At 63.7% G+C, this 56987-nt stretch carries 50 protein-coding genes, 2 tRNA genes and 2 pseudogenes (1 of these 54 running past the window's edge); 29 read left to right on the top strand and 25 right to left on the bottom strand.

Annotated features, from left to right (window positions below; genetic code table 11):
• The 3 genes from dnaK to HUS66_RS14910 all read left to right on the top strand — a co-directional run.
• Nucleotides 1–1408, top strand: the 3' portion of a protein-coding gene (gene dnaK / locus HUS66_RS14920; RefSeq protein ID WP_175071909.1) for a molecular chaperone DnaK. The gene continues 518 nt to the left of window position 1, outside the view; the window shows 1408 of its 1926 coding nt (coding positions 519–1926); its start codon lies beyond the left edge, outside the window; its stop codon occupies nt 1406–1408.
• Nucleotides 1409–1500: 92 nt separating this feature from the next.
• Nucleotides 1501–2640: a molecular chaperone DnaJ gene (gene dnaJ / locus HUS66_RS14915; protein ID WP_175071907.1), complete on the top strand. Its 1140-nt coding sequence runs from the start codon at nt 1501–1503 to the stop codon at nt 2638–2640.
• Between the two features lie 182 nt (nt 2641–2822).
• Complete coding sequence (locus tag HUS66_RS14910) at nt 2823–3719, top strand: DMT family transporter (RefSeq protein ID WP_175071905.1); 897 nt, start codon at nt 2823–2825, stop codon at nt 3717–3719.
• On the opposite strand, the gene HUS66_RS14905 is transcribed toward HUS66_RS14910, so the two are convergent.
• Genes HUS66_RS14905 through HUS66_RS14895 form a run of 3 tightly spaced genes read right to left on the bottom strand, consistent with a single transcriptional unit; the run spans nt 3697 to nt 6627 of the window.
• The gene (locus tag HUS66_RS14905; RefSeq protein WP_175071903.1) at nt 3697–4446 is read right to left on the bottom strand and encodes an ABC transporter ATP-binding protein; all 750 of its coding nucleotides are present in this window, start codon (nt 4444–4446) and stop codon (nt 3697–3699) included. The genes HUS66_RS14910 and HUS66_RS14905 overlap by 23 nt on opposite strands.
• Nucleotides 4440–5510 (bottom strand): FecCD family ABC transporter permease, encoded by a 1071-nt coding sequence (locus HUS66_RS14900; protein WP_175071901.1) that lies wholly within the window; start codon nt 5508–5510, stop codon nt 4440–4442. The genes HUS66_RS14905 and HUS66_RS14900 overlap by 7 nt, the downstream gene beginning before the upstream one ends.
• Nucleotides 5500–6627 (bottom strand): ABC transporter substrate-binding protein, encoded by a 1128-nt coding sequence (locus HUS66_RS14895; RefSeq protein ID WP_175071899.1) that lies wholly within the window; start codon nt 6625–6627, stop codon nt 5500–5502. Before HUS66_RS14895 ends, HUS66_RS14900 begins: the two co-directional genes overlap by 11 nt.
• Before the next feature lie 224 nt (nt 6628–6851).
• On the opposite strand from HUS66_RS14895, the gene HUS66_RS14890 reads away from it, so the two are divergent.
• Both HUS66_RS14890 and HUS66_RS14885 read left to right on the top strand, forming a co-directional pair.
• Nucleotides 6852–7133, top strand: coding sequence for a DUF2218 domain-containing protein (locus HUS66_RS14890; protein WP_175071897.1), 282 nt, complete (start codon nt 6852–6854; stop codon nt 7131–7133).
• A gap of 13 nt (nt 7134–7146) precedes the next feature.
• Entirely contained in the window at nt 7147–8067 is a 921-nt protein-coding gene (locus HUS66_RS14885) for a DMT family transporter (protein WP_175071895.1), read from the top strand.
• Here the strand turns inward: HUS66_RS14885 and HUS66_RS14880 are convergent.
• Complete coding sequence (locus tag HUS66_RS14880) at nt 8039–8992, bottom strand: esterase-like activity of phytase family protein (RefSeq protein WP_175071893.1); 954 nt, start codon at nt 8990–8992, stop codon at nt 8039–8041. The two genes, HUS66_RS14885 and HUS66_RS14880, sit on opposite strands and share 29 nt — an antisense overlap.
• 318 nt (nt 8993–9310) lie before the next feature.
• Here HUS66_RS14880 and dapB point away from each other — a divergent pair, with 318 nt between their 5' ends.
• From dapB to greA, 4 genes are all read left to right on the top strand, one after another.
• Entirely contained in the window at nt 9311–10129 is an 819-nt protein-coding gene (gene dapB / locus HUS66_RS14875; protein WP_175071891.1) for a 4-hydroxy-tetrahydrodipicolinate reductase, read from the top strand.
• Between the two features lie 309 nt (nt 10130–10438).
• On the top strand, nt 10439–11584 hold the full coding sequence (gene carA, locus HUS66_RS14870; RefSeq protein WP_175071889.1) for a glutamine-hydrolyzing carbamoyl-phosphate synthase small subunit: 1146 nt from the start codon (nt 10439–10441) through the stop codon (nt 11582–11584).
• Between the two features lie 55 nt (nt 11585–11639).
• Nucleotides 11640–14870 carry a carbamoyl-phosphate synthase large subunit gene (carB, locus tag HUS66_RS14865; RefSeq protein WP_175071888.1) on the top strand — a complete coding sequence of 1077 codons (3231 nt, stop codon included), beginning with the start codon at nt 11640–11642 and terminating at the stop codon, nt 14868–14870.
• The gene (gene greA / locus HUS66_RS14860) at nt 14867–15343 is read left to right on the top strand and encodes a transcription elongation factor GreA (protein ID WP_112055920.1); all 477 of its coding nucleotides are present in this window, start codon (nt 14867–14869) and stop codon (nt 15341–15343) included. Before carB ends, greA begins: the two co-directional genes overlap by 4 nt.
• Before the next feature lie 134 nt (nt 15344–15477).
• On the opposite strand, the gene yhbY is transcribed toward greA, so the two are convergent.
• Nucleotides 15478–15804 (bottom strand): ribosome assembly RNA-binding protein YhbY, encoded by a 327-nt coding sequence (gene yhbY / locus HUS66_RS14855; protein WP_175071886.1) that lies wholly within the window; start codon nt 15802–15804, stop codon nt 15478–15480.
• 192 nt (nt 15805–15996) lie between these two features.
• On the opposite strand from yhbY, the gene rlmE reads away from it, so the two are divergent.
• From rlmE to pnp, 15 genes are all read left to right on the top strand, one after another.
• Nucleotides 15997–16659, top strand: a complete 663-nt coding sequence (rlmE, locus tag HUS66_RS14850) for a 23S rRNA (uridine(2552)-2'-O)-methyltransferase RlmE (protein ID WP_175071884.1) — start codon at nt 15997–15999, stop codon at nt 16657–16659.
• A 206-nt stretch (nt 16660–16865) separates the two neighbouring features.
• The gene (gene ftsH / locus HUS66_RS14845) at nt 16866–18857 is read left to right on the top strand and encodes an ATP-dependent zinc metalloprotease FtsH (protein ID WP_175071882.1); all 1992 of its coding nucleotides are present in this window, start codon (nt 16866–16868) and stop codon (nt 18855–18857) included.
• Between the two features lie 122 nt (nt 18858–18979).
• Nucleotides 18980–19843 carry a dihydropteroate synthase gene (gene folP, locus HUS66_RS14840; RefSeq protein ID WP_254628853.1) on the top strand — a complete coding sequence of 288 codons (864 nt, stop codon included), beginning with the start codon at nt 18980–18982 and terminating at the stop codon, nt 19841–19843.
• Nucleotides 19840–21186: a phosphoglucosamine mutase gene (gene glmM, locus HUS66_RS14835; RefSeq protein WP_175071880.1), complete on the top strand. Its 1347-nt coding sequence runs from the start codon at nt 19840–19842 to the stop codon at nt 21184–21186. Before folP ends, glmM begins: the two co-directional genes overlap by 4 nt.
• 98 nt (nt 21187–21284) lie before the next feature.
• Nucleotides 21285–22034 carry a triose-phosphate isomerase gene (gene tpiA, locus HUS66_RS14830; RefSeq protein ID WP_175071879.1) on the top strand — a complete coding sequence of 250 codons (750 nt, stop codon included), beginning with the start codon at nt 21285–21287 and terminating at the stop codon, nt 22032–22034.
• Between the two features lie 5 nt (nt 22035–22039).
• Nucleotides 22040–22399 (top strand): preprotein translocase subunit SecG, encoded by a 360-nt coding sequence (secG, locus tag HUS66_RS14825; RefSeq protein ID WP_175071877.1) that lies wholly within the window; start codon nt 22040–22042, stop codon nt 22397–22399.
• A gap of 27 nt (nt 22400–22426) precedes the next feature.
• A tRNA-Leu gene (locus HUS66_RS14820) sits at nt 22427–22513 on the top strand.
• Between the two features lie 126 nt (nt 22514–22639).
• Nucleotides 22640–22716 (top strand) — tRNA-Met (locus tag HUS66_RS14815).
• A 202-nt stretch (nt 22717–22918) separates the two neighbouring features.
• On the top strand, nt 22919–23380 hold the full coding sequence (gene rimP / locus HUS66_RS14810; RefSeq protein ID WP_175071875.1) for a ribosome maturation factor RimP: 462 nt from the start codon (nt 22919–22921) through the stop codon (nt 23378–23380).
• 40 nt (nt 23381–23420) lie between these two features.
• Nucleotides 23421–24914, top strand: a complete 1494-nt coding sequence (gene nusA, locus HUS66_RS14805; protein ID WP_175071873.1) for a transcription termination factor NusA — start codon at nt 23421–23423, stop codon at nt 24912–24914.
• Between the two features lie 28 nt (nt 24915–24942).
• Nucleotides 24943–27435, top strand: a complete 2493-nt coding sequence (gene infB, locus HUS66_RS14800; RefSeq protein ID WP_175071871.1) for a translation initiation factor IF-2 — start codon at nt 24943–24945, stop codon at nt 27433–27435.
• A gap of 20 nt (nt 27436–27455) precedes the next feature.
• Nucleotides 27456–27896: a 30S ribosome-binding factor RbfA gene (gene rbfA, locus HUS66_RS14795; RefSeq protein WP_175071869.1), complete on the top strand. Its 441-nt coding sequence runs from the start codon at nt 27456–27458 to the stop codon at nt 27894–27896.
• Nucleotides 27896–28831: a tRNA pseudouridine(55) synthase TruB gene (truB, locus tag HUS66_RS14790; protein ID WP_175071867.1), complete on the top strand. Its 936-nt coding sequence runs from the start codon at nt 27896–27898 to the stop codon at nt 28829–28831. The genes rbfA and truB overlap by 1 nt, the downstream gene beginning before the upstream one ends.
• Nucleotides 28832–28938: 107 nt before the next feature.
• A complete protein-coding gene (gene rpsO, locus HUS66_RS14785) occupies nt 28939–29208 on the top strand; it encodes a 30S ribosomal protein S15 (protein ID WP_092526390.1) in 270 nt (89 codons plus the stop codon).
• Nucleotides 29209–29410: 202 nt separating this feature from the next.
• The gene (gene pnp / locus HUS66_RS14780; RefSeq protein WP_175071865.1) at nt 29411–31540 is read left to right on the top strand and encodes a polyribonucleotide nucleotidyltransferase; all 2130 of its coding nucleotides are present in this window, start codon (nt 29411–29413) and stop codon (nt 31538–31540) included.
• Between the two features lie 311 nt (nt 31541–31851).
• On the opposite strand, the gene HUS66_RS14775 is transcribed toward pnp, so the two are convergent.
• The 12 genes and pseudogenes from HUS66_RS14775 to dksA all read right to left on the bottom strand — a co-directional run bounded on the left by HUS66_RS14775 (nt 31852) and on the right by dksA (nt 44373).
• The gene (locus HUS66_RS14775; protein ID WP_175071863.1) at nt 31852–33030 is read right to left on the bottom strand and encodes an acetyl-CoA C-acetyltransferase; all 1179 of its coding nucleotides are present in this window, start codon (nt 33028–33030) and stop codon (nt 31852–31854) included.
• Nucleotides 33031–33264: 234 nt separating this feature from the next.
• Complete coding sequence (panD, locus tag HUS66_RS14770; protein ID WP_175071861.1) at nt 33265–33645, bottom strand: aspartate 1-decarboxylase; 381 nt, start codon at nt 33643–33645, stop codon at nt 33265–33267.
• 13 nt (nt 33646–33658) lie between these two features.
• Complete coding sequence (gene panC / locus HUS66_RS14765) at nt 33659–34519, bottom strand: pantoate--beta-alanine ligase (RefSeq protein ID WP_175071859.1); 861 nt, start codon at nt 34517–34519, stop codon at nt 33659–33661.
• Nucleotides 34519–35310 (bottom strand): 3-methyl-2-oxobutanoate hydroxymethyltransferase, encoded by a 792-nt coding sequence (panB, locus tag HUS66_RS14760; protein WP_175071857.1) that lies wholly within the window; start codon nt 35308–35310, stop codon nt 34519–34521. Before panB ends, panC begins: the two co-directional genes overlap by 1 nt.
• A gap of 144 nt (nt 35311–35454) precedes the next feature.
• On the bottom strand, nt 35455–35940 hold the full coding sequence (folK, locus tag HUS66_RS14755; RefSeq protein WP_175071855.1) for a 2-amino-4-hydroxy-6-hydroxymethyldihydropteridine diphosphokinase: 486 nt from the start codon (nt 35938–35940) through the stop codon (nt 35455–35457).
• A gap of 4 nt (nt 35941–35944) precedes the next feature.
• Entirely contained in the window at nt 35945–37360 is a 1416-nt protein-coding gene (pcnB, locus tag HUS66_RS14750; protein ID WP_175071854.1) for a polynucleotide adenylyltransferase PcnB, read from the bottom strand.
• A gap of 885 nt (nt 37361–38245) precedes the next feature.
• Nucleotides 38246–39232 (bottom strand): annotated as a pseudogene (locus HUS66_RS14745) (sigma-54 interaction domain-containing protein); the annotation flags it as partial.
• Between the two features lie 132 nt (nt 39233–39364).
• A pseudogene (locus HUS66_RS18140) lies at nt 39365–39628 on the bottom strand (response regulator); the annotation flags it as partial.
• On the bottom strand, nt 39606–42611 hold the full coding sequence (locus tag HUS66_RS14740; protein WP_175071850.1) for an ATP-binding protein: 3006 nt from the start codon (nt 42609–42611) through the stop codon (nt 39606–39608). The gene HUS66_RS14740 and the pseudogene HUS66_RS18140, both read right to left, overlap by 23 nt.
• The gene (locus HUS66_RS14735) at nt 42601–42777 is read right to left on the bottom strand and encodes a hypothetical protein (RefSeq protein ID WP_175071849.1); all 177 of its coding nucleotides are present in this window, start codon (nt 42775–42777) and stop codon (nt 42601–42603) included. The genes HUS66_RS14740 and HUS66_RS14735 overlap by 11 nt, the downstream gene beginning before the upstream one ends.
• A 124-nt stretch (nt 42778–42901) precedes the next feature.
• Nucleotides 42902–43795: a tRNA glutamyl-Q(34) synthetase GluQRS gene (gene gluQRS, locus HUS66_RS14730; RefSeq protein WP_175071847.1), complete on the bottom strand. Its 894-nt coding sequence runs from the start codon at nt 43793–43795 to the stop codon at nt 42902–42904.
• A gap of 140 nt (nt 43796–43935) precedes the next feature.
• On the bottom strand, nt 43936–44373 hold the full coding sequence (gene dksA, locus HUS66_RS14725; protein WP_112055897.1) for an RNA polymerase-binding protein DksA: 438 nt from the start codon (nt 44371–44373) through the stop codon (nt 43936–43938).
• A 268-nt stretch (nt 44374–44641) separates the two neighbouring features.
• Between dksA and HUS66_RS14720 the strand changes: the two genes are divergently transcribed.
• Nucleotides 44642–45844 (top strand): pyridoxal phosphate-dependent aminotransferase, encoded by a 1203-nt coding sequence (locus HUS66_RS14720; RefSeq protein WP_175071845.1) that lies wholly within the window; start codon nt 44642–44644, stop codon nt 45842–45844.
• Nucleotides 45844–46644 carry a DNA/RNA nuclease SfsA gene (gene sfsA, locus HUS66_RS14715; protein WP_175071843.1) on the top strand — a complete coding sequence of 267 codons (801 nt, stop codon included), beginning with the start codon at nt 45844–45846 and terminating at the stop codon, nt 46642–46644. Before HUS66_RS14720 ends, sfsA begins: the two co-directional genes overlap by 1 nt.
• On the opposite strand, the gene HUS66_RS14710 is transcribed toward sfsA, so the two are convergent.
• From HUS66_RS14710 to HUS66_RS14680, 7 genes are all read right to left on the bottom strand, one after another.
• Complete coding sequence (locus tag HUS66_RS14710) at nt 46594–46926, bottom strand: Rieske (2Fe-2S) protein (RefSeq protein WP_175071841.1); 333 nt, start codon at nt 46924–46926, stop codon at nt 46594–46596. The genes sfsA and HUS66_RS14710 overlap by 51 nt on opposite strands.
• A 16-nt stretch (nt 46927–46942) precedes the next feature.
• Nucleotides 46943–47383, bottom strand: coding sequence for a DUF4426 domain-containing protein (locus HUS66_RS14705; protein WP_175071839.1), 441 nt, complete (start codon nt 47381–47383; stop codon nt 46943–46945).
• Nucleotides 47384–47465: 82 nt separating this feature from the next.
• Nucleotides 47466–48068: a methionine biosynthesis protein MetW gene (gene metW, locus HUS66_RS14700; protein ID WP_175071838.1), complete on the bottom strand. Its 603-nt coding sequence runs from the start codon at nt 48066–48068 to the stop codon at nt 47466–47468.
• Nucleotides 48068–49219 carry a homoserine O-succinyltransferase MetX gene (gene metX / locus HUS66_RS14695; RefSeq protein ID WP_175071836.1) on the bottom strand — a complete coding sequence of 384 codons (1152 nt, stop codon included), beginning with the start codon at nt 49217–49219 and terminating at the stop codon, nt 48068–48070. The genes metW and metX overlap by 1 nt, the downstream gene beginning before the upstream one ends.
• Before the next feature lie 117 nt (nt 49220–49336).
• On the bottom strand, nt 49337–49927 hold the full coding sequence (locus HUS66_RS14690) for a YggT family protein (protein WP_175071834.1): 591 nt from the start codon (nt 49925–49927) through the stop codon (nt 49337–49339).
• Nucleotides 49928–50035: 108 nt separating this feature from the next.
• Nucleotides 50036–50860, bottom strand: coding sequence for a pyrroline-5-carboxylate reductase (proC, locus tag HUS66_RS14685; RefSeq protein WP_175071832.1), 825 nt, complete (start codon nt 50858–50860; stop codon nt 50036–50038).
• Nucleotides 50861–50996: 136 nt separating this feature from the next.
• A complete protein-coding gene (locus tag HUS66_RS14680; protein WP_175071830.1) occupies nt 50997–51707 on the bottom strand; it encodes a YggS family pyridoxal phosphate-dependent enzyme in 711 nt (236 codons plus the stop codon).
• Nucleotides 51708–51740: 33 nt separating this feature from the next.
• Here HUS66_RS14680 and HUS66_RS14675 point away from each other — a divergent pair, with 33 nt between their 5' ends.
• Complete coding sequence (locus HUS66_RS14675) at nt 51741–52772, top strand: type IV pilus twitching motility protein PilT (protein WP_175071828.1); 1032 nt, start codon at nt 51741–51743, stop codon at nt 52770–52772.
• Between the two features lie 90 nt (nt 52773–52862).
• Nucleotides 52863–53999, top strand: coding sequence for a PilT/PilU family type 4a pilus ATPase (locus tag HUS66_RS14670; RefSeq protein ID WP_175071826.1), 1137 nt, complete (start codon nt 52863–52865; stop codon nt 53997–53999).
• Between the two features lie 98 nt (nt 54000–54097).
• Here the strand turns inward: HUS66_RS14670 and HUS66_RS14665 are convergent, their stop codons facing one another.
• Nucleotides 54098–55255 (bottom strand): anhydro-N-acetylmuramic acid kinase, encoded by a 1158-nt coding sequence (locus HUS66_RS14665; RefSeq protein WP_175071824.1) that lies wholly within the window; start codon nt 55253–55255, stop codon nt 54098–54100.
• 136 nt (nt 55256–55391) lie between these two features.
• Between HUS66_RS14665 and tyrS the strand changes: the two genes are divergently transcribed.
• Nucleotides 55392–56591, top strand: coding sequence for a tyrosine--tRNA ligase (tyrS, locus tag HUS66_RS14660; RefSeq protein ID WP_175071822.1), 1200 nt, complete (start codon nt 55392–55394; stop codon nt 56589–56591).
• The last annotated feature ends 396 nt before the right edge of the window (nt 56592–56987 follow it).

The raw sequence follows: 56987 nt of genomic DNA, 5'->3' as shown, positions 1-56987 counted from the left end.
CGCAGCCGCGCTGGCCTACGGGATGGACAAGGCGCGTGGCGACAAGACCATCGCGGTCTATGACCTGGGTGGCGGTACCTTCGATATCTCCATCATCGAAGTGGCCGACGTCGACGGCGAAACCCAGTTCGAAGTGCTCGCCACCAACGGCGACACCTTCCTGGGTGGCGAAGACTTCGACATGCAGCTGATCAACTACCTGGTCGATCAGTTCAAGGCTGACAGCGGCATCGACCTGTCCGGCGACAACCTGGCCATGCAGCGCCTCAAGGAAGCTGCCGAGAAGGCCAAGATCGAGCTGTCCAGCGCCCAGCAGACCGACGTCAACCTGCCGTACGTCACGGCCGACAACACCGGTCCCAAGCACCTCAACGTCAAGGTGACCCGTGCCAAGCTCGAGTCGTTGGTCGAGGACCTGGTCAAGCGTTCCATGGCGCCCTGCAAGACCGCGCTGTCCGACGCCGGCCTGTCCGCGTCCGAGATCGACGACGTGATCCTGGTGGGCGGTCAGACTCGCATGCCGATGGTGCAGAAGCAGGTCGCCGAGTTCTTCGGCAAGGACGCCCGCAAGGACGTCAACCCGGATGAAGCCGTGGCCGTGGGTGCTGCCATCCAGGGTGGCGTGTTGGGCGGTGACGTCAAAGACGTGCTGCTGCTCGACGTGACCCCGCTGACGCTGGGCATCGAGACCCTCGGTGGTGTGATGACGCCGCTGATCGAGAAGAACTCGACCATCCCGACCAAGAAGACCCAGACCTTCTCGACCGCGGATGACAACCAGACGGCCGTGACCATTCACGTCCTGCAGGGCGAGCGCAAGCAGTCCAGCGGTAACAAGTCCCTGGGTCGCTTCGACCTGGCCGACATTCCGCCGGCGCCGCGCGGCGTGCCGCAGATCGAAGTCGCCTTCGATCTCGACGCCAACGGTATCCTCAACGTGTCCGCCAAGGACAAGGCGACCGGCAAGGAACAGTCGATCGTGATCAAGGCCTCTAGCGGCCTGTCCGAGGAAGAAGTCGAGCAGATGGTCCAGGATGCCGAGGCCCACGCCGACGAGGACAAGAAGTTCGAGGAACTGGTCCAGCTGCGTAACCAGGCCGACGGCATGGTCCACGCGGCCAAGAAGACCATCGAGGAAGCCGGCGACAAGGCGACCGACGATGAGAAACAGAAGATCGAAACGGCTATCGCCGAGCTGGAAGAAGCATCCAAGGGCGACGATCAGCAAGACATCCAGGCCAAGCTGGATGCCCTGACCGAAGCCTCCGGTGCCCTGGCGCAGAAGATGTACGCCGAGCAGGCCGAAGGCGAGCAGGCCGAAGCTGGCGCCCAGGCGAGTGCCAAGCAGGAAGATGACGTGGTCGACGCCGAGTACGAAGAAGTCAACGACGACCAGAAAAAGCAGTAAACCACGACATCTGAATGACGGATGACGCCAGCGCGGGAGCCTGACTCCCGCGTTGGTGTTTCCGCACTGTCGCTACGGAGGCGGACAGACCCATGTCCAAACGTGATTACTATGAAGTTCTGGGCATCGAGCGCGGGGCCGACCAGAAAGAGGTCAAGAAAGCCTACCGACGCCTTGCCCAGAAGTTTCACCCGGACCGCAATCCGGATGACGAAGGTGCGCAGCAGAAGTTCCAAGAGGTCTCCGAGGCCTACGAGGTGCTGAGCGACGCCGAGAAGCGTGCGGCCTACGACCAGTTCGGTCATGCCGGTGTCGATGGCCAGGCCGGCGGTGGTTTCGGCGGCGGCGCCGGTGCCGGCGGCTTCAGCGATATCTTCGGCGATGTGTTCGGCGACATCTTCGGCGGCGGTGGTGGTCGACGCCACCCGAACGCCCCGCAGCGCGGCTCCGACCTGCGCTACAACCTCGAGCTCGATCTAGAGGATGCGGTGGCCGGCACTTCGGTGGATATCCGTGTGCCACGCCACGTCGAATGCGGCCGCTGTGACGGCGGTGGTGCCGAGCCCGGCTCCACCAAGGAAACCTGCCCGACCTGTGCCGGCCACGGCCAGGTGCGCATGCAGCAGGGCTTCTTCGCCGTGCAGCAGACCTGCCCGACCTGTCACGGCAGTGGCCAGCAGATCAAGGTGCCGTGCCACGAATGTCATGGCGAAGGTCGCGTGCGCGAGACGCGTACCCTGTCGGTGAAGATTCCCGCGGGCGTCGATACCGGCGATCGCATTCGCCTCAACGCCGAAGGCGAGGCCGGCATCAACGGTGGCCCGCCCGGCGATCTCTACGTGCAGGTGGCGATCAAGCCGCACAAGATCTTCCGCCGCGACGGGCGCGATCTGCAGTGCGAAGTGCCGATCAACTTCGTCGACGCCGCCCTCGGCGGTGAGCTCGAAGTGCCGACCCTGAATGGCCGGGTCAAGCTGAAGATTCCGCCCGAGACCCAGACCGGCAAGCTGTTCCGCATGCGCGGCAAGGGCGTCAAGCCGGTGCGCGGCGGCCCAGCAGGCGATCTGTTGTGCAAGGTCGTGCTGGAGACACCGGTCAAGCTCAGCGATGACCAGAAGGACCTGTTGCGCCAGTTCCAGGACAGCCTGGAAGGCAGCAACAACCATCACTCGCCGAAGAAGACCAGCTTCTTCGACGGCGTGAAGAAGTTCTTCGAGGACATGAAACCGTAAGTCGGTTTCTTTCCTTAAGGACCAAGGCCCCGCTCTCTGTTAAGGGAGCGGGGCTTTTGTGTCTGAAGATGGGAATAATTCCTGATTACCGTGTACCATATTGCCTCGCTCGCCGGTGAGCCGCCTTTTCGATGGCACGTCGCGGCGCCCCTTGGGACTCGATTAGACCGATAAGGACACTCATGGACGATGTTGCGGATCGGTCTTTGGCCGGCATTCTGCTCAGGCTGCTATCAGGCATCCTCTTCACCGGGATGATGGTATGCGTCAAGGCGGTGAGCGTGGATGTGCCGCTGGGGCAGACCGTGTTCTTTCGCTCGCTGTTCGCGCTGTTGCCGATCGTGATCTTCATGGCCTGGCGGCGGGAGTTCCCGAGGGCCCTGGCGACTCGCCGCCCGCTCGGGCACCTGATGCGCTCGGGGCTGGGAGCGGCGGCCATGTTTGCCTCCTTCGCGGCCGTGGCGAGACTGCCGGTGGCCGAAGCCACCCTTCTGGCACAGCTGTCGCCGGTGGCCATGGCGGTGGGCGGGGTGCTGCTGCTGGGCGAGCGGTTTTCCCTGCACCGGGCGCTCGCCCTGGCGCTGGTGCTCAGCGGCGTCGCGGTGCTGGTGGTGCCGGACCTGCAGGGCCCTCAGGAAGGCGTGCGTGTGCTGGGGTATCTGTTGGGTATCCTGGCGGCCTTGCTGACGGCGGGGGCATTGATGACCGTGCGGCGCATTTCGCGCACCGAAACGGCGGCCTCCATCGCCTTCTACTTCGTGATGGTCACGACCCTGGCGGGGCTGGCGACACTGCCGCTGGGTTGGGTGGCCGTATCCGGCGAGACCCTTGGCTTGCTGGTGCTGTCGGGGCTGTTCGGCGGGGCGGCGCATATCTGCATGACGCTGGCGCTGCGCTACGCCGAGGTCTCGCGTCTGGCGCCGTTCGAGTATGTGGCGCTGATCTGGCCGGTACTGGCTGACCTGTGGATATTCGGCCTGCCACTCACCAGCGGCTTCTTGCTGGCCCTGCCGCTGGTGTTGGGCGGTGCGGCCCTCGCGGGCTTCGAGGGACGGTTTAAACGGCTGCTTCGACGATGAGCTGGGGGCGCCCCATCGAGCATGGCTCGATACGGGCATCGACCTGAAAGACGTGGCGCAGCAATGTCGGGGTCACCACCTGCTCGGTGGTGCCGCAGGCCACCAGCTGGCCGTTTTCCAGCACCATGGCCTGGTCGGTGAAGCGCAGCGCATGGCCGATGTCGTGTAGCGAGGCGATGACCAGCATCTCCCGCTCGCGGGCCAGCCGCCGCAGGATGCTTAGCAGGCTGATCTGGCGGTGAAGGTCCAGCGCCGAGGTCGGCTCGTCCAGGAGCAGGATTTCGGGCGCCTGCACCAGCGCTTGCGCCGCGCTCACCAGCTGCCGCTGCCCGCCGCTGAGGTCGCCGATATCGCGCTTGCTCAGTGTTTCGATGCCCAGGTCCTCGAGGGCGCGATCCACCTCGCGCAGGTCTTCGGGCTGAACCTTCAGGCTACGCCCCTGCATGCGTGCCAGCAGCACCGATTCGTAGACCGTTAGCACCGCAGTGGACCCCGTTTCCTGGGGCATGTAGGCCACCGGGCGCTCGCTGGTGGCGCCCTCGATACGCACTTCGCCGCCGCCCTTGAGCAGCCCAAGGATGCGCCGAAAGAGGGTCGACTTGCCGGCGGCGTTGGGGCCTAGCAGAGACACGATCTGGCCGCCGGCGAAGGTGGGCGTGGTGATCTCCGAGAGAATTTGGCGCCGGCCGTAGTGTGCCGAAAGGTGTTCTAGCGTAAGCGTTACCATGAAGCCTTCTTGTGGCGTAGCACGAGGAACAGGAAGAACGGAATGCCCACCAGCGAGGTGATGATGCCGATGGGGATAATGGTGCCGGGCAGGATGATCTTCGACAGCACGGAGCCAACCGAGAGGATCAGGGCGCCGCAGAGCGCCGAGCCAGGCAAGAAGAAACGTTGGTCTTCCCCCAGCAGCATGCGGGCGATATGCGGCCCGACCAGGCCGATAAAGCCGATGGTGCCGACGAAGGCAACCGAGATGGCGGCCAGCAGCGAGACCAGCACCAGCACCTCTAAGCGCAGCGCCCTCGGGTTGACGCCCAGGCTCTCGGCCTTGGCATCGCCCATGCGCATGGCGGTCAGCGCCCAGCCATGACGCGCCAGCAGCGGCAGGATAACGGCCAGCACGCCAAGGGCGATCCACAGCTTGGACCAGGTGGCCTTGGTCAGGCTGCCCATGGTCCAGAACACCACCGCCGACACCGCTTGCTGGCTGGCGAAGAACTGGATCAGTGCCATCAGCGAGTTGAAGATGAACACCATGGCGATGCCCAGCAGCACGATGGTCTCGATGGTGACGCCGCGCCGCATGCTCAGCAAATGAATGGCGCCGGCGGTCAGCATGGCCATCACGAAGGCATTGATCGGGATGATGTAGTCGACCGCCGTCGGCACCAGAGACACTCCAAAGGCCAGTGCCAGCGCGGCGCCGAAGCTGGCGCCGGCGGAGATGCCTAGCGTGAAGGGGCTGGCCAGCGGGTTGCTGAGGATGGTCTGCATCTGGGCGCCGGCGATCGATAGGCTGGCGCCCACCACCAGTGCCATCAGCGCGACAGGCATGCGGATTTCCCACAGGATGACCCTGACCGGCTCGCTCACGACGTCCGGTGTCAGCAGGGCGGTGATCACTTGGCCCAGGCCATAGCGCGCTGGCCCAAGTGCCAGGTCAAAGCATAGGCTCAGGGCAAGCGCCAGGGTGAGGGCGGCCAGAATCAGCTGGCGCTTGATCACCAAGGCGCGGTAGAACCCTCCTTCTTTCGGGGCGGCGGTGCTTAAGGCCGTCTCAGTGCTCATTCAAGGAAACCCAATATCCGGCTTGGTAATCGACCGGCAGGAAGCGCTCATGCAGGGTCTTTAGCGTCGCCTCTGGGTCCAGGTCGCTGAACAGTTCCGGATGCAGCCATTTGGCAAGCTGCTGCACGGCCACGAAGTAATAGGGACTGTTGTAGAACTGGTGCCAGATGGCGTGGAAGTTGTCATTCTTGACGGCGTTGATGCCGGTCATGGCGGTGCGCTCGGTCAGCGCTTGAAGCTTTTCTCTGGCCACGTCCAGGTCGGCACCCGGCCCCACGCCGACCCAGTTTCCGTCGGGCACATAGGCGTCCCAGCTGCCGCCGGTGACGACCACGTGGTCGGGGTTGGCAGCGATGATCTGCTCGGGATTGAGGGTGCCGAAGGTGTTGGGAATGATATCGGCGGCGATGTTGGTGCCGCCGGCGAGCTCGACATACTCACCGAAGTTGGCCGGCCCGAAGCTCATGCAGCAGTCTTCCGAGTAGCCGCCGGCACGGTCAACGAAGACCGTCGGGCGCTCGGGGTCGGCAGCCTCGATCATGTCGGTGACGCGAGCCATCTGTGCTTCGGCGAAATCGATGAAGGCCTGCGCCTTTGCCTCATCGCCCAGCAGGCGGCCCATCAGGCGCATGGAGGGGATGGTGTGCCTGATGGGATCCTCGCGGAAGTCCACATAGACGATCGGGATGCCGAGCTGGGCCAGCTTGTCGTCGTAGGCGGCATCCTCGGTAGCCGCCTTGGCTTCGAGGTTCATCAGCACCACGTCCGGCTGCAGCGTGGCGGCCTGCTCGACGTCGAAGGTACCATCCTTGAAGCCGCCGAAGGTTGGGATGTCCTTCAGTCCTGGGAACTCGGCGGCATAGGCCGCGTAGTTGTCCGGATCGGCCTCGGAAAAGTCCTTGCGCCAGCCGACCACGTGCGCGAAGGGATCTTCGGGCTCCAGTGCCCCCAAGAGATAGATTTGGCGGCCTTCGCCCAGGATCACGCGTTCCACTGGAGCCTCGACAGTGACCTCGCGGCCGGCGATGTCCGTGACGGTGATGGGATCGGCCTGAGCGGCCATGCAACTGAGGGCGATGGCCGTGCCAATGACGGGCTTGAGCAGTGAGGTATGCATGTGCGGATGTCGTACTCGTTGTTGGGTCACGTCGAAATCGGTCAGCAGGAGCTGATGGATTCGGTTACTTTCTGGTTTTGATTCTTATTTGCAAATGGGGCGCAGTATGTCGCAATCCCCCAGCAGCGTCCAGAGAGCTTGGGTGCTGTTGACCCTTAGGGGTGGCGCTCTTTGAGGCGCGGTCTTAGGCTGAAGCCTCATCACTTAGGAGTGCAGAGTTCACGATGCCCATTTCACGTACCGAAATTCCCACTGAATCCGGGGACAAGCTGATCAAGCGCCTGTGCAAGCACTGGGCGCACAAGTTTCAAGTCGAGCACGAAGAGGGGCATGGTCGTGTCCATTTCGACGCTGGCACCTGTCTGATGGAGGCCGATGCCACGCACTTGCGAGTGGCCGTCGAGGCGCTGGATGTCGAGAGCCTCGATACGCTCGAAGGCGTGGTGGCGAGCCACCTGGAGCGCATGGCCGGCGATGAGCCGCTGACATTGGTCTGGGAAAACTGACTAGACGCGCTCGATGATCCTCAAGGCTCACCTCGGCCTGCTGCTGTGGGCACTGCTGGTCGGCCTGTCGTTTCCGGCGGTGGGGCTGATCGGCGCTGACCTGCCGCCGATGTTGCTGACGGCGCTGCGCTTTGCGGTAGCGGCAATGGCGCTCTGGGGGCTGGCCAGGCGAGCGCCGGATCGCTGGCCCCTTGGCGCTGCCTGGCTGCTTTATGGGTTGATGGGGTCGTGCCTCGCCGGCTTCTTTGCGGCCATGTTCTGGGCGGCTCACTATGCGACGGCGCTATCGATGGCCACGCTGTTCGTCAGTGTGCCGTTGCTGGCCTTTTTATTCGGCCTCGCCGCGGGGCTCGAACGACGCGGCTGGCGGCTGCCCCTGATTCTTGCCATGGGCGCCGCCGGGGCGCTGCTGTTGGCGCTTGCCGAGGCCGGAAGTCAGGACGGTACAGGCTCCGAGGTCGTGTTCGGGTGTGGCGAGGCGGTGTTTCTGCTTGGCTGCATGGCCAGTGCGCTCTATCCGGTATTGTCCAAATGGGGGCTTGCTCGAGGTTGGCTGTCGACTTCGGCGACGGTGCGGGCCTTCTGGAGTCTAGCGCTGGGTGGTGGCCTGATCGGCGCCATGGGCCTTGTCGTTGAGCCTGCTGCGGCGCTATCCACGATGCGCCTCCGAGATGTCCTGGTCGTGGTCTACCTGGGGCTTTTCTCCAGCGCCGTGACCTTCTGGTTGCAACAGCGGGCCACCGCCGTGCTCACCCCCGCTGCCGTGACGGCCTATGGCTACCTTGTGCCCTTCGTGTCGATGCTGCTGCTGTTTCTTCAGGCGCCCGATCGGCTTGGCTGGGCATGGTTGCCGGGTAGCGTGCTGGTGCTGGCGGCGATGGCATTGCTGTGGCGCGACGATGTCCTCAGTCGCTGGGCAGCGAGAAACAGCTGAGCAGGGTCGTCTGCAGGGCGATGAAGTTGTCGTCGCTGACCATCAGGAAGCGGCCATCATCGAGCCGTGTCAGCCCCTCGAAGTTATCCAGTCGCCAGCCCTCGCCGCTGGAAAGGCGCGCGAGGGTTTCGACCTCGGCCTCCCCGCTGTCGGTGAGGCGCACGCGACGCAGGCTGATCACCAATGGCGCCGGCGGCGCGAAGGCTCGCTCCAGCGCCAGCAGGGTGTCGCCGTTTCCTTCCAGAGCCGTCAGGCCGCTGCCGGCTTCCGGCGCCAAGGTGTAGCGCCACTGTCGGCCGCTGGCGGGGGCGAACAGGCGAGTAATGCCCGCAGGCATGCCCTCAGGTGGGCCTTCCAGGCCGACGACCAAGCCCTCGCGACGGTCGATAGCGAGTGCCTCGGCGCCGGCGTTGAAGTCGGCGCCCTCGAAGCCGGTTGGCCGCATGGGCTGCCCCACCGGCTGGCCGTCAGGAGTGAAACGTTGCAGGCGGTGTTGGCGCTCAAAGCCAACCAGCAGGGTAGCGTCGCCAGCAACTCCGTTGGCGCCATCCTCGACGATCAGCGATTCGGCATCCGCCGCGTCGTCCTCGAGCGGCTGGCCATCGGCACTCTTGAGAGGCAGGGTAGCGAGCAGGCTGAAGCCGCTTAGCCTGCCGGCCGTGAAGTCGAGGCGCGCCTGGTACAGCTGGCCTCGATCGGATAGCAGGTAGAGCCGCTGGGCGTCGCTGTCCCAGCCCAGTGCCGAGAGGCCGCCCAGCGCCGTGCCGTTCAGGGGGCTACCCCCGCCCTCAGGCTGCCATTCGGAGGGCAGTTTGAGGGTGCCACACTCCTCGATGCCTGGCTGGGGCGCGCCGGTGGGCGGGGCCAGCTGGGTGGGGCTAACGCCGCCCGCACAGCCCAGGGGCACCAGGGCGAGGGTGATCATGACAGGCAGCAGCCAGACGGCAATGCGCAGCAGCAGGCGCCGGGGCTGTGTACGAGCGCCTGCTCGCGGGTCTGCGTGATGAGCTGAGTGAGGGCACGAGACAGGCCAGTAGGGCCGATAGGGACGAGGCATGGTGGCAACCGGTGTGATGATCCCTTCGAGCTTAGGCCAGTCGCGAGTCGTGCGCATGACAGACGCGGTGCGTCGACCCTTGCTATACTCCCGCGACTTTTGTACGACGTCGTTCCACTGACACGACCTGCCTCGTGATGCTCCGCGATTTGCCCCCGCGAGTGTCGCCAACCGCCTGGAGACCCTATGTCCTCTCACGCTACCCGCATTGCCATCGTCGGTGCCGCTGGCCGCATGGGCCGCACCCTGGTCAGCGCCGTCACTCAGGATCCGGAGGCCATTCTGGCCGCGGGCATCGTCGAGTCCGGTAGCTCGCTGGCGGGTGCCGATCTCGGCGAGCTTGCGGGTCTCGGCAAGCTCGGCGTGGTGGCAAGCGACTCCCTTGCCGCCGTGCTCGATGACGTCGATGTGCTGATCGACTTCACCGCCCCGCAGGTGACGCTTTCCAACCTGGCGCTGTGCGCCGAGCATGGCAAGGCGATCGTGATTGGCACCACCGGGCTTTCCGACGATGAGCTCGCCGAGCTCGACGGCTATCGTGACCGGGTGCCGATGGTCTTCGCGCCCAACATGAGCGTCGGCGTCAACCTGACCCTCAAACTGCTGGAGACCGCCGCCAAGGCCTTGGGCGATGAGGGCTACGATATCGAGGTGATCGAGTCTCACCATCGCCACAAGGTCGATGCGCCCTCCGGCACGGCCCTGAAGATGGGCGAGGTGATGGCCGATGCGCTGGAGCGCCCCCTCAAGGAATACGGCGTCTTCGAGCGGGTCGGCCAATGCGGTCCCCGCATCGACAAGGAGATCGGTTTCGCCACCGTGCGCGCCGGCGATATCGTCGGTGAGCACACGGTGATGTTTGCCACCGAAGGCGAGCGCATCGAGATTACCCACAAGGCCTCGAGCCGCATGACCTTTGCCAAGGGCGCGGTGCGTGCGGCGCGCTGGGTGTCCGGCCGTGAGGCCGGCCGCTATGACATGCAGGATGTGCTTGAACTGAAGTAACGCAAACCCTCACGGCCTCTGGCGTCCATTGGACCAAAGGGCTAGCCGCCGGGCGGTGATTCCGGTAACATAGATCAAATTTTTTGGCAGGGCGATGTTGCCACGCTTGTAGCGAATCGCACCTCGCTTGTAGCGAATCGCCCCAGCAGGCACCGAGCGAATGACAACAAGCGGGATGAAACCGGTTTTTCGGGTTTCGTCCCGCTTTTTTACGAGCCGCCGGCAGCACCCGCCGCCAGAAAGCACACTAGTCGTCGGACGATGAGGCCGTTGCCCCTGACGGTCTCCTGAGCATGGGAGGAAGTTGCGTTGAACAAACCCGCGATATTGGCCTTGGAAGATGGCAGCGTATTCCATGGCACCGCGATCGGCGCCGATGGGCAAACCAGCGGTGAAGTGGTGTTCAATACCGCCATGACCGGTTACCAAGAAATTCTCACCGACCCCTCCTACACCCGACAGATCGTCACCCTCACCTATCCCCACATCGGCAACACCGGCATCAATTCAGAAGACGTCGAATCCGGCGCCATTGCCGCTGCCGGTCTGGTGATCCGCGATCTGCCGCTGCTGGCCAGCAACTTTCGTAGCGAGCAGCGCCTCGACGACTACCTGAGAAGCCAGAACGTGCTCGGTATCGCCGATATCGATACCCGCCGGCTGACCCGCATCCTGCGGGACAAGGGTGCTCAGAACGGTGCCATCCTGGCCGGCCCGGATGCCGAAGGCGATGACGCCGTCGAGCGCGCCCTGGCTGCGGCCAAGGCCTTCCCGGGCCTCAAGGGCATGGATCTGGCCAAGGTGGTGTCCTGTCAGAGTCCGTATGAGTGGAGCGAAGGCGAGTGGACCCTGGGTCAGGGCTATGCCGATACCGCCGCCGATGAGCGCCCCTTCCATGTGGTCGCTTATGATTTCGGCGTCAAGCGCAACATCCTGCGCATGTTGGCCTCCCGCGGCTGCCGCCTGACCGTGGTGCCGGCCCAGACCCCGGCCGCCGAGGTGCTGGCGCTCAACCCGGACGGTATCTTCCTGGCCAATGGCCCGGGCGACCCCGAGCCCTGCGATTACGCGATCACGGCGATCCGCGAGATCCTCGACACCGAACTGCCGGTGTTCGGCATCTGCCTGGGTCATCAGCTGCTGGCGCTGGCCAGCGGTGCCAAGACCACCAAGATGAAGTTTGGCCACCACGGCGCCAACCATCCGGTCCAAGACCTCGAGAGCGGCCAGGTGATGATTACCAGCCAGAACCACGGCTTTGCCGCCGACGAAGCGAGCCTGCCGGACACGCTGCGCGCGACGCATCGCTCGCTGTTCGATGGCTCGCTGCAGGGCATCGAGCGCACCGATCGCCCGGCGTTCAGCTTCCAGGGCCACCCTGAAGCGAGCCCCGGCCCGCGCGATGTCGCGCCGCTGTTCGACAAGTTCGTTGACCTGATGCAGGCCCGCCGCTAAGCGGCTCCTGCTCGATCGCGCCGTCGTCTGTCACCTTTTTTCTGCGGGAAACGTCATGCCCAAGCGTACCGATATCCAGAGCATCCTGATCATTGGCGCTGGCCCGATCGTCATCGGCCAGGCCTGCGAATTCGACTATTCCGGCGCCCAGGCCTGCAAGGCTCTGCGCGAGGAGGGCTACCGGGTCATCCTGGTCAACTCCAACCCGGCGACCATCATGACCGACCCGGTGATGGCCGATGCCACCTACATCGAGCCGATCACCTGGGAAGCGGTGGAGAAGATCATCGAGGCCGAGCGCCCCGATGCGGTGCTGCCGACCATGGGCGGCCAGACCGCGCTGAACTGCGCTCTGGAGCTCGACAAGCACGGCGTGCTCGACAAGTACGGCGTGGAGATGATCGGTGCCAATGCCGATACCATCGATAAGGCCGAGGATCGTGATCGCTTCGACCAGGCGATGAAGAAGATCGGCCTGGAGTGCCCCAAGGCCAAGGTCGCCCACTCCATGGACGAAGCCTGGGAAATCCAGGCCGAGCTCGGCTTCCCGACCATCATCCGGCCGTCCTTCACCATGGGCGGCTCCGGTGGCGGCGTGGCCTACAACAAGGAAGAGTTCCAGGAGATCTGCGACCGCGGCTTCGAGCTTTCCACCAATCATGAGCTGCTGATCGACGAGTCGCTGCTCGGCTGGAAGGAATACGAGATGGAGGTCGTTCGTGACAAGAACGATAACTGCATCATCGTCTGCGCCATCGAGAACTTCGACCCGATGGGCGTGCACACCGGCGATTCGATCACCGTGGCCCCGGCCCAGACGCTGACCGACAAGGAATATCAGATCATGCGCGACGCATCGCTTGCGGTGCTGCGCGAGATCGGCGTCGAGACCGGTGGCTCCAACGTGCAGTTCGGCGTCGACCCGAACACCGGCCGCATGGTGGTGATCGAGATGAATCCGCGGGTGTCGCGTTCATCGGCGCTGGCCTCCAAGGCCACCGGCTTCCCGATCGCCAAGATCGCCGCCAAGCTGGCGGTGGGCTACACCCTCGATGAGCTCAACAACGACATCACCGGCGGTCGTACCCCGGCGTCCTTCGAGCCGGCCATCGACTACGTCGTCACCAAGATTCCGCGCTTCACCTTCGAGAAGTTCCCCCAGGCCAACGATCGCCTGACTACCCAGATGAAGTCGGTGGGCGAGGTGATGGCGATCGGTCGTACCTTCCAGGAGTCGCTGCAGAAGGCACTGCGTGGCATGGAAACCGGCAAGGACGGTCTCGACCCGGTGGTCGACGACTATTCGCCGGAGAGCATGGCGCACGTGAAGGGCGAGCTGCAGGCCGCCGGCGCCGAGCGCATCTTCTATATCGCCGACGCCATGCGCGCCGGTCTTTCCGTCGACGAGATCTTCGCGCTGACCAACGTCGACCGCTGGTACCTGGTGCAGCTCGAGGACCTGATTCGCCACGAGGAAGACCTCAAGCGCCGCTCGCTGTCCGACTTGAGTGGCCGCGAGATCTTCGCACTCAAGCGCAAGGGCTTCAGTGACGCTCGCCTGGCGGCCCTGCTCGGCGTGTCCGAGGGCGAGTTCCGCAAGACGCGCCACGGCCATGACGTGCGCCCGGTCTACAAGCGCGTCGACACCTGTGCCGCCGAGTTCGCCTCCGACACCGCCTACATGTACTCCACCTACGAGGAGGAGTGCGAGGCCGAGGTCAGCGACAAGAAGAAGATCATGGTGCTGGGCGGCGGGCCCAACCGCATCGGCCAGGGTATCGAGTTCGACTATTGCTGCGTGCACGCGGCGCTCGCCATGCGCGAGGATGGCTTTGAAACCATCATGGTCAACTGCAATCCGGAGACCGTGTCCACCGACTACGACATCTCCGACCGTCTCTACTTCGAGCCGGTGACCCTGGAGGACGTGCTGGAAATTGCCGACAAGGAGCGCCCGGAGGGCGTGATCGTGCAGTTCGGCGGCCAGACGCCGCTCAAGCTGGCGCGCGCCCTTGAGGCCGCCGGCGTGCCGATCATCGGCACGACTCCGGATGCCATCGACCGCGCCGAGGACCGTGAGCGCTTCCAGCACATGATCGATAAGCTGGGCCTCAAGCAGCCGCCCAACGCCACCGCCAGAAGCTTCGAGGATGCCTTTGCCAAGGCCGAGGCCATCGGTTACCCGCTGGTGGTGCGCCCCTCCTACGTGCTGGGCGGCCGGGCGATGGAAATCGTCTATTCAGCCACCGAGCTGGAGCGCTATATGACCCATGCGGTCAAGGTCTCCAACGACTCGCCGGTGCTGCTGGACCACTTCCTCAAGGCGGCCATCGAGGTCGATGTGGACGCGGTCAGCGACGGCGAGCAGGTGGTGATCGGCGGCATCATGCAGCACATCGAGCAGGCCGGCGTGCACTCCGGTGACTCTGCCTGTGCGCTGCCGCCGTATTCGCTGCCGGCCGATGTGCAGGACGAGATGCGTGACCAGATCAAGCGCATGGCGGTGGAGCTCAATGTGGTGGGTCTGATGAACGTGCAGCTCGCCTGGCAGGACGGCGAGATCTACGTCATCGAGGTCAATCCGCGCGCCTCGCGTACCGTACCCTTCGTGTCGAAGTGCATCGGCACCTCGCTTGCACAGGTCGCGGCGCGCTGCATGGCGGGTCAGACCCTGGCCTCTCAGGGCTTCACCCGCGAGATCGTGCCGCATTTCTACAGCGTCAAGGAGGCGGTCTTCCCCTTCAACAAGTTCCCGGGCGTCGACCCGATCCTGGCGCCGGAGATGAAGTCTACCGGTGAGGTGATGGGCTCGGGCGAGACCTTTGCCGAGGCCTTCTACAAGGCGCAGCTGGGCGCTGGCGAGGCGATTCCGCGCCTGACCGGCGAGCGCAAGGCCTTCCTGTCGGTCCGCGAACCCGACAAGGAGGGCGTTATCGAGGTGGCCCATTCTTTGATAGAATTAGGCTTTACCCTTTGCGCCACCCGCGGCACTGCACGCGCCCTCGAGGCCGCGGGCATTGCCGTCGAGTCCGTGAACAAGGTCAATGAAGGCAGGCCGCATATCGTCGACATGCTCAAGAACGACGAGGTGGCCTACATCGTCAATACCACCGAGGGGCGCCAAGCCATCACCGACTCCTCGGTCATCCGTCGCACCGCCCTCGCCCGCAAGGTCCCCTACGCCACCACGTTGGCGGGGGCGCGGGCCGTTTGTCTGGCGCTTGAGTACGGCAATCAGATCACGGTGCGGCGGCTTCAGGAACTGCATGCAGGAGCGACACAATGAACAAGGTCCCGATGACCGTGGCCGGCGAGCAGAGCCTGCGACAAGAGCTTGAACAGCTCAAGAGCGTGGAGCGCCCCCAGGTGATCGCCGCCATCGCCGAGGCCCGTGAGCACGGCGATCTCAAGGAGAACGCCGAATACCATGCCGCTCGTGAGCAGCAGGGCTTTATCGAAGGTCGTATCCAGGAGATCGAGGGCAAGCTCTCGAGCTCTCAGGTGATCGACGTCACCAAGCTGCCCAAGACCGGCAAGGTGATCTTCGGCGTGACCGTCGAGCTGATCAATCTGGATAACGACGAGGAAGTGCGCTATCGGATCGTTGGCGAGGACGAAGCCGACATCAAGTCCGGCAAGATCTCGGTCACCTCTCCGATCGCCCGTGCCCTGATCGGCAAGGAAGAGAGCGATGTGGTCGTGGTCAAGACCCCCGGCGGCGAGGTCGAATACGAGATCGGCAGCGTCGAGCACCTCTGACCCCAGCTCGAAGCCTTAAGCTGGAAGCTGGAAGAAAAACACCCCCGCAGCGCCGCTGCGGGGGTGTTTCGATTTCTGAAGCTGTTGATCCTGCTGGGCTTCCAGCTTCCAGCTTCCAGCTCGCGCGAAGCGCGTCAGCGCCGGCCGTGGTGCTCTTCGAAGCGCTTGATATTGGAGAGCTTGGGATTGGCCTTGGGGTTGGCGCGGTAGAGCAGCACCACCTTGCCGATGCTCTGCACGTTGACGGCGCCAGCGGCCTTGGTCAGCTCGGCGATTACGGCAGCGCGGTCGTCACGCTCGGGGATGGCCAGCTTGACCTTGATCAGCTCATGGTCGCCCAGGGCGCGGTCGAGTTCCGCCAGCACGCCCTCGGAGATGCCGTTCTCGGAGACGGTCACGACCGGGTTGAGGTGATGGCCGATGCTGCGCAGTGCTTTCTTTTGTGCCTGTGACAAGCTCATGATATCTTGATCGTTCCGGTTGTGCTGACAGATTGTGCTTAACAGGCCATGGTACGTGGAAGTCAGCCTTTGCGAAAGCGTTGGTCTTTGTGAAAGCCTTTGCGAAAACATTGCCTCCACGCAAGCCATGTGACCGGCCCCTCTAGTAGTTATTAGTCGTTATTCGATCCCCCAAGCATTTCAGGTGATGACGTGGCACGCTCCACCAGCTCCAAGAGTGCCGGGTCACGCGGTGGCCAGGCCAGCAAGACCAGCGGTAATTGGCTCAAGGAACACTTCGACGACCAGTATGTGCAGCGCTCCTGGCAGGATGGCTATCGCAGTCGGGCAAGCTACAAATTGCTTGAGCTGGATGCCAAGGACAAGCTGTTCAAGCCAGGCATGACGGTCATCGATCTGGGCGCGGCCCCGGGCGGCTGGAGCCAGGTCGCCGCCGAAAAGGTCGGTGAGCGAGGGCTGGTGATCGCCTCTGACATCCTCGAGATGGATGCGCTGGCCGACGTGACCTTTCACCAGGGCGATTTCACTGAGGAATCAGTGCTCGAGGCGATCCTCGAAACCCTCGGTGAGCGGCGGGTAGACCTTGTTATGTCGGATATGGCCCCCAATATGAGTGGTATGGCAGCGATCGATCAGCCGCAGGCGATGTATCTGGTCGAGCTGGCCCTTGATCTGGCCCGCCAGACGCTTTCACCCGGCGGCCGCTTTCTAGCCAAGGTCTTCCAGGGCGAAGGCTTCGATGCCTACCTCAAGGACTTGCGCGGAAGTTTTACCAAGGTCATGACCCGCAAGCCGGAGGCTTCCCGAGCGCGTTCGCGGGAAGTCTATCTGCTGGCGGACGGTTTTCGCGGCTGATCCCTTTTAGGGTTGCGCCGCTTGGGCGAGGGCTGAGTGCCCGTCGCCGGCCATAGCGATTGGCTATGGTTCTCATGTACGGACATGTACTGCCGAGTGTGCGATGCTGATCGATGCTGGCGTTGGGTGGTTGAACGCGCCGGGCTCCTGTAGTGTCGAACGCATAACCACGTTGGCAGTTTGATTTCAGCAATGAGGGTATTCCCTTGAATGATATGGCGAAGAACCTGATCCTGTGGTTGGTCATCGCGGCGGTGCTGCTGACGGTGTTCAACAACTTCAGTGTCGAGAACTCACCGCAGACGATGAACTACTCTCAGTTCGTCCAGCAGGTGCAGAACCAGCAGGTCCGCACGGTCACCATCGATGGCTACACCATCACTGGTGAGCGCACCGACGGGTCGGATTTCCAGACCATTCGGCCGTCTGCGCAAGACCCCAAACTGATGGATGACCTGTTGGCCAACGATGTCACCGTGGTCGGCAAGAAGCCCGAAGAACAGAGCCTTTGGACGCGGCTCTTGATCGCCAGCTTCCCGATTCTGATCATCCTCGCCATCTTCCTGTTCTTCATGCGTCAGATGCAGGGCGGTGCCGGCGGCAAGGGCGGGCCGATGAGCTTTGGCAAGTCCAAGGCCAAGCTGCTCTCCCAAGATCAGATCAAGACCACCTTCGCCGATGTCGCCGGCTGCGACGAGGCCAAGGAAGAAGTAGAGGAACTGGTCGACTTCCTGCGTGACCCGTCCAAGTTTCAGCGCCTGGGGGGCACCATTCCCCGTGGCGTGCTGATGGTGGGCCCGCCGGGTACCGGTAAGACGCTGCTCGCCAAGTCCATCGCCGGTGAAGCCAAGGTGCCGTTCTTCTCGATCTCTGGCTCCGACTTCGTCGAAATGTTCGTCGGTGTCGGTGCGTCACGTGTGCGTGACATGTTCGAGCAGGCCAAGAAGCAGGCCCCTTGCATCATCTTCATCGATGAGATCGATGCCGTGGGCCGCTCGCGTGGCGCCGGCATGGGCGGTGGCAACGACGAGCGCGAGCAGACATTGAACCAGCTGCTGGTCGAGATGGATGGCTTCGAAGCCAACGAAGGCGTTATCGTCATTGCCGCCACCAACCGTCCCGACGTGCTCGACCCGGCGCTGCTGCGTCCGGGCCGCTTTGACCGTCAGGTTACCGTCGGCCTGCCGGACATCCGTGGCCGCGAGCATATTCTCGGCGTTCACCTGCGCAAGGTGCCACTGGCGGATGACGTCAAGCCGTCACTGATCGCCCGCGGTACTCCCGGCTTCTCCGGCGCCGACCTGGCCAACCTGGTCAACGAGGCAGCCCTGTTCGCCGCGCGTCGCAACAAGCGCCTGGTGGGCATGGAAGAGCTCGATCTTGCCAAAGACAAGATCATGATGGGCTCTGAGCGCAAGTCGATGGTCATGACCGACAAGGAAAAGCTCAACACCGCTTATCACGAGTCCGGCCATGCCATCATCGGCCTAGTGATGCCCGAGCATGACCCGGTCTACAAGGTCACCATCATTCCCCGTGGCCGGGCGCTGGGCGTAACGATGTTCCTTCCCGAGGAAGACCGTTACAGCCTGTCCCGTCAGCAGATCATCAGTCAGATCTGTTCGCTGTTCGGTGGCCGGCTGGCCGAGGAAATGACGCTGGGTCCGAACGGCGTCACCACCGGCGCCTCCAACGACATCAAGCGTGCCACCGAGCTGGCCCACAACATGGTGGCCAAGTGGGGCCTGTCCGAAGAGATGGGGCCGATCATGTACGACGAGGACGAGTCGCATCAGTTCCTCGGCGGCGGTGGCCAAGGTGGCGGCAAGTTCAAGTCCGGCGACACCACCACCAAGCTCGATCATGAGGTGCGTCGCATCATTGATGGCTGCTATGCTCAGGCCAAGCAGATCCTTGAGGACAATCGCGACAAGCTGGACGCCATGGCTGAAGCGCTGATGCAGTTCGAAACCATCGATGCCGATCAGCTCGCCGACATCATGGATGGCCGTCCGCCGCGCCCGCCCAAGGATTGGGATGATGACGGCGGCAGTGGTTCACCGGTCGGCGGTGCACCCAGCGCTGACGATCAGGCCAGCGGCAAGGAAGACGACAAGGACGCGTCTAACGCCGATGAGGACGACGAAGAGCCGCGTCGCCGTCCCTCCGACCCCTTGGGTGGCCCCGCCGGCCATTAAGGCAGGGCATCCCAGCAAGACGCGAGGCGCCCCTAGTGGGCGCCTCTTGCGTTTATTGGGTATCATGCGCACCAGCATCCCCCGCGCGGGGCCAATCGCCAGTCAGCAGGATCAAGCAAGCCATGAATGACGGACAAGGCGCCAATGCGCTGCAGTGCGGCCGGCATCGCCTGGATATTTCCTTTCCCCGCGTGATGGGGATCCTCAACGTGACTCCGGACTCCTTCTCCGACGGTGGCCAGCATGCGGCCATCGACGATGCGCTGCGCCATGCCGAGCGCATGCTGGCCGAGGGCGCGGCGATCATCGACGTGGGCGGCGAATCGACCCGCCCTGGAGCAAGCGAGGTATCACCCCAGCAAGAGCTCGATCGGGTCGCTCCGGTCGTCGAGCGCCTGGTGCGCGAGCTGGATGCGCTGGTATCGGTCGATACCAGCGCCCCCGAGGTCATGCGCGAGACCGCCGCGTTGGGTGCAGGCATGCTCAACGATGTCAGGGGCCTGCGCCGTGAGGGTGCGTTAGGGGCGGCCGCACACAGTGGCCTGCCGGTGTGCGTGATGCACATGGCCGGCGAGCCTGACACCATGCAGCGTGCCCCGGGCTATGAACAGCCGGTGGAAGAGGTGGTCAAGGCCTTTCTCGAGGAGCGCATCCGTGCCTGCGAGGCGGCGGGTCTGCGGCGCGAACGCCTGATCCTCGATCCGGGGTTCGGCTTTGGCAAGAGTGTTGAACATAACCTGCGCCTGCTCAACCGCCTGGCGGACCTCAAGGATCTGGGGCTGCCGATTCTCGCCGGCATGTCGCGCAAGAGCATGATCGGCAAGGTGCTCGATCGCCCGGTCGAAGAGCGCCTGCCGGGTAGCCTGGCGCTGGCGGCGCTGGCTGTCGAGCGCGGCGCACGGATTCTGCGTGTCCACGATGTGGGGCCCAGTGTGGATGCCGTGAACATGACTTGGGCCGTGATGGAGGAGGGGGTTACCCCATGAGCAGACGTTATTTTGGTACCGACGGTATCCGTGGCACCGTGGGCGATTACCCGATCACTCCTGACTTCATGCTCAAGCTTGGCTGGGCCGTGGGGCGCGTACTGGCCCGTGAGGGGCGCACCAAGGTGCTGATTGGCAAGGATACCCGGATCTCCGGCTATATGTTCGAGTCGGCACTCGAGTCGGGCCTCTCGGCGGCCGGCGTCGATGTCTCGCTGCTGGGGCCGATGCCGACACCGGCCATTGCCTATCTGACCCGCACCTTTCGGGCCCATGCCGGGATCGTGATTTCTGCGTCGCACAATCCCTTCGAGGATAACGGCATCAAGTTCTTCTCCGCCGAGGGTGCCAAGCTCCCCGACGAAATCGAGGAGCGCATCGAGGAGATGCTCGAGGCGCCGTTGACTACCGTGGCGCCGGACCGGCTCGGCAAGGCTGTGCGCATCGACGATGCGCCGGGGCGCTACATCGAGTTCTGCAAGTCGACGGTGCCCGACCGGGTCAGTCTGCATGGCTTGAAAATCGTCCTCGATTGCGCTCATGGTGCGACCTATCACATCGCGCCCAGTGTTTTCCGCGAGCTCGGCGCCGAAGTCAGCGTGGTCGGCGCTAGCCCCGACGGTCTCAATATCAATCATGAGGTTGGCTCGACGCACCCGGCCAGCCTGCGCGCGGCCGTGATCTCGCGAGGCGCTGACCTGGGTATCGCTTTCGATGGTGACGGTGATCGGGTCCTGCTGGTCGATGCCGACGGCCGTGAACTCGACGGCGACGACATCCTGTTCCTGATCGCCCGCGACCGTCATGCTCGCGGTGAGCTGGGTGGCGGGGTCGTCGGCACGCTGATGTCCAACTTCGGCCTCGCGGCGGCACTGGAGGCGCTGGAGATTCCCTTCGAGCGCGCCAAGGTCGGCGACCGCTATGTGATGGAGCGCCTGGTGGCCAACGGCTGGCAGTTGGGTGGTGAGTCCTCCGGGCACATCGTCTGTGGCCACATCCAGACCACTGGCGACGGCATTGTCTCGGCGCTTCAGGTGCTGGCGATCATGGTCCGCGAGGGCCAGACGCTGGCCAAGCTACTGGGAGGCTTCGAAAAGGCGCCTCAGGCCTTGGTCAATGTGCGCCTCGATGCCACCACCGATCGCGGCGCACTGATGAATAGCGAGTCGCTCAAGAAGGCCGTGGCCAGCGTCGAGGCGGAGCTCGGCAATGAAGGGCGTGTGCTGTTGCGTCCCTCCGGCACCGAGCCACTGGTTCGGGTGATGGTCGAGGGGCGGCCTCATCTCGATGTGGATGGCTTGGCCAGACGACTGGCCGGCGAGGTCGAGTCGCTGGCTGACTGAGCCACACCCGCTGATGGCCGGCATGCCTTGTGGTGTGCTGGTTGTCATGCTATGAGCGCTCCTATACCATTTCGCACCACCTTGAAAGAGGACCGACTATGCGTACTCCGCTGATTGCCGGTAACTGGAAGATGAATGGCTCGCTGGCGCTGGTCGATAGCTTCGCTCGCGCCCTTGCAGAGCGCGGCGTTCCCGCGACGGCCGACGTGGCACTGATGCTGCCGGCACCCTATCTGCATGCCGCTCATCAGGCATTCGCTGAATTGCCGGTAGCGCTGGGCGGCCAGACGCTGTATCACCAGCCGAGCGGTGCCTTCACGGGCGAAGTCAGCGCTAGCATGCTTGGCGACTGTGGGGCCCGTTATGTGCTGGTCGGTCACTCCGAGCGGCGCGAGCTGTTTGGTGAGGACGATGCCGAGGTGCTGGCTAGGGTGAAGGCGGCACTCGGCGCTGAGCTCACGCCGGTACTGTGCGTCGGTGAGACCCTCGAAGAGAGAGATGCCGACCGCACCGAAGCGGTGGTGCTCGGGCAACTGGCCGCGGTCTTCGACGCTCTCGCCGCGGATGAGCGGTCTCGAATGGTGGTGGCCTACGAGCCGGTCTGGGCCATCGGTACCGGGCGTACCGCGACGCCTGAACAGGCTCAGCAGGTGCATGCGGCGCTTCGAGCGCATCTTGCGACCTATGATCCGACGCTGGCCGAGGGCCTGCGTCTGTTGTACGGCGGCAGCATGAAGGCTGCCAATGCCGCCGAGCTGCTCGCGCAGCCGGACATCGACGGCGGTCTGGTAGGAGGAGCCTCTCTCCAGGTCGACGATTTTCTAGCCATTTGCCAGTCAGCAGGTTGAACCCCATGCAAGTTGCCTTTCTCATGATCCACGTGGCGATCGCCATCGCCTTGGTCGTCCTCGTCCTGCTGCAGCAGGGCAAGGGCGCCGATGCCGGCGCCTCCTTCGGCGGCGGTGCCTCGCAGACCGTGTTCGGGTCCCGCGGCAGCGGCGGCTTCCTGTCCAAGTTCACGGCGCTGCTGGCGGCGGGTTTCTTTGCCACGTCTCTGACGCTTGCCTACTTTGCCTCCCAGGCCGGCCAGGCGCCTGAAACCGGCATTCCGGACGCCAAGGTAGTGGAGCAGCAAAACAACGTGCCAACGCTTGACGACTCCTCATCCGATATGGATAATACAGCGCCAGTGCTAGAGGAGAGCGGCAACTAAGTCGGTCTCAATTAGTGCTCCCCTGATGCCGAAGTGGTGGAATTGGTAGACACGCTATCTTGAGGGGGTAGTGACCTTACGGTCGTGCGGGTTCAAGTCCCGCCTTCGGCACCATCTGAAACGCCTTGTTATGCCGAGGCCTTCAGTAGCAAGATTGGCATTCAGGTGATTGTCACTCCCACGGCAAGGTAAGAGTTCTTGACGTGAGCCAGAGTGGCAGGTAATATAGCCGACCTGTGATGCGGGGTGGAGCAGTCTGGTAGCTCGTCGGGCTCATAACCCGAAGGTCATCGGTTCAAATCCGGTCCCCGCTACCATTTAGGCCGTCAAAAGACGCCAAATGGTATATAAGGATTCTTGTGAAAGGCCCCTTCCAGTGAAGGGGCTTTTTGTTAGTAGCTCATCTGTTAGCCGTTCCCCTGTTGCCGGCCTTCGCTGGTGACACGCCAATCAGCCACCTCGCTTCCTCTTCATCTCCCGGCCAGGTGCCTGACGCAACGGCTGTAGGAGTCTTCGTCTGTGGCAATCAAGGACGCTGCGCTATACGCGTTAATCGAGCCGGTGGCCTCCGCCATGGGCTTCGAGCTCTGGGGGCTCGACTACCTGTCCCAGGGCAAACACTCCCGCCTGGTGATCTATATCGATGGCCCCAACGGCGTGACCGTCGACGACTGTGCCGATATCAGCCGCCAGATCAGTGCGGTCATGGATGTCGAAGACCCAATCGCCGGCGAGTATCGGCTTGAGGTGTCGTCCCCTGGCTTGGACCGGCCGTTGTTCACCCTCGATCATTTCGAACGCTTCAAGGGGCATGTGGTGGCGATCAAGCTACGCACGCCCTTCGACGGCCGTCGCAAGTTCCAGGGGCTGCTGGCCGGTATCGAAGAAGACGAAGTGTTGTTGCAGGTTGAAGGCGAGGAGTACTGCTTTCCCATCGACAGCATCGATCAGGCGCGTGTCGTGCCCCAGTTCGAGGATTGAGGTCGATGCATAAGGACAGGTTTTCTGGCGAGGCAAAGGCATGAGCAAAGAGATTTTGATGGTCGTTGACGCGATCTCGAATGAGAAGGGCGTGCCCCGTGACGTCATCTTCGAAGCCGTCGAAGCGGCGCTGGCCAGTGCATCGCGCAAGCGGTTCGACGGTCAGGAAGTCAACGTGCGGGTGGCAATCGATCGTGCGACCGGCGACTACGATACCTTCCGTCGCTGGGTGGTGATCGAGGACGACGAGTTCGAGAACCCGGACGCTGAGATCAAGCAGTCCTTCGCCGAGCGTCGTGATCCGCCGCTGACCGTGGGCGATGTGGTCGAGGAGCGCATCGAGAATGCCGTCTTCGGTCGCATCGCGGCACAGACCGCCAAGCAAGTGATCGTGCAGAAGGTCCGTGAGGCCGAGCGCGCCGAAGTGGTGCGCCAGTACACCGATCGCGAAGGTGAGCTGGTGGCCGGCATTGTCAAGAAAACGACACGTGAAGGCCTGATCATCGATCTGGGCGACAACGCCGAGGCGTTCCTGCCGCGTAACGAGATGATCCCCGGCGAGCGCTACCGCATGAACGAGCGGGTGCGTGCACTGCTGGTTAAGGTCGATGCTGAGGCGCGTGGCGCCCAGCTGATTCTGTCGCGGACCTGCCCGGAGCTGATCATCGAGCTGTTCAAGATCGAGGTGCCGGAAATTGCCGAGCAGCTCATCGAGATCAAGGGCGCAGCGCGGGATCCCGGTTCGCGGGCCAAGATCGCGGTCAAGACCAACGACCGTCGCATCGATCCGGTCGGCGCCTGCGTCGGCATGCGCGGTTCGCGAGTGCAGGCGGTGTCTACCGAGCTGCAGAACGAACGTGTGGATATCATTCTTTGGGACGACAACCCCGCGCAGCTGGTGATCAACGCCATGGCGCCGGCGGATGTCGCCTCGATTCTCGTCGATGAAGACAGCCATGCCATGGATGTCGCCGTCGCCGAGGACAACCTCGCCCAGGCTATCGGTCGCAGTGGCCAGAACGTACGGCTCGCCTCAGAGCTGACCGGCTGGAAACTCAACGTGATGACCGAGGACGAGGCCGAGGGCAAGCGCGAGCAGGAAATCGATAGTCAGGTGGAGTTCTTCATCAACCACCTGGAGATCGACGAGGAACTGGCACGTATCATGGTCGAAGAAGGCTTCACTTCATTGGAAGAAGTTGCCTACGTGCCCCTCGAGGAAATGCTCGAGATCGAGGAATTCGACGAGGATCTCGTCGAGGAGCTGCGTGCACGCGCAAAAGATGAGCTGTTGAACCTGGCAATCGCTTCCGAAGAGCAGCTCGACGGCGCCCAGCCCGCCGACGACCTGCTCGAGATGGAAGGGATGGAGCGTCACCTGGCCTTCATTCTGGCCAGCCGGGGCATTGTCACCATGGAGGACCTTGCCGAGCAGTCCGTCGATGATCTTGAAGACATCGAGGGCGTGGACGAGGAGCGCGCTGCGGCACTGATCATGACTGCCCGTGCGCCTTGGTTCGAGAGCGAACAGTAAACAGGTCACGGGCTCAGGAGGGTCGTTAATGTCAGACATGACCGTAAAAGATTTTGCCGTAAAAGTGGGGCGCGAAGTGCCCCGCTTACTAGAACAGATGAAAGAAGCCGGCCTGCCGCACAAGGCCGAGGGCGACGCTGTGTCCGAAGCGGACAAGAAGCGCCTGCTCGACTATTTGACCAAGAGCCACGGTGGCGATAGCGATGCCGGGGCCAAGAATCGCGTCACCCTGACGCGCAAGACCAAGAGCCGGATCCGTTCCGGTGATCGTGGCAAGTCCATTGAGGTCTCGGTTCGCAAGAAGCGCACCTACGTGAAGCGCGACGAAGAGCCGGCCGAGAAACCCAAGGCCGAAGAAACGGGGCCGCGTCAGCTGGTCGGCGACATGGCCGACTCCCAGGCCGAGCGGGCTGCCCGCGAAGCGGAAGAAGCCAAGGCCGCCAAGGCCAACGCCGAAGCCGCCAAGGCGGAGGAAGCGGCCAAGGCCACGGCGGCCGAGCCGGAGATTCCGGTGCCGGAGCTCGAGACCACCGAGCCTGCTGCCCCCGAAGTCAACGCACCGCCCAAGGAGCCCCGCGGCGATACGCGTCGGGCGCCCAAGAAGGCCGGCGCCAAGGCCAAGAAGGGTCGTCATGAGCGTGATGATGACGATCGCGAAGAGCGTCGTCGCGGTGGCAAGAAAGCCAAGCGCGCCGAGCGTCGTGGCAGCCGTCGTGGCGGTCGCGAAGGCGGCGGCAAGCACGGCTTCCAGAAGCCCACGCAGCCGATCGTGCGCGAAGTGTCGATTCCCGAATCGATCAGCGTCGCTGAGCTTGCCGACAAGATGTCGATCAAGGCCAATGAAGTCATCAAGGCCATGTTCAACATGGGCGCGGCCGTGACCATCAACCAGACCATCGACCAGGACACGGCGGTGATCGTGGTCGAGGAAATGGGCCACAAGCCCAAGCTGGTCAAGGACGACGCGCTCGAGACCGAAGTGCTCGAGAGCATCTCCTACGAAGGCGAAGAGATCACGCGCTCGCCGGTGGTCACCGTCATGGGCCACGTCGACCACGGCAAGACCTCGCTGCTCGACTACGTGCGTCGTGCCAAGGTGGCGACCGGTGAAGCCGGCGGCATTACCCAGCACATCGGTGCCTATCACGTCGAGGACGATCACGGCGGCGTGACCTTCCTCGATACCCCGGGCCACGCGGCGTTCACCGCCATGCGTGCACGCGGTGCCAAGGCGACCGACGTGGTGATCCTGGTCGTGGCAGCGGACGACGGCGTGATGCCGCAGACCATCGAGGCGATCGAGCACTCGAAGGCTGCCGGCGTGCCGATGGTCGTGGCGGTCAACAAGATCGACAAGGCGGGCGCCGATCCGGACCGGGTCAAGAACGAGCTGTCCCAGCACGGCGTCATCTCCGAAGAGTGGGGTGGCGACACCCAGTTCGTCCACGTTTCTGCCAAGTCCGGTGAAGGCATCGAAGACCTGCTGGAATCCATCCAGCTGGTGTCCGAAGTGCTCGAGCTCAAGGCCGTGCCGGAAGCGCCTGGCAAGGGCGTCGTGGTCGAGTCGCGTCTCGACAAGGGCCGTGGTCCGGTCGCCACCGTACTGGTCCAGAACGGCACCCTGAAGAAGGGCGATATCGTACTCGCCGGCCTTCACCACGGCCGCGTGCGTGCTCTGACCAACGAGCTTGGCAAGCAGGTCGATGAGGTGGGTCCGTCCATGCCGGTCGAGATCCAGGGTCTCGACGGCACGCCGGATGCCGGTGACGACTTCATGGTGCTCGAAGACGAGAAGAAGGCCCGCGAAATCGCCAACTTCCGTCAGGGCAAGTACCGCGAAGTGCGCCTGGCGCGCCAGCAGAAAGCCAAGCTGGAGAACATGTTCAGCCAGATGGGCAAGGAAGAGGTCGCCAAGGTCAATATCGTCCTCAAGGCCGACGTCCAAGGCTCGCTGGAAGCGATCAAGAGCGCCCTCGAAGAGCTGTCCACCGAAGAAGTCGAGGTCGCCGTGGTGTCCTCGGGTGTCGGCGGTATCACTGGTACCGACGCCAACCTGGCGCTGGCCAGTGAGGCCATCGTGGTCGGCTTCAACGTCCGTGCCGACGCCGCGGCCCGTGAGATCATCGAGCGTGAAGGCCTGGATCTGCGCTACTACAGCGTGATCTACCAGCTGATCGACGAGGTCAAGCAGGCCATGAGCGGCATGCTGGCACCGGAGTGGAAGGAAGAGATCGTCGGCGTGGCCGAGGTTCGTGACGTCTTCCGCGCGCCGAAGATCGGCGCCGTGGCCGGCTGCATGGTGGTCGAGGGCACCGTGCACCGCAACAAGAAGATTCGTGTGCTGCGCGAGAACGTGGTCATCTACGAAGGCGAGCTGGAATCCCTGCGTCGCTTCAAGGATGACGTCAATGAAGTGCGCAACGGCATGGAATGCGGTATCGGCGTCAAGAACTACAACGACGTCCAGGCCGGTGACAAGATCGAGGTCTTCGATCAGGTCAAGGTCGAGCGTACCCTGTAACCGACCGAGGAGAGCTGGTCATGCGCGAGTTCAAGCGTACCGATCGGGTAGCCGACCAGCTGCAACAGGAGCTGGCGGTACTCATCCAGCGTGAGGTCAAAGACCCGCGTCTGGGCATGATCACCGTCAGCGGGGTCACGGTCAGCCGTGACCTCGGCTATGCCGACGTCTATGTCACCCTGCTCGGCGAGAACGACGCCGAGCGGGTCAAGGACAACCTCAAGGTGCTCAAGCGCGCTGCAGGCTTTCTGCGTAGCCAGATCGCCCGCCGCATCAAGCTGCGCCACGTGCCGGAACTGCGCTTTCATTACGATGAGAGCGTGGTGCGCGGCCAGCAGCTGTCTTCGCTGATCGAGGAAGCGGTCGCCAGCGATCGCGCCCAGCATCACGAAGAGCCGGGCGGTGACGGTGATGGCGCCGATTCTCACGGTGATCAACACCGTGACGAGGAAGGCCGCTGATGGCGCGAAAGCGTCGCGGTTTGCCGGTCGATGGCGTGCTGTTGTTCGACAAGCCCAAGGGTGCATCGAGCAACCAGGTGCTGCAGCGTGTCCGGCGGCTCTATCAGGCTCAGAAGGCCGGTCATACCGGCACCCTGGACCCGATGGCCACCGGCTTGCTGCCGATCTGTTTCGGCGAGGCCACCAAGTTCAGTTCCTTCCTGCTCGAGGCCGACAAGGTCTACGAGACCCGGGTGAAGCTGGGCGAGGTGACCGACACCGGCGATGCCGAGGGCGAGATCGTTGAGCGCGCTCCGGTACCGGCCTTGAACGAGGCCGATATCGAGGCGGTGCTGGCCCGCTTTCGCGGTGAGATCGACCAGGTACCGCCGATGTATTCGGCGCTCAAGCACGAAGGGCGCAAGCTCTATGAGCTGGCCCGGGAAGGCAAGACAATCGAGCGTGCAGTCCGGCGCGTGAGCGTTTATGATAGCCGGCTGCTCGCGGCAGATGCCGAAGGTTTCGCGCTGCGGGTGCGGTGCAGCAAGGGCACCTACATTCGCACGCTCGCCGAAGACATCGGCCAGGCGCTTGGTTGCGGTGGTCATATCACCGCCCTGCGGCGGCTCAAGACCGGTCCCTTCGACGGTGAGGGCATGCACACCCTGGGCGCGCTGGAGGCATTGGCCGACCAGGACGCTCGGGAAGCCCTGCTGATGCCGATCGATGTGCTGGTGGCGCATTTGCCGGCCCTCGAGGTCGACGACGTGGCCGCCGCCCGGATCCAGCACGGCCAGCAGGCCCGCGTGGACACCGGAGAGCTTGGCGTCGACGACACCGTCAGACTCTATCGTGGCGAGGTCTTTCTGGGCCTGGTCACGGTCAAGGCGGCAGGGGAAATTGTTCCCCGTCGCTTGTTGAATACCGCCGCCGCCCAGTCGGGTGGCGATGGGTAAAGCAACCCGCACCGCGTGGAACCTGCTGCGCGGTGCAGGCGTGGAGACTGCAAATATGCGTGGTCTCCGACATTCATCACCAGGCATATTGCTTACTGGAGAAACAGATGGCACTGACCGCTGAAAAGAAGGCCGAGATCGTTAGTGAATTCGGCCGTGTCGAAAATGACACCGGTTCCCCCGAAGTTCAGGTGGCCCTGCTGAGCGCCAACATCGACGGCTTGCAGGATCACTTCAAGACCAACAAGCAGGATCACCACTCTCGTCGTGGCCTGATCCGTATGGTCAACCAGCGTCGTAAGCTGCTCGACTACCTGAAGCGCAAGGACTTCGAGCGCTACCAGTCGCTGATCCAGCGCCTGGGCCTGCGTCGCTAAGCGGCACCGGTAGCCAGACAGGGAAGGGTCCAAGGATTCTTCCCGAACCCGCGGCAGCGCCGCAGGGTTCTTCGGACAAGCAACCCCAAGGGGTTGCTTGTTGTTTTATGGGATCTTGGTAGCCCTTGCCCCGACGACCTCCTAAAATGGTCGGCGTGTCAAAAAGACCCAATATGAATTCGACAAGTTGAAGGAAGCCGCCGTGAACCCGGTCAAGAAAACATTCCAGTACGGTCGCAGCACCGTGACTCTCGAGACGGGCCGCATCGCCCGTCAGGCCACTGGTGCCGTCCAGGTCACCATGGGCGATACCGTGGTGCTGTGCACCGTGGTAGGCAAGAAGACCCTCAAGCCTGGCCAGGACTTCTTCCCGCTGTCCGTGCACTACCAGGAAAAGACCTATGCCGTGGGCAAGATCCCCGGCGGCTTCTTCAAGCGTGAGGGACGTCCCACCGAGAAGGAGACCCTCACCTCGCGCCTGATCGATCGCCCGATCCGCCCGCTGTTTCCCAAGGGCTTCATGAACGAGGTTCAGGTCATCTGTAACGTGATGTCCGCCGATCGCAATGAAGACCCGGATATCGCCGCCATGATCGGTACCTCCGCGGCGCTGGCCATTTCCGGGCTGCCGTTCAGCGGCCCGATCGGCGCCGCCCGCGTTGGTTTCGACGAGGAAAAGGGCTACTTCCTCAATCCGACCGTCGAAGAGCTGACCCGCTCGGAACTCAACATGGTGGTCGCCGGTACCGCTAAGGCCGTGCTGATGGTCGAGTCCGAGGCCAAGGAACTGCTCGAAGACGAGATGCTCGGTGCGGTACTGTTTGCCCACCAGGAGATGCAGGTCGCGATCGACGCCATCAACGAACTGGTCGCTGAAGCAGGCAAGCCGAAGTGGGATTGGCAGCCGGCTGAAGAGAATGCCGCCCTCAAGGAAGCCCTGGCCAAGGACTTCGAAGCCAAGGTCGGCGAAGCCTATCGCATCACCGACAAGATGGCTCGCCAGGATGCCCTGAGCGCTGCCAAGGACACCGCCATCGAAGCGCTGGCCGGTGAAGAAGATGGCACCTTCGACGCCGATGAGGTGGCCAAGGCCTTCGCCGCCCTCGAGAAGCGTGTCGTGCGCTCGCGGGTGGTCAAGGGCGAGCCGCGCATCGACGGCCGCGACCTGAAGACGGTGCGTCCGCTGGACATCCAGGTGGGCATGCTGCCCAAGACTCACGGCTCGGCGCTGTTCACCCGCGGTGAGACACAGGCCATGGTGGTGGCGACTCTCGGTACCCTGCGTGACTCCCAGCTGATCGAATCCCTGGAAGGCGAGCGCAAGGACCGCTTCCTGTTGCACTACAACTTCCCCCCGTACTGCGTGGGCGAAGCCGGCTTCATGGGCGGGCCCAAGCGTCGTGAGATCGGTCATGGCCGCCTAGCACGCCGCGGTGTCCAAGCCATGCTGCCGAGCGATGATGACTTCCCCTATACCATCCGTGTGGTCTCCGAGATCACCGAGTCCAATGGCTCCAGCTCCATGGCCTCTGTATGTGGTACCTCATTGGCCCTGATGGACGCGGGTGTGCCTATCAAGGCGCCGGTGGCCGGCATCGCCATGGGCCTGGTCAAGGACGAAGATGGTTTTGCCGTGCTGACCGACATCCTGGGCGACGAAGACCATCTCGGCGACATGGACTTCAAGGTGGCCGGCTCGGCCTCCGGCGTCACCGCCCTGCAGATGGACATCAAGATCGAGGGTATCAACGAGGAGATCATGGAGCAGGCGCTGCAGCAGGCCCATGAGGCGCGTCTGACCATCCTCGAGCAGATGAACCAGGTGATCGGGCAGAGCCGCAGCGAAGTGTCCGATAACGCGCCGTCGATGGCCACCATCAAGATCAACCCGGACAAGATCCGCGATGTGATCGGCAAGGGCGGCGCGACCATCCGTAAGATCTGCGACGATACCGGCGCCTCCATCGATCTGGACGACGATGGCACCGTGCGCATCTACGCCGATGACAAGGTGGCCGCCAAGGCCGCGATCGACACGGTGCTCGCGATCACTGCCGAAGCCGAGATCGGCAAGCTCTACAAGGGCAAGGTCGTGCGCATCGCCGACTTCGGCGCCTTCGTCAACATCATGCCGGGCACCGACGGTCTGGTGCACATCTCTCAGATCGTACCCGAGCGGGTCAACGACGTGCGTGAATTCCTCAACGAAGGCGACGACGTCATCGTCAAGGTGCTGGATATCGACAACCGCAACCGTGTGAAGCTCACCATCAAGGAGATCACGCCGGAAGAGAAGGCCGCCTTCGAGGCCGCCGAGGTGGTCGTCGACTGAGCCTCAGCGACGCCGCAACGACAACGCCCCCGCAGCCTTGGCTGCGGGGGCGTTTTTTTGGCTCGTGCATGGCGATGGCGCGGCTTTTCCGACGACAGGTCCCGGGGTGCCGGACCATCGCGGAGGCGCTGTGAACCCTTCCTTGGGCGCTACCGATGCCCTGCGGCGCTCTCGCATCCTGCTCCGCTTGCAGGGCCGGTGCTGGCCATCCCTGGCCAGCCCGTTCGGAGCAGTGCTCCTTACCCCTGGCATCGGACCTCCGCTCCGCCCTGCCCCCGGGGAACCGGGATCGCTCTTGTGGTAGTGCGGGCTTACCGTTCGATGGCCAGCGCCACCCCCTGGCCGCCGCCGATGCACAGCGTTGCCAGGCCTTTCTTGGCGTCGCGGGCGATCATCTCGTGAACCAGCGTCACCAAGATCCGGCAGCCGGAGGCGCCGATCGGGTGGCCGATGGCAATCGCGCCACCGTTGACGTTGATCTTGTCGGCATCCCAGCCAAGCTCCTTGTTGACCGACAGCGCCTGGGCGGCGAAGGCCTCGTTGGCCTCGATCAGGTCCAGTTCACCGATCGCCCAGCCGGCCTTGTCCAAGCAGCGACGGGTTGCCGGTGCCGGGCCGATCCCCATGATCGCCGGTTCGACACCGGCGTTGGCGTAGGCCTTGATGCGAGCCAGCGGCTCGAGGCCCAGCTCCTTGGCCTTGTCGGCGGAGCACAGCATGACCACCGCGGCGCCGTCGTTGATCGAGGAGGCGTTGCCGGCGGTCACGCTGCCGTCCTTCTTGAAGGCCGGACGCATGCCGCCAAGCTTCTCGGCAGTCACGCCCGGGCGCGGGCCTTCGTCGGTGTCGAAGACCACCGGATCGCCCTTGCGCTGGGGAATCTCGACCGGGACGATTTGGCTCTTGAACTTGCCGGCTTCGATAGCGGCGGTGGCCTTCTGCTGGGAGCCAGCGGCGAAGGCATCCATCTCCTCGCGGGTGATGCCGTACTTCTCGGCCAGATTTTCGGCGGTGATGCCCATGTGATAGTCGTTGAAGGCGTCCCAGAGGCCGTCATGGACCATGGTGTCGACGGCCTTCCAGTCGCCCATGCGCTGGCCGGTGCGAGAATGTGGCAGCACGTGGGGCGAGGCGGACATGTTTTCCTGGCCGCCGGCGAGGATCAGCTCGGCGTCACCGCAGCGGATCGCCTGCGTCGCCAGGTGCAGCGCCTTGAGACCGGAGCCGCAGACCTTGTTGATGGTCATGGCCGGTACGCCGTCGGGCAGACCGGCCTTGATGGCGGCCTGACGCGCCGGGTTCTGGCCGACACCGGCGGTAAGGACCTGACCGAGCAGTACTTCGTTGACCTGATCCCCTGCAACGCCGGTCTGAGTGAGGATATCCTTGATGACCAAGGCACCCAGCTCGCTTGCAGGAATGTCGGCGAGCGAGCCACCGAAGGTGCCAACGGCAGTGCGGCGGGCCGCGACAATCACCACGTCTTGCATAAAGAGACTCCTCGAAAAGGGCAAGTGACCACTAAGCATAGGAGAGTATTGTGCGCCGCGACAATGGCTAATGGCGTAAATGGTACCAAAGCGCAAGTCGAGGAGAGGAAGTGAGTGACCCGGGGATGGAGGGCGTCGCGGCCGGCGAGAGAAGACATATCGCCGGCCGCACGAGGTGCTTGGGGAGTGAGTGGTTTGCTGTTAGCTACCAGACGCTACGTTTTAGGTTCAGTCTCAGGCGAGCTGGACGGGAATGGCATGACTGGTGTGGCTGACGTCATTGCCTTCCTGCAGATAGACCAGGGCCGGCTGATGGTGCTCCACTTCGCGATCATCGTAGTGGGCATAGCTGCAGATGATGACACGGTCACCCACATTGGCCAGATGAGCCGCGGCACCGTTCACCGAGATGACCTTCGAGCCTTCCTCGGCGCGTATGGCGTAAGTGGTGAAGCGCTGGCCGCCTTCGACGTTATAGATCTGGATCTGCTCGTTTTCGCGAATGCCGGCCATATCGAGCAGCTCACCGTCGATGGCGCAGGAGCCTTCGTAGTTGAGCACGGCGTGAGTGACGCGGGCCATGTGCAGCTTGGCCTTGAGCATAATGGTGTACATCGGATTGCCTTCCTTATCCGTCGCGACGCGACAGGCTAACGGTCAGATTGTCGATCAGGCGGGCCGGCCCCAGCTGGGCCGCGGCGAGAATCACCGCCTCTCGGGTGTCAGCGTCGATCTCGCCGAGATCGTCGGCGCGGCGCAGCGCCAGGTAGTCGGTCACGAAACCGCGTGCGACCAGGTGGTCATTGGCAACGGCGAGGGCATCGGCCACTGGAGTGCCGGCGGCGATGGCATCGCGTAGCTCGCAAAGTGTGAGGTGGAGGCCAGGAGCCCGGATACGCTCTTCTTCACTTAGGTAGCCGTTGCGAGATGACAGCGCCAGGCCATCTTCGGCACGCACGATCGGGACGCCGACGATCTCAATGGGAAAGTGCAGGTCGCGGGTCAGTTGGCGAATCACCGCCAGCTGTTGATAGTCTTTTTCGCCGAAGCAGGCAAGGTCGGGCTGTACCAGGTTGAAGAGCAGGCTGACCACGGTGGCCACGCCGTCGAAGTGTCCCGGTCGCGAGCCGCCGCACAGCCCTTCGCTGACTCCGGCAACGCGGACGCGGGTCTGCACGCCAAGGCCCTCGGGGTAGAGTTCGCGGGTCGATGGGGCGAACAGCAGGTCGCAGCCGGCGTTGGCGAGCCTGACCTGATCCTCGTCGAGAGTGCGTGGATAAGCGTCCAGGTCCTCATCGGGGCCGAACTGCAGCGGGTTGACGAAAATCGTCGCCACCACCAGGTCGGCGCGTGCCCGCGCCTCGGCGACCAGTGCCAGGTGGCCCGCATGAAGGTTGCCCATGGTCGGCACCAGGGCGATGCGCTGCCCGGCGCGCCTGGGGCCGGCCAACGCCTTGCGCAGCGCCTGAACGTGATGCAGGGTGTCCATCAGAAGCTGTGCTCCTCGGCCGGGAAGCGGCGTGCCTTGACGGCATCGTGATAGCGGCGGAAAGCGTCCTGGATATCCTCGGCCTCGGCCATGAAGTTCTTGACGAAGCGCGGCGTGCGACCATGGGTGATGCCCAGCACGTCGTGCATGACCAGGATCTGGCCATCGACGTCGGGGCCTGCGCCAATGCCGATCACTGGCACGTCCAGCGCATCGCGCACCGCGCGGCCCAGGCTTGCCGGCACGCATTCGAGCAGAATCACCGAGGCGCCGGCGTCTTGCAGGACCTTGGCGTCATGGAGAATCTGTTCGGCGCGTTCGGTGTCACGGCCCTGTACCTTGTAGCCTCCCAACTGATGCACCGACTGCGGCGTCAGGCCCAGATGTGCGCACACCGGCACGCCGCGTTGGGTCAGCTCGCGGATGCCCTCGGCCATCCAGGCCTCGCCCTCGACCTTGATCAGCTCGGCCCCCGCGCGCATCAGCGCGCCGGCATCGTCGAGCATTCTCGGCAGGCTTGAGTTGCTCATGAAGGGCAGGTCGACCATCAGCAGGCTGGCACCCTTGCCGCGGGCTGCACAGCGGGTGTGATAGCAGATGTCGCCGAGGGTGACCGGCAGGGTGCTGTCGTGGCCCTGCAGCACCATGCCCAGGGAATCACCGACCAGCAGGACTTCGATTCCGGCATCGCTGGCAGCGCGGGCAAAGGAGGCGTCGTAGGCGGTCAGGCAACTGAAGGTCTCCCCCGCCCGCTTGTGGGCCGAAAGCGTGCTCAAGGTGACGGTTTTCATAGTATTGCGGTCTCGTCGATAGCGTCGTGGGACCGCGGTGAAGACACGCGGTCGCCTGGCTGGCGTCGGGCTGGAGCCATCAAAGTGTTACCCCGTTAGCCCCCGGAAGTGTGGAATGGTAACAAAAGTCGGGCAACTCTACCTTTAGGGTAACAGGGCCCGCAAGTCGTCGGCGTCCTGCCAAGCGGGGAGCGCCACCAAAGGGCCCTGGCCCGGGAGCTCGAGTCTTGGTGCCAGCTCGTGTAGGGGCACTACCACGAAGGCGCGTCTGGCAATCTCGGGATGCGGAAGGCGGAGACGGGGGTGGCTCAGGCACTGGTCGTCGTACAGCAAGAGGTCGAGGTCCAGGGTGCGCGGCCCCCAGTGGCGCCGCCGCACCCTGGCGTGGCGCTGTTCGAGGGCCTGCAACTGATCGAGTAACGCGAGCGGTGATAGCCGGGTCTCGATGTGGGCCACGGCATTGATGAAATCGGGCTGGTCCTGGGGGCCCACCGGACGGCTCGCGTAACAGGATGACGCGGCCATCAGGCGAGTCAGCTTGAGGCCATCGAGCTCAGCAAGTGCTCGTTCTACGTGATCTCGCGGGCCATCGAGATTGCTGCCAAGGCCGATATAGGCGTGAGACAGCATGCGCTCAGTCCTGCTGGCCCGACGTTGAGGGTGCCGCATTGCGCTTGCGCCTGCGCGGACGGCGCTTGCGCTTCTTGCCACCACCACTGCCGGCCGGGTCGCTGCCGAGTTTCTGCAACAGTCGGCGCTGTTCGTGTTCGTCGGCATCCTGGAAGGCAGTCCACCAGGTACCCAGGCCGGGTTCGATCTCACCGGCTTCCTCGCGCAGCAGCAGAAAGTCGTAAGCGGCCCGGAAACGTGGGTGCTCGAGGGTCTGGAAGGCTCGCTTGCCGTGGCGCTTGGGCAGATGCATCTGCAGGTCCCAGATTTCACGCATCGGGATGCTGAAACGCTTGGGGATCGAGACATGCTTGAGCTGACGGCCCACCACCTGCTGGGCGGCAGTGTGCAGTGCCGGTACTGCGGGCATGCCGTCATCCAGCAGCACCTGATGGCGAAGCGTCACGGCTGGCCACAGCAGGGCGCCGATCAGGAAGGCCGGGGTGACCGGCCGGTCACGCCGGATGCGATCATCGGTATTCGCAAGTGCCCGTTCCATCAGCTGCTCGGCCCAGGGCAAGACCTCCAGGGCCTCGTCGGCTTCCGGAAAGAGCATCGGGAAGAGGCGGTGATGGCGCAGCGCATGGAAGGTGTCCAAGGCATGGCCTGCCAGGAACAGCTTGAGGATCTCGTCGAACAGTCGGGCTGGCGGAATCTGCAGCAGCAGCGGAGCCAGCTCGCGTATCGGCGCCTCGGTGGCAGCATCCATGTCGAAGTCGAGCTTGGCGGCGAAGCGCACCGCGCGCAGCATGCGCACCGGGTCTTCCCGATAGCGGGTCGCCGGATCGCCGATCAGGCGAAGTGTGCGCGATTCGATGTCGCGCACGCCGTTCGCCCAGTCATGGATCGAGAAGTCGGCGATGTTGTAGTAGAGCGCATTGACGGTGAAATCCCTGCGCAGCGCATCTTCCTCGACGTTACCCCAGACATTGTCACGCAGCAGCAGGCCGTCTTGTGACTGCTGTGACTGCTGACCGCCATGGTCGTCGCCAGGGCGTCCGCGGAAGGTGGTGACCTCGATCACCTCGCGCCCGAAGCGTACATGCACGATGCGAAAGCGCCGCCCGATGATGCGTGAATTGCGGAACAGGTCGCGCAGCTCTTCGGGAGTCGCATCGGTGGCGACGTCGAAGTCCTTGGGCGTCTTGCCGAGCAGAGAGTCCCGGATGCTACCGCCGACCAGGTACGCCTCGAAGCCTGCATTGTGCAAGCGATAGAGAACCTTCAGCGCAGCATCGGAGAAGAGCTTGCGGGAAACGTCATGGTCATCGCGGGGAATCACGCGCAGCGCGGGTGTCTGGCCGGCAGGGTCCTGAGGGCTGAAAAGCGACTTCAAGCGCTCACCGGGGGCTTGTAGAAAGCGGGTAAATCCTTTGAACATGCAGCGAAATCGACTCGCTAAGGCAAAACCCAAGTGTAGCCGACCACCGACACCTTGGGAACCATTGCCTGGTTGGGGAACGGGGTGGTGCAATCAATGTCTCAGTGGCCATGGCCGCCAGACGCAGAAAGGGGAGGCCAGTTGGCCTCCCCTGTAAGCTTGAAATCAGCATCCCTGCTGTTGGTTTTTCTTCGTGATGGCGCATCGCCTTGAATACGCACCACAGTCACCAAAGCTGGTTCAGGCAAGCAAGATTCTTGTTGTTGTCGACCTTCCTGATGGCGACCGTCTCGTATTCAAAACAATAGTCCAACCACGACGGCAGAGAATTTGCCTGCCTCCGGTGTGTTGTTGTTGTTACCGGAGGTGCATCGCGTGCGGGCTTGTTGTTGTTATGCCCCGTCGGGATGCGTTTCGTCCTGGTCAGCTTTCCGGACCCTCGACCGCAATTATTGTTGTTGTGGTCGAGCTGCACCGGGATGGCTTGTCGTTGTTATTGTTAGCGGCATTGCCATCATGGGTGCCGTGTCGCGCCATCAGCATTGTTGTTATTGGGCTGTTGGCGGTGTCTGAGAGCTCGTTCTTGTTGTTGTTGGCACGAGTGCTCAGTGACGTCCGGCTGTTGTTTTTCTTACCTTAAACATTGCACTGCTCATGCCATGTTTAAGAAAATTCATTAAAATCAGTGTGTTATATTTTTTCTAATCAGTTCCGCCTGATATGCACATCAATTGTGTTACCCCTGGTGCCGCATACTGGGGCATTTCTTGTGTGGGATGGTAACAACTGGTGCAGAGATGGCTGCCATGATGAGGAAAAGCGCCTGCGAATGGAACTCGCAGGCGCTTAGACCATGGTCGTGTGGAGGCGAAAAAGCAGGCCTGATCAGGCCTGCCGGCTGCGGGCGCTGCGCTTTCTGGGGATGCCCAGGCGTTGCCGGCGTTCCCACAGGCACTTGCGGCTGATGCCGAGTTTCTGGGCCAGTTCGGTTTCGCTCATCTCTGCCTGATGCTCGAGTACGAAGTGTTGGAAGTAGTCCTCCAGCGACAGGTCTTCCTCGTTGATGTCCTCAGCCATCGCCCCGTCACGCATCGTCGCTGCGGGGCTGGCGGTGGGACGAGCCGAGGTCGACACGGGGCGCAGGCCCAGGTCATCGGGATGGATCAGATGGCCTTCGGCAAGGATCACGCCCCGCTCCAGGGCGTTCTCGAGCTCACGGACATTGCCGGGCCAGAGGTAGTCGCGGATCTCGCGGCGTGCGCTGCGCGATAACTTGAGCCCCAGGCGGTCATGGCGGCGGCAGGCGGCTTCGAGCAGCACGTCGGTAATGGTCAGGATATCGTCATCGCGCTCGCGTAGCGGCGGCAGGTCGATCTGCATGACGTTGAGGCGATAGTAGAGGTCGAGGCGAAATTCGCCGGTCTTCGACAGCGCCTGGAGGTCGCGGTGGGTGGCGGCGATCAGGCGCACATCGACGTGACGAGTCTCTACCGAGCCGATCTTGCGGATTTCGCCTTCCTGCAGCACACGCAGCAGCCGGGCCTGGGCATCCAGTGGCAGCTCGCCGATCTCATCCAGAAACAGGGTGCCGCCGTCGGCAGCCTCGACCAGGCCGGTGCGGGCCGCGCTGGCGCCGGTGAAGGCGCCCTTCTCATGGCCGAATAGTTCGGATTCGATCAGGGTCTCGGGAATCGCCGCGCAGTTGACGCAGATCAGCGGCGCCTTGGTGCGCTTGCTCTGGCGGTGAATGGCGCGGGCCACCAGTTCCTTGCCGGTGCCCGACTCCCCTTGGATCAGCACCGTGACGTCGGCCGGAGCGGTCTTGCGGATCCGGGTATAGACCACCTGCATGGCCGGACAGTCGCCGATCATCGATTGAGGTACAGCCTCGCCTGCCTGCTCAGACGCCGGGGGCTCGACGCTATGCTCACGCAGCGCCCGGTCCACGGTCTCGAGCAGCTCGTCATGGTCAAAGGGCTTGGCAATGTAGTCGACCGCGCCTTGTTTCAGGGCATCGACCGCCGAGCGCATGCTGGCGTAGCTGGTCATGATCAGCACCGGCACCGGTGCGGCACGCTCGATCATCGCGGTGCCAGGGTCGCCGGGCAGGCGTAGATCGCTGATCACCAAGGAAAAACCCTGGGGATCCAACGCCTCTGCCTCGGCCACCGAAGCGGCCTCGCTGACCTCGTGGCCATGGCGCTCCAGCAGCCGCTTCAGAGCGCTGCGGATGATGCTTTCGTCTTCAACGATCAGAATCCGGCTCATGGGGGAGCTCGTTGTCCTCTTTGCTCAGTGGCCGCCTGCTGACAGGCAGCCACATGACGATGCGGGTGCCGCTTTCGCGCCCGGTGGGGGGCGATTCGGTTTGGATCCGTCCCTGATGCTCGGCTAGGATGCCATAGACTAGGGCAAGGCCCAGGCCGGTGCCCTCGCCAGGCGCCTTGGTGGTGGTGAAGGGCTCGAAAAGATGATCGCGGACCCTGGCGTCGATGCCCGTGCCGGCGTCGGTCACGCTCCATTCTATGCCATTACGGCCCTCGCCATCCTCAAGGCGCCGGGCGTCGATCTCGATCGCACCACCGGCGGGGCTTGCATCGCGAGCGTTGCCAAGCAGGTTGATCATCACCTGGACCATCCGCTGGACATCAGCCTCCAGCTCGAGGTCGGCGGGGCAATGATTGTGATAGGTCACATCCTGGCCCGTGCGTGCCAACTGAATCAAGTGAAGCGCCTCGTCGGTCAGCTCGCGAGGCTTGGCTGTGGCATAGCGCCCGGTGTTGTCCTGATGGCCGCCGTGGGCGAAGCCGACTAGCGAGCCGACGATGCGCGAGACGCGCTCGGTGAGGCTCTGAATCTGGTCGGCCGTCTCCAGCAGCGCAGGGTCATCGGTGTCATAGCGCAGGTTCTGGGCCAGCGATGAGATACCGGTGATGGGGTTGCCGATTTCATGGGCGACCCCGGCGGACAGTTGGCCGATCGAGGCCAGCCGGGCGGCGTGCACCAGCTCGTCCTCGAGCCACTTCATCTCGCTGTGATCCTCGATCAGGATCACTCGGCCGCCATAGGCGTCGTCATCCGTATCCAGCGTAGCCTGGTGCAGACTCAGATAGCGCGTACTGCCGGCAAGCGTCACCGGCTGTTTGTAGAGGTGGCGCTGGCCGTTGCTGAGCAGCCGGCCGAGTAGTTCGGCCCAGGGCGCCGGCAGGCTGTCTCGGTGGGCGCCGACGACGCGCTCGCCATCGATGCCGGAGAGCGCTGCCAGGGCATCGTTCCACATCAGCAGTTCATCATCGTCGCCGAAGGCGCACAGGCCGATGGGGAGCTGGGTGAGGGTGCGGCGATGGTAGCGGCGCAGGCCGTCGAGCTCTCGGGCCAGGCCAGTGAGGCGCGAACGATAGGCTTCCAGGCGGCTTTCGACGAAGTGAATATCGTCGACTGGCTCTTTTCCCAGCCCTGCCCCGTTGCGACGATAGGGCAGGCAGCGATCGACGATGTCCTGGGCCACCGACGGGCCCATCAGTCCCGAAAGGTTGGCCTGGATACGATCGCGCAGCCGGCGCAGCGCATAGGGGCGGTGCTCCCAGGAGGTCAGCTCGAGCGATGCCAGGGCGCGCTCGACCTCGCGCCCGGCGACATCGGCCCCCAGCGCCGGGGTGAGATGATGCTTGAAGTCTTCGCCGTGGCTGACGCTAAGCGGCAGGCGCTTGGGTCGAATCACCGGGTCCGCGGCACAGGCCTCGGCGGCGGTTCGTTCGCCTTCCGAGGTGCGCGTCAAAAGCGAGACGACAATCAGGATCACCGCGTTGGCAGCCAGCGCCACCAGCGTGACGCTATACCAGGCAGGCGCGCTCGACAGGCTCTCCAGGCCGGGCGGTACCAGCACCCAGGGCGGTAGCTCGGTGACCAGCGGCAGCCACAGGCCCAGCACCCAAAGACCCGTACCCACCAGTAGCCCACTGACCATGCCCTTGCGATTGGCGCCGGGCCAGTAGAGCAGCGCTAACAGCCCCGGCAGGCATTGAGCCATGCCGGAAAAGGAGGCGATGCCGAGGGTGGTCAGGTCATGGGCAAGGCCCAGGGTGCGATAGTAGAGCCAGCCGGAAAGAATCACCGCCACCACCAGCGCCCGCCTAAGCCAGCGCAGCCACCGATATAGGTCGCCCCGGTGATCCGGTGGGTGAGCGACCAGCACCAGATGATTGAGGATCATGCCTGACAGGGCCAGGGCTATGATGATCAGGGTGCCGCTGGCCGCGGCGAGGCCGGCCAGGAAGGCCAGCGCATCGACCCACGGTGAGGCGGACAGGGCGAAGGCCAGATAGGCGCTCTCAAGACCCGGCGGGGCAATGCTGGCGCGCTGAGCGCCCCACAGGATCAGCGGCACCGGCAGGGCCATCAGCAATAGATAAAGCGGCAGACTCCAGCCGGCCTGCAGCAGCGCACGCGAGGAAAGGCGCTCGGCGAAGGTCAGGTGGAACATGTGCGGCATCAGGAAGGCGGCGGCGAAAAATAGCAGTAACAGGGTGCGCCACTGCCCCGCATCGAGCTCGCTGATGCCGGCTTGATGGGTAAGCCCCGGGCCTTCGAGCCAGGCCTGCAGGTCGCTGGGGCCGTCGAAGATCCCGAACAGGGCGATGGCCCCCAGCGCCAGCATGGCGGCGAGCTTGACCAGCGACTCAACGGCGATCACGGCAAGCAGGGTGTCTTGATGGGCGTTGAGGTGGGTGTGACGCGCGCCAAAGACCACCGCGAACACGGCTATCACCAGGCAGAACCCTAGCGCCGCAAGCGCTGGCGACGCCGTGCCCGTGAGCTGCTGGATCGCCTGGCCCAGGGTCTGCACCTGCAGTGCCAGCAGCGGCAACACCGCCATGGCGCTGATCACGGTGACCAGAGTGCCGACCCAGCGCGAGCGGAAGCGGAAGGCAAACAGGTCGGCCAGTGAGGCCAATTGATAGGTGCGGGTCAGGCGTTGGATCGGCAGCAGCAGCACCGGGGCCAGTAGAACGGCGCCGGCCGCCCCCAGGTAGTAGGCCAGGTAGCCATAGCCGACCCGGCCGGCTAGCTCCATGCTGCCATATATCGCCCAGGCGCTGGCATAGACGCCGAGCGCCAGGGTATAGATCGCCGGATGGTGCACGAGGCGCGAGGGGAACCAGCGCCGTTCTACCGCCAGTGCACACAGGAAAAGCAGTGCCAGATAGCCACCGCCTACCAGCAGTAAGGGAGACAGGCCTTCAACCCTCATCCAGGGCCCTCTTTTGCTCCAGCCATAGCGATAGCGCGATCAGCACCCCCCAGATAACGAAAGGGCGATACCAGACGCTATCGGGGCTGGCCCAGCCATTCATCAGCACCGGTGAGAGCAGGTAGCCGACGAAGACCAGCAACAGCATGATGCGATAGACGTACATGGACCTCTCCTTAGGTTGACGCCCGTGGTGCTCGTACTGTTTGGCGAGCCGACTTCGCCGGGCGCCTTAGTCGATCCAACGACCGGGCAACTGGCGTTACTCAGCGTCGGTTATCTCTTCTGGGCTAGGCAGCGGGCCAGTTCGGAGCCACGGATGTACTGCCGGCGGTCAGTCGCGTGGGGTCCCAGGCGGCGATGGCGGCAGCCAGCTGATCCTCGACCGGTGCGGTGGCAAGAGCGGGGGCTGGCGTCTGGTCGAGCGCCGAGACGGCCTGATGCAGCAGCGGGCGGACGCGCTCGTCTTCGGGCAGCGGCCGGGCCAGGTTCTGCTTGGAGAGTTTCTGGCCGTCATCGCCGATCACCAGCGGCAGGTGCAGGTAGCGGGGCTCAGGCAGCCCCAAGGCAGCCTGCAGCTGTCGCTGCCAGGGCGTATTGTCGAGCAGGTCGACGCCGCGCACCACATCGCTGATCGCCTGGTCGGCATCGTCGACCACCACCGCCAACTGATAGGCCCAGAGGGCGTCCTTGCGTTTGAGCACCACGTCGCCGAGGTCGGCCGGGTCCAGGCACTGTCGACCGTAGAGGCGGTCGTGCCAGACCACCGGTCGCAGTCCAAGGTCGCTGCGCAGCCGCCAGGCCAGGGGCGCCTTGGGGTCGCAGGGACCGTCGCGGCACCAGCCGGGATAGGTGGGGTAATCCCGCCACTGCTTGCGCGAGCAGCTGCAGGGATAGGCGAGCCCCGCGTCAGCGAGTTGTTGCAGAGCCGCCGCGTAAGCCCTGTTGCGCGTTCGCTGGTAGCGTATCGGGCCGTCCCAGTGAAGGCCGAAAGCCTCGAGCTGGCGCAGGATGGTATCGCTCGCGCCTTTTGGGCAGCGTGGCGGATCGATGTCTTCTATGCGCACTTCCCAACGGCCTCCTGCCTTGCGGGCATCCAGGTAGCTGCCCAGCGCCGCGACCAACGACCCGAAGTGCAAGGGGCCGGAGGGAGTGGGGGCGAAGCGTCCGCGGTAGTCGTTCATAGCAGGGCTCATCGGAACACGTGGCAAGGGAACTGGAAAGGGGGCGCTCAAAAAGGGGCGCTGGATACGCCGACGGGCACCCGAGGGTGCCCGTCGAAGATGGCCAAGGTGGCCGCGCAGGCCTGGCGGGCAAGCTGCAGTCAGCCGCCGAGCTGCTTTTCCTTGAGTTCGGCCAGAGTCTTGCAATCGACGCACTGAGTCGCAGTGGGGCGCGCCTCGAGGCGGCGAATGCCGATCTCGACGCCGCAGGCTTCACAAAAGCCGTAGTCGTCCTCATCGATCTTGTCGATGGTTTCGTTGATCTTCTTGAGCAGCTTGCGCTCGCGATCTCGGGTACGCAGCTCCAGGTTGAAGCCTTCTTCCTGGGTGGCACGATCCGCCGGGTCCGCGTAGTTGTTGGCGTCTTCCTGCAGGTGGCGCACGGTGCGATCCACTTCTTCCATCAAATCCTTTTTCCAGTCGAGCAGGATCTGCCGGAAGTGCGCTAGCTGCTTGTCGTTCATATACTCTTCACCCGGCGCCGGCTCGTACGGGGTGAATCGCTTGAGTGCTTCCGGGGTTTGTGCTGCTGCTGGCATGTGGCTGCCTCATTACTCGAGTGACTGGGGCCGATACCCGTTCGAAGGGTGCTATCCATCGCGGGCCCAAAACCCAGTGTATTTAGCGAAAAAAAGCCGCGAACGCAACCGTTGTGACACCTTCTTTGCTGTAGAGGCGCTGCGTTAACCGGTTACCATACCGTATTGACCGTGCCGCCTGTTGGCGACGTCCAGTGTTTCTCGCCATCGGTCGCTTATTCTAGCCACTCATCCTGGCCACGAGTGGGGTCGCTTTAGGGAGTCGTCTATGTCGTTCAGTGCCGGGTCGTTCAGTGACAGGCTGGATCGGGTTCAGCCGTTTCGGGTCATGAGCCTGCTCGAGGCTGCCCAGGCTCGCGAGGCGGCGGGTCATGACGTGATTCATCTGGAGATCGGCGAGCCCGATTTTCCGACGCCAGCGCCGGTGATCGCTGCCGGCCAACAGGCGCTGGCAGCGGGCCATACCCGGTATACGCCCGCCGCTGGGCTGCCGGCGCTGCGCGAGGCCATCGCCGGCCACTACGCCGAGCATTTCGGTGCCCGGGTCGACCCTACGCGGATCATCGTCACTCCGGGGGCCTCCGGGGCCCTGCTGCTGGCCAGCCAACTGCTGGTGCAACGCGGCGATCGGGTGCTGATGGCCGATCCGACCTATCCCTGCAATCGGCATTTCATGGCACTGGCCGAGGCCGAGCTGGATACCGTGGCGGTGGGCCCGGACAGCGGCTGGCAACTGGATGACGCACTGATCGAACGCCACTGGCGCGATGAGACCAGGCTCGCGATGCTGGCCACGCCCTCCAACCCCACCGGGCATACCCTGGATGCAGGCCAGCTCGCCGCGGTGGCCGAGACCGTGGCCGCGCGACAGGGGGCGCTACTGGTCGATGAGATCTATCAGGGCCTGACCTATGACGTGGCCCCGGTGTCGGCGACCGCCGTGGCGCCCGAGGCCTACGTGGTCAACAGTTTCTCGAAGTATTTCGGCATGACCGGTTGGCGCCTCGGTTGGCTGGTAGCGCCGGAGAACGCCGTGGAGCCGCTGACGCGACTCGCCCAGAATGTCTTTCTCGCCGCGCCGACCCCCTCCCAGCATGCTGCTCTGGCCGCCTTTACGCCGGAATGCCGCGACGAGCTGGAGCGCCGCCGTCGTGAGCTGCATCGACGCCGCGATGCGCTGCTGGAAGGGCTGGCGGGCCTGGGGCTGGCGCCCGCGTTGCCCCCTCAGGGGGCCTTCTACCTGTGGCTCGATATCAGCCGCTACAGTCAAGATAGTTTGGCCTTCTGCCGTCGCCTGCTGGAGGAAGAGAACGTCGCCATCACTCCGGGCATCGACTTCGCGGTGACCGGTGGCGAGCATCATGTCCGCATCGCCTTTACCGCCGATATTGCGCGTCTCGAAGAGGCCGTGGCGCGTCTCGGACGCTTTCTGGCGCGTCAGTCCGGACCGTCGGTGACGGAGAGGCCCTGATGGACTACCCACGCCTGATGCCCGGCATCCTGATTCGTCGCTACAAGCGCTTTCTTGCCGATGTGCGTCTCGACGACGGTCGCGAGGTGGTGGCGCACTGCCCCAATACCGGCTCGATGCGTGCAGTGAACGTGCCCGGGGCCCGGGTCTGGCTGTCGCCGAGCGACAATCCCAAGCGCAAGCTTGGCTGGACCTGGGAGTTGATCGCGCTGCCACAGCCTGATGGCGGTACGGCGCTGGCCTCGGTGCATACCGGGCGCACCAATGCAATCGTCGAAGAAGCGCTGCGCGCCGGGCGTATCGAACCGTTGGCGGGCCTCACCGAGCTGAAGCGAGAAGTGCGCGTCGAGGGCGCGCGACTCGATTTCCGCTTGGCCGAATCAGGCGCGGACGCCGATAGCGCGGCTTACGTCGAGGCTTATGTCGAAGCTTATGTTGAAGTTAAGCAGGTCACCCTCAGGGAGCCCGACGGCCACGGTTATTTTCCGGACGCGGTCAGCGAGCGTGGCCGTCGACATCTCGAGGTGCTGAGCCGACTGGCGTCTGAAGGCCAGCGCGCGGTATTGCTGTTCTGCGTGACGCATACCGGGATCGACGACGTCGCCCCGGCGGCGCACATCGACTCGGTCTATGCCCAGGCGCTGGGCGAGGCAGTCGCCGCGGGCGTCGAGGTGCTGGCCTATGGCTGTGAGGTCGACTGGCAGGGGGGCGTGCCAGTCGGCATTCGGTTGGCGAGGCCCCTGCCGGTATCACTCACGCGCCAGATGGATGCCGCCCTGGTCGTCGATGCTGAGCGCTAGCGGTTCCAGCGATTCATACTGGCAGGGGCCCGCCACGCACTCGCCGCTCTCCGGCAGAAAGAGGGCGCCATGATGGGCGCACTGGATCAGTTCGCCGCCATCCGCAAGGAAGCGATTGGTGTCGATATCGAGCCGGCTGTCGCGGTGCGGGCAGCGGTTTTCATAGCCATAAAGCCGGCCATGCACCCGTACCAGCAAGCCCGCCCGGCCATCGGGCAGGGCGATGGCCAGGCCGCCGGTGGCGTCGAGGTCGGCAAGGTGGGCAAGAAGGGTGCCGCGCATGGGCGCTCCGGTCGTTTCAGCGGTCGATATAGAAGCGCTGGATGAAACTCACCTTGGCAGGTGACGCATTGCGGTCATAGCGCACGCTCAGATCGAAGCGCATCGGCTCGTCTTCCTGAATGCGGAAGGTCGCCAGATGATAGACGGCACCGTCTTCGCGCACGGTGCGAAAGGTTAGTGGCTGCGATTGGCCGGCCAGGTTGCCGACTCTGCCTTCCACCGAGGCTTGTACCGGGCGAGTGGTGCCGTTCTGCTGTTCCTCGCGCACGCTGACGTTCAGCAGTGCCTGCACTCGGCTGCGCTGGATACCGTTTGCCGCCGCAACCTCCGGCGTCAGGAAACTGGTGTTCACCGCGTTGTAGTGGACCTGGTAGCGGCCAAAGCGTTCGAGCTGTTCGGCCTGGGCCGTTCCCAGGCTCGCGCTGGCAAGCAGCGCAAGGCCAAACAACCAAACCATCCCGCGACTGATAGACCGGCCGTCTGACCGGTGGCGATGCTTCACCATGATGACGTCCCCCTAAGGCAGGGCCTGGTGGCGGTCAGGCGTCGCCTGCACGGCTGACGCGGAAGATCGCCGTTTCACCAAACAGGTTAGGCCATAGCCGCGAGCTCCAGTGTGCCTCGTGCTCGCCGTTGCCAACTGCCTGGTCCGTAATGGTCAGACCCTTGTCGCGGCACAGGCGTTCAAAGTCATTGAAGGTCGACAGATGGATGTTGGGGGTGTCGTACCAAGCATGGGGTAGAGACTTGGATACCGGCATATAGCCCTTGAAGCCCAGATACAGGCGGTGGCGCCAGTAGGCGAAGTTGGGGAAGGTGATGATGCATTCCCCGGCCACCCGGAGCATCTCGTCGAGCATCAGGTCGGGGCGGCGCAAGGCTTGCAGGGCCTGGGTCATGATCACCAGGTCATAGGCGTTGTCGTCGAAATTGGCCAGCCCCTCGTCAAGGTTCTGCTCGATGACGTTGACGCCGCGGGCGACGCAGGCGGTCAGGCCGTCGGGATCGATCTCCAGCCCGTAGCCGGTGACCTGTTTGTCACGGGAGAGGGCGTCGAGCAGGGTGCCGTCGCCGCAGCCCAAGTCGAGTACCCGGGCGCCCTCGGGCACCCAGCCATGAATCAGTTCAAGATCGGCGCGCATTATGAGCCCTCCAACTGCTGGTCTCTGGCCACGCGCGCCATGAAGCCCGCAAACACCGCCTGGTAGCGGGGCTCGGGCAGCAGGAAGGCATCATGGCCGTGGGGGGAGTCGATGTTGGCATAACTGACCGGCTTGTCGGCACGCACCAGGGCGTCGACCAGTTCCCGGGAGCGCCAGGGCGGGAATCGCCAGTCGGTCGAGAAGCTGACCACCAGGAAGGGACACTGTGCCGGAGCCAACGCCGCAGCGAGGTCGCCACCGTGGGGCGCGGCAGGGTCGAAGTAGTCCAGCGCCTTGGTCATCAGCAGGTAGGTGTTGGCGTCGAAGGATTCGGAAAAGGTGTCGCCCTGGTGGCGCAGGTAGGATTCCACCTGGAACTCGACTTCGTAGCCATACCCGAGATCCTGGCGCAGGTCACGGCCGAACTTGGAGCCCATCGCCGTCTCGGAGAGGTAGGTGATGTGGCCGACCATGCGCGCCAGCTTTAGGCCGCGTCTTGGCAGGGTGCCGTGCTCGCCGTACCAACCGTCATGGAAGTCGGGGTCGGAGCGGATCGCCTGGCGCGCGACCTCGTTGAAGGCGATGTTCTGGGCCGAGAGCCGTGGGGTGGCGGCGATGACTGCAGCATGGGCGATGCGTTCCGGGTAGTCCAGCGCCCACTGCATCACCTGCATGCCCCCCAGGCTGCCGCCGACTACCGCGGCGAAGCGTTCGATGCCGAGCCGGTCGGCGAGTCTTGCCTGGCTGTGCACCCAGTCGCTAACCGTCATCATCGGAAAGTCCGGGCCCCAGGGGCGACCGGTTTCAGGGTTGATGCTCAGCGGGCCGGTGCTGCCATGGCAGCCGCCCAGGTTGTTGAGCGAAACGACGAAGAAGCGATTGGTGTCGATGCTCTTGCCGGGGCCGATATGGGCATCCCACCAGCCTGGCTTGCGATCATCTTGATGATGGCGCCCGGCGGCGTGGTGGTGCCCGGACAGGGCATGGCAGATCAGTACCGCATTGGTGCCATCGGCGTTGAGAGTGCCATAGGTCTCGTAGACCAAGGTGTAGCTCGGCAGGGTCTTGCCGCAGGCCAGGGCCAGAGGGTCGTCGAAGTGGGCCGTCTGTGGCGCCACCACGCCGACCGAATCGGAAGCAAGCTCGGGCATGGCGGTTTCAGTGTCCTGTCAGAAGAAAATAAACGCTAGCGGGGCGCTCGGCCCCGCTCACAGTACTGTCAATCACAGCCCTGTCCGTCTTAGTCGCATCATTCACCGCTGCATCGATCACAGCCCCACCAGGGCGCCGGAGACGCCGGCGGCACGGGTCAATGAGCCGACCACCAGATTGTCGAGCAGGCTGATGGAGATGAACACCACGATCGGGGACAGATCGATCATGCCAAGCGGCGGGATCACCTTGCGCACCGGAGCCATGATCGGCTCTACCAGCTGCATGACCAGCAGTGCGCCCGGGTGACTCGCCTGAGGGGCCACCCAACTCAGGATGATCATCACGATCAGGGCGAAGAAGTAGATCTTGAGGATGCCGCTTGCCAGCGCGGCGACCCCGGCGATGGCAATGCCGGCGATTGGCGGCATACCGTAGCCGGCGATCTGCAGGATCAGGATGATGCTGATCACCTTGATCAAGAAGGCTGCCGCCAGGGTGGCCAGGTCGAAGCGTCCCACTGGGCGCAAGAAGCCCTGGAAGGGCTTCACCACCGGCTGGGTCACCTTGACCACCGATTGGCTGATCGGGTTGTAGTAGTCGGCGCGGGAGGCCTGTAGCAGAAAGCGCATCATCAGCATCAGCAGATAGATGTTGATCAGCGTATTGACCAGCAGCAGGCCGGCACTTCCCAATTGACTGCCCATGGGGGCTCCTTGTTTATAAAAGACGGCAACGAACGGCGATGGCAATGGGGTGACGTCAGCGATTCACAGATGGGCGGGCGTGTCGACGCCCGCCTTCACCTTGGCGATTTACTGCTTGCCGAGCTCCTCGCCCATCTCGCGAGCGCGGGCGGCACAGACCTCGGCGGCCTCGAGGAAGATCTGGCGTAGACCGGCCTCTTCGAGGTGGTTCACGGCGCGTTCGGTGGTGCCGTTCGGCGACATCACATTGCGCCTCAGTTGGGCGGGGTCGGCGTCCCCCTGCTGAACCATTCGAGCCGCGCCGAGGCCGGTCTGCACGGCCAAGCGACGGGCGCTTTCAGCCGGCAGGCCGAGCTTGGCCCCGGCTTCTTCCAGCGCTTCGAAGACCAGGTAGAAATAGGCAGGGGCGCTGCCGGCAACGGCGGTCACGGCTTCGAGCAGTACCTCCTCGTCGACCCACTCCACGATACCCACGGCTTCCATCAAGGTGGTGGCAATCGATTTCTGGCTGTCATCGACGAGACGATTGGCATAGAGGCCGCTGGCGCCGGTACCCACCAGCGAGGGCGTGTTGGGCATGCAGCGGATCACCGGTAGGTTCCCGCCCAACCAGCGCTCGAGGGTCTCGGCGGTCAGGCCGGCGGCGACGGAGACGATCAGCGGCTTGCGATCCTGGACGGCATCGCGCATGGCCGCACATACGTCGTGCATGATCTGTGGCTTGACCGCCAGCACCACGACATCTGCAGTGGCCACGGCGGCATTGTTGTCGGTCTCGGTGTGGATGCCGTACCGCTCGCGTAGCGGCGCCAGCATTGCGTCGTCGGGGGAGGTGGCGGTAATCGCCTCGCGGGGGTAGCCGCTCTCGATCATGCCGCCGAAGATGGCGCTGGCCATGTTGCCGGCGCCAATGAAAGTCACGTTGCTCGCCATGCTGGAGTCCTCTTCTGGTGTCTGGTTGGCCGTTTGCCTGACCTGTTAGTCGCCGTGCCTGTTCTGCTCGCGATGTTAGCGTGCCCGTCAGCCTGTCGTTTCTTGGGTGCGACATGCCGTCAGCGGCGTCATCGCCTCAGGCTGCTGGGCGTGGCCGCGCGCCGAATAGCGCCGTGCCCAGCCTCAGCAGGGTCGCACCCTCGGCGACGGCGGCCTCGAGGTCATCGCTCATGCCCATCGACAGGGTGTCGAGCTCGGCCTCGGGGAAGCGTGTCTTGAGTGCCTCGAGGGCCTCGCGCAGCCTGGCGAAAGGGGCTCGCTGCGCGGCGAACCCAGCGCTTGGGGCGGGAATCGCCATCAGTCCGCGCAGGCGCAGACCCGGCAGCGATAGCACCGTCTCCGCCAGCGGCTCGAGGGCCTCGAGGGCGACGCCGGCCTTGCTGGCCTCATCGCTGATATTGACCTGCAGGCAGACGTTTAGCGGCGGCCGGTCGGCAGGGCGCTGCTCGGCCAGGCGTCTGGCGATCTTCTCACGATCGACGCTATGAACCCAGTCGAAGTGCTCGGCGACCTGGCGGGTCTTGTTCGACTGCAGCGGGCCGATGAAATGCCAGATGATATCGTCGAGATCGGTAAGCTCGGCCTGTTTGTCGAGAGCCTCCTGCAGATAGTTTTCGCCGAACTGGCGCTGACCGAGGCCATATGCCTCGCGAATCATCGCCGCGGGCTTGGTTTTGCTGACGGCCAACAGTTCGGTGGCCTGCGGGTCTCGGCCTGCGGCGCTAAGCGCTGCACCGAGCCGCGACTTGGCAGCGGCGAAGGTTTCGGTTAACACAACCTCTGTCATACTGGATCGACCTTACCTGGGAGCAGGAATCTAATGGATATTACCGAACTGCTGGCATTCTCGGCAAAGCAGAACGCATCGGACCTTCACCTTTCCGCCGGCCTGCCGCCGATGATTCGGGTCGATGGTGATATTCGCCGGCTCAACGTGCCTGCCATGGATGATCGTGAAGTGCGTGCCCTGATCTACGACATCATGGGTGACCGCCAGCGCCGCGACTTCGAAGAATTCCTGGAAACGGATTTCTCCTTCGAGGTGCCCGGTGTGGCACGCTTTCGCGTCAACGCGTTTCAGCAGGGCCGCGGCGCCGCAGCGGTAATGCGCACCGTGCCTGCCGAGGTGCTGACCATGGAAGCGCTGGGCATGGGCGATGTCTTCCGCCGTATGGCGCAGCTCCCACGTGGCCTGGTATTGGTCACTGGCCCCACGGGGTCGGGCAAGAGCACCACCCTGGCGGCAATGATCGACTTCATCAACGACACTCGCTACGACCATATCCTGACGATCGAAGATCCAGTTGAATTTGTGCACCGCAGCAAGCGTTGCCTGATCAATCAACGTGAAGTGAGTCGCGATACTCACGGTTTCGGACCGGCGCTGCGCAGTGCACTGCGCGAGGATCCGGACGTGATCCTGGTCGGCGAGCTTCGCGATCTGGACACTATCCGGCTGGCACTGACCGCGGCCGAGACCGGGCACCTGGTGCTGGGCACCCTGCACACCACGTCGGCGGCCAAGACTATCGATCGCATCGTCGACGTCTTTCCGGGGGCGGAGAAGGATATGGTGCGCTCGATGCTTTCGGAGTCGCTGCAGGGCGTGATTTCGCAGGTGCTGCTCAAACGCGCTGGCGGCGGCCGGGTGGCGGCGCACGAGATCCTGGTGGCGACCTCGGCGATTCGCAACCTGATTCGTGAGGATAAGGTGGCCCAGATTTATTCGGCCATTCAGACCGGCGGTAACCTGGGGATGCAGACTCTCGATAGTGCCCTGGCCAAAATGGTCAACGATGGGGTTGTGATGCGCGAAGAGGCGCAGACCGTGGCCAAGGGTGTGTTCGGCTGAGGCCATTGATGAGCCGGTCAGTTGAAGCCCTGATGCACGCTAATGCCCAACAGCTCTGAGCGAGCATAAATAGAGAGCAGGCGGAATATCATGAAAGCGAACGAATGGTTGCAGCAACTGCTCGAGATCATGGTCGATAAGGAAGCCTCGGACCTCCTGATCTCGGTGAATGCTCCACCTACCCTGAAAATGGCTGGGCAGCTTATTCCGCTGGGCGAGCAGGTGTTATCGCCGGCTCAGGTGGCCGAGCTGGTCAAGGCCGCCTTACCGCCGGCCCAGCGTGAACGCTTTGCCTCTGAACAGGAGGCCAACTTTGCCTTGAGCCTTCCTGGACGAGGGCGCTTTCGGGTCAGCGCCTTCCAGCAGCGCAATCAGCCGGCCATGGTGCTGCGGCGGATCTCCTTCGAGATTCCTCGGCTCGAGACGCTGAACTTGCCGGCAACGCTCGGTGAGCTGGCTGGCGCCAAGCGCGGCCTGGTGTTGGTCGTCGGCGGCACCGGCACTGGCAAGTCGACGACCCTAGCGTCGATGATTCAGCAGCGCAACGAGACCCAGGGTGGGCACATCATCAGCATTGAGGACCCGATCGAGTATGTGCACCCGCACAAGAAGGCGATCATCAATCAGCGGGAAGTGGGCATTGATACCGAGTCGTTCGAGGTGGCGCTGAAGAATACGCTACGCCAAGCGCCGGACGTGATCCTGATCGGCGAGATCCGCACCCGCAAGACCATGGAGCATGCGCTGACCTTCGCTGAGACCGGTCATCTGTGCCTGGCGACCCTGCATGCCAATAACGCCAATCAGGCGCTGGATCGGATCATCAACTTCTTCCCCTCGGAGCGCCACGATCAGGTCTGGCTCGACCTGTCGCTGAACCTTAAGGCCATTGTCGCCCAGCAGCTGCTGCCCACCCAGGATCGTGGGCGCCGCGCGGCCATCGAGATCATGCTGCGCTCACCGCTGATCGGCGATTTGATCCGCAAGGGCGAGGTCGCCGAGATCAAGGACATCATGCGCCGCTCCCGGGACCTTGGGATGCAGACCTTCGATCAGGCGCTCTATGAGCTCTACCAGGAGGGTGTGATCAGTGAGGACATCGCCATGGTTCACGCCGACTCTGCCAACGATTTGCGCATGATGATCAAGTTTGGCGACGAGGGCGGGGTGGCCGACGCCCAGGGCGCCGCTCGTCACCTCGAGCTGCGGCGTGGAGATGATTTCTAGCGATGTCTTTATCGGTCCTCAGGGCATGTGCCGGCACACATGGGTGGTGCAGAGGCCGTCGGTGTTTACGGGCAGGGCGGATGGCCGCAACGACTGGGTTAGTGTGAATAGACGCCGCCAAGCACCCGCGGGCCAGCGGCACCGGTGACCGCGGGCAGGTTGCCGGGCAGGCCAGCCAGGCGTCGCCAGGCCAGCCAGGCGAAGGCGCCGGCCTCTAGCCAGTCGGCGCTCCAGCCATCCTGGTCGATGATGCTGATTTCTGTCTGAGGCAGTCGCTGGGCCAGCCGTGCAAGGAGATCGGCATTGCGGGCGCCGCCACCGCAGGGTAGTAGTCGGCGGGGAGGGGGTGCCTGATAGCGGGCCATGGCCTGGGCGATTCCGGAGGCCACGCTTGCTGCGGTCAACTCGGCGAGGGTCGCCTGCACGTCCTGGGGCGACTCATTGCCGGCCAGTCGTGCCTCAAGCCAGGGGAGGTGAAAGGCCTCGCGGCCGGTGCTCTTGGGCGGCAGCATGGTGAAAAAGGGGTCCGCCAGCAGGCGAGAGAGCAGTGGTTCGATGACCCGTCCGCCCGCGGCCCAGGTGCCGTCCCTGTCGACAGGGGTACCCATGTGGCGCTGATGCCAGGCGTCCAGTAGCACGTTAGCCGGGCCGGTATCGAAGCCGACCACCTCGGCGGAACTGGTAACAGGCGGTAGCAGCGTCAGGTTGGCGAAGCCGCCCAGGTTGAGCACCAGCTGCCAGTCGTTGGGGTGGCGAAACAGCGCAGCATGGAAGGCGGGGGCCAGTGGTGCGGCCTGCCCACCGGCGGCAAGATCGCGACGCCGGAAATCGGCGACCACCGGGCAGCCGGTCAGCTCGGCCAGCAGGCTGGGGTTGTCGAGCTGCAGGGTATAGGGGGCGCTTGCGTCCTTGTCAGGATGCCCGAGGGGGGCGTGCTCGATGGTCTGGCCGTGGCTACCAATGGCGGCCACCGCGCTTGCCGGGGTCTTGCTCGCAGCCAGCAGTTCGCTCACGGCGCGGGCCTGCAGGCGGCAGAAGGCGTCTTCGGTGCGGGCCAGGTCGGCAAAGCGCACGGCGTCAGCATGGCAGAGCTCAAGCAAGGTCGCACGCAGGCTCGTAGGCATGGCGACTTCATGAGTGGCCAGCAGGCGCGGCGCCTCCTGCGTTCCATCCGGCCCAGGCTCGCCGCAGGTCACGAGGGCTGCGTCGATGCCGTCGAGGCTGGTTCCCGACATCAATCCAATCAACAGTGGCATGCTTGTCTCCCTGGTGTGTCCGGCGCTCAACCGATTGAGCAAGACATGCTACCATCTGCCCCCATTATCAGGCCTGCTCTAGATGCCAAGGAGCCTTGCCTGGCGATCAACTGCTTTTGAGGGGAGAACGGTAACGATGTCCGACGTCGCTGATGCGCTGGCGCTGCTTGAGCGCGGCACCCATGAGATTCTGCTGGCCGATGAGCTCAAGGAGAAGCTCGCGTCTGGCCGTCCCCTGCGCATCAAGGCCGGCTTCGATCCGACCGCGCCGGATCTGCATCTGGGCCACAGCGTGCTGCTGACCAAGATGCGCCAGTTTCAGGATCTCGGTCATCAGGTGATCTTCCTGATCGGCGACTTCACTGGACGCATCGGCGACCCCACCGGCAAGAATGTCACCCGTAAGCCCCTCACCGAGGAAGAGGTGAAGGCCAATGCCGAGACCTACAAGGCACAGGTCTTCAAGATTCTCGACCCCGCGAAGACCGAGGTACGCTTCAACGCCGAATGGTTCTCCGCGATGAGTGCCGCTGACATGATTGAGCTTGCCGGTCAGAGTACCGTAGCGCGCATGCTCGAACGCGATGACTTCGAAAAGCGCTATCAGGGCGGTCAGTCGATCTCCATCCACGAGTTCCTCTATCCGCTGGTGCAGGGCTATGACTCGGTAGCGCTGGAAGCCGACGTCGAGCTGGGTGGTACCGATCAGAAGTTCAATCTGCTGATGGGCCGCGAGCTGCAGAAGCACTTCGGACAGTCACCGCAGGTGGTGATCACCATGCCGCTGCTGGAAGGGTTGGACGGCGTGCAGAAGATGTCCAAGTCGCTGGGCAACTATGTCGGTGTTGATGATGCGCCAGGCACCATGTTCAACAAGCTGGTGTCGATGCCCGACAGCCTGATGTGGCGCTATTTCGAGCTGCTGTCGCTGAAGTCCAACGAAGACATCGAGGCGCTCAAGCGCGACGTCGAGCAGGGTGCCAATCCGCGCGACATCAAGATGGTGCTGGCGCGCGAGCTGGTCGGTCGCTATCACGGCGAGGACGCGGCGGCCAATGCGCACAAGTCCGCCGGCAACCAGTTAGCCGATGGCGAGCTGCCCGAAGACCTGCCCGAAGTGCACGTCGACTTCGAAGGCAGCGAGCAGGCGCCGATCGCCGCGGTACTTAACCGCTCAGGTCTTGCCAACAACAGCGCCCAGGCTAAAGACATGCTCGGCAACGGTCGCGTCAAGGTCGACGGCGAGGTAGTCGCCCGCGATCACATGCTGGCGACCGGTGCGAGCTATGTGGTTCAGGCTGGCAAGAAACGCTATGCCCGAGTGATCATCGACTAAGCGATCGGCGCTATTGGCTGTTAGTCGCCTCTCTATCAGTCCTTGAAACGCCCGCCCTTGTGCGGGCGTTGTCGTGTCTGGCTCCTCGATTTATCCACACCCGGTCAGCCGCCTTCACCTATCCACAACCTCTTCGTCATCTTTTTGCAAGAAAGGGGTTGTGTGGCCCGTCGATAATCCGTAAAGTACGCATCCGCTGCCGCCGACGGGCAAACGTCGGACGCGGTGAAGGGTGTTGGAAGCACTTGTTTTCGTTAGGGTTTTTCGGTTCGCTTGAGTCGATAAGCATTGACAAAAACGCCGGAAACGGTAGAATGCACCTCCACTCGATCGGCGCTCAACTCGCCGCTGGTTCACCCGGTCATCTACGGTGAGCAACAACAGCAAGGGTTGACA

It is taken from the genome of Onishia taeanensis, assembly GCF_013349955.1.
Lineage (GTDB): Bacteria > Pseudomonadota > Gammaproteobacteria > Pseudomonadales > Halomonadaceae > Onishia > Onishia taeanensis_B.
This window is presented reverse-complemented; position numbering and strand designations above follow the sequence as displayed.

Bases quoted from the DNA above. Each gene is read 5' to 3' on its own strand.
- dnaJ (WP_175071907.1), top strand. From the start codon at position 1,501: ATGTCCAAACGTGATTACTATGAAGTTCTGGGCATCGAGCGCGGGGCC.
- HUS66_RS14910 (WP_175071905.1), top strand. From the start codon at position 2,823: ATGGACGATGTTGCGGATCGGTCTTTGGCCGGCATTCTGCTCAGGCTG.
- HUS66_RS14905 (WP_175071903.1), bottom strand. From the start codon at position 4,446: ATGGTAACGCTTACGCTAGAACACCTTTCGGCACACTACGGCCGGCGC.
- HUS66_RS14900 (WP_175071901.1), bottom strand. From the start codon at position 5,510: ATGAGCACTGAGACGGCCTTAAGCACCGCCGCCCCGAAAGAAGGAGGG.
- HUS66_RS14895 (WP_175071899.1), bottom strand. From the start codon at position 6,627: ATGCATACCTCACTGCTCAAGCCCGTCATTGGCACGGCCATCGCCCTC.
- HUS66_RS14890 (WP_175071897.1), top strand. From the start codon at position 6,852: ATGCCCATTTCACGTACCGAAATTCCCACTGAATCCGGGGACAAGCTG.
- HUS66_RS14885 (WP_175071895.1), top strand. From the start codon at position 7,147: ATGATCCTCAAGGCTCACCTCGGCCTGCTGCTGTGGGCACTGCTGGTC.
- HUS66_RS14880 (WP_175071893.1), bottom strand. From the start codon at position 8,992: ATGATCACCCTCGCCCTGGTGCCCCTGGGCTGTGCGGGCGGCGTTAGC.
- dapB (WP_175071891.1), top strand. From the start codon at position 9,311: ATGTCCTCTCACGCTACCCGCATTGCCATCGTCGGTGCCGCTGGCCGC.
- carB (WP_175071888.1), top strand. From the start codon at position 11,640: ATGCCCAAGCGTACCGATATCCAGAGCATCCTGATCATTGGCGCTGGC.
- greA (WP_112055920.1), top strand. From the start codon at position 14,867: ATGAACAAGGTCCCGATGACCGTGGCCGGCGAGCAGAGCCTGCGACAA.
- yhbY (WP_175071886.1), bottom strand. From the start codon at position 15,804: ATGAGCTTGTCACAGGCACAAAAGAAAGCACTGCGCAGCATCGGCCAT.
- folP (WP_254628853.1), top strand. From the start codon at position 18,980: ATGAATGACGGACAAGGCGCCAATGCGCTGCAGTGCGGCCGGCATCGC.
- glmM (WP_175071880.1), top strand. From the start codon at position 19,840: ATGAGCAGACGTTATTTTGGTACCGACGGTATCCGTGGCACCGTGGGC.
- tpiA (WP_175071879.1), top strand. From the start codon at position 21,285: ATGCGTACTCCGCTGATTGCCGGTAACTGGAAGATGAATGGCTCGCTG.
- secG (WP_175071877.1), top strand. From the start codon at position 22,040: ATGCAAGTTGCCTTTCTCATGATCCACGTGGCGATCGCCATCGCCTTG.
- nusA (WP_175071873.1), top strand. From the start codon at position 23,421: ATGAGCAAAGAGATTTTGATGGTCGTTGACGCGATCTCGAATGAGAAG.
- infB (WP_175071871.1), top strand. From the start codon at position 24,943: ATGTCAGACATGACCGTAAAAGATTTTGCCGTAAAAGTGGGGCGCGAA.
- rbfA (WP_175071869.1), top strand. From the start codon at position 27,456: ATGCGCGAGTTCAAGCGTACCGATCGGGTAGCCGACCAGCTGCAACAG.
- truB (WP_175071867.1), top strand. From the start codon at position 27,896: ATGGCGCGAAAGCGTCGCGGTTTGCCGGTCGATGGCGTGCTGTTGTTC.
- rpsO (WP_092526390.1), top strand. From the start codon at position 28,939: ATGGCACTGACCGCTGAAAAGAAGGCCGAGATCGTTAGTGAATTCGGC.
- HUS66_RS14775 (WP_175071863.1), bottom strand. From the start codon at position 33,030: ATGCAAGACGTGGTGATTGTCGCGGCCCGCCGCACTGCCGTTGGCACC.
- panD (WP_175071861.1), bottom strand. From the start codon at position 33,645: ATGTACACCATTATGCTCAAGGCCAAGCTGCACATGGCCCGCGTCACT.
- panC (WP_175071859.1), bottom strand. From the start codon at position 34,519: ATGGACACCCTGCATCACGTTCAGGCGCTGCGCAAGGCGTTGGCCGGC.
- panB (WP_175071857.1), bottom strand. From the start codon at position 35,310: ATGAAAACCGTCACCTTGAGCACGCTTTCGGCCCACAAGCGGGCGGGG.
- folK (WP_175071855.1), bottom strand. From the start codon at position 35,940: ATGCTGTCTCACGCCTATATCGGCCTTGGCAGCAATCTCGATGGCCCG.
- pcnB (WP_175071854.1), bottom strand. From the start codon at position 37,360: ATGTTCAAAGGATTTACCCGCTTTCTACAAGCCCCCGGTGAGCGCTTG.
- HUS66_RS14740 (WP_175071850.1), bottom strand. From the start codon at position 42,611: ATGAGGGTTGAAGGCCTGTCTCCCTTACTGCTGGTAGGCGGTGGCTAT.
- HUS66_RS14735 (WP_175071849.1), bottom strand. From the start codon at position 42,777: ATGTACGTCTATCGCATCATGCTGTTGCTGGTCTTCGTCGGCTACCTG.
- gluQRS (WP_175071847.1), bottom strand. From the start codon at position 43,795: ATGAACGACTACCGCGGACGCTTCGCCCCCACTCCCTCCGGCCCCTTG.
- dksA (WP_112055897.1), bottom strand. From the start codon at position 44,373: ATGCCAGCAGCAGCACAAACCCCGGAAGCACTCAAGCGATTCACCCCG.
- HUS66_RS14720 (WP_175071845.1), top strand. From the start codon at position 44,642: ATGTCGTTCAGTGCCGGGTCGTTCAGTGACAGGCTGGATCGGGTTCAG.
- sfsA (WP_175071843.1), top strand. From the start codon at position 45,844: ATGGACTACCCACGCCTGATGCCCGGCATCCTGATTCGTCGCTACAAG.
- HUS66_RS14710 (WP_175071841.1), bottom strand. From the start codon at position 46,926: ATGCGCGGCACCCTTCTTGCCCACCTTGCCGACCTCGACGCCACCGGC.
- HUS66_RS14705 (WP_175071839.1), bottom strand. From the start codon at position 47,383: ATGGTTTGGTTGTTTGGCCTTGCGCTGCTTGCCAGCGCGAGCCTGGGA.
- metW (WP_175071838.1), bottom strand. From the start codon at position 48,068: ATGCGCGCCGATCTTGAACTGATTCATGGCTGGGTGCCCGAGGGCGCC.
- metX (WP_175071836.1), bottom strand. From the start codon at position 49,219: ATGCCCGAGCTTGCTTCCGATTCGGTCGGCGTGGTGGCGCCACAGACG.
- HUS66_RS14690 (WP_175071834.1), bottom strand. From the start codon at position 49,927: ATGGGCAGTCAATTGGGAAGTGCCGGCCTGCTGCTGGTCAATACGCTG.
- proC (WP_175071832.1), bottom strand. From the start codon at position 50,860: ATGGCGAGCAACGTGACTTTCATTGGCGCCGGCAACATGGCCAGCGCC.
- HUS66_RS14680 (WP_175071830.1), bottom strand. From the start codon at position 51,707: ATGACAGAGGTTGTGTTAACCGAAACCTTCGCCGCTGCCAAGTCGCGG.
- HUS66_RS14675 (WP_175071828.1), top strand. From the start codon at position 51,741: ATGGATATTACCGAACTGCTGGCATTCTCGGCAAAGCAGAACGCATCG.
- HUS66_RS14670 (WP_175071826.1), top strand. From the start codon at position 52,863: ATGAAAGCGAACGAATGGTTGCAGCAACTGCTCGAGATCATGGTCGAT.
- HUS66_RS14665 (WP_175071824.1), bottom strand. From the start codon at position 55,255: ATGCCACTGTTGATTGGATTGATGTCGGGAACCAGCCTCGACGGCATC.
- tyrS (WP_175071822.1), top strand. From the start codon at position 55,392: ATGTCCGACGTCGCTGATGCGCTGGCGCTGCTTGAGCGCGGCACCCAT.